Here is a 56,073-nt window from a genome sequence, read left to right as displayed (position 1 = left end):
GCCGGGCACCACGACGGACACCCGGTGGGCCGCCGGGAGATTGCCGAAGACCTCGGCGGCCCGGCCGCCGTCGGCCGGATCGAAGGCCAGGATCTGCCGGCCGGGGCTCATCATCGATTCGAGGCGGTGCATCAGCCGGCCCGCCTCCTGGCGGCCGACGGGGGTGAGCCGGTGGTCGTTCATCCGGCGTTTCTCGACGCGGCGGGCGTCGTCGATCGCCGCCCGGTTGGCGCGGTAGCGCAGCTTCACGGGGGCGCCGCCCAGGTTGCCGACGACCAGCGGATAGCGGTCGGCGAGCTGCTGCTTCTCGGCGCGGCTGAGCGTGGCGAAGAAGGCCCGCAGCGCGGCCGGCGGACCCTGGGGGTCGGGCAGCGGGCGCCCGAGGAAGGTGGCGTGCTGCCAGGAGGCCCTGGCGGTGGCCAGCGGGTTGGCGTCCTCCGTGGTGCCTCTGACTGCCGTCCAGCCGGTGATGGCGAGCATGACGAAGACCACCGACAGCGCGAGGGCGGCACGCCAGGCCGTGGACTGCAGGAAACCGGAGGAGGGGCCGAGGCCCGAGAAGGAATTCACCGCGAGCCACCCTAGGAGACCGGAGAGGGCGCTCGCAGTGACCGTGAGTGATATCACGTTTCGCGGTGGGTATTTCGACCAAAACGGACACCGGTTGACGATTTCCGGTGCTCAGCCGTGCAGTGGCGATCTCAGGGGGAGTCCCTCATGATCGCTTAGCGAAGGGGATTCGTCACGGAGGGTGGCGGATGGGGCGACGAGTGGAGTAATGGGTTCCGCCGGCCCGGCGCTTCCGCCGGGCCCGTCGCCGGTGCGCTCAGCGCACCCGCCAGTCGTCCTCCATCGCCGGCCCGATGTGGTCCAGATAGGACCGGGTCACCTCGCGGATCGACGCCACGCTGCAGTCCTGGCCCTCGCCCCACACCCGGCCCGCCACCCGCATCACCCCGCCGAACGCGGCGACCAGCACCCGCGGCCGGAAGTCGGCGTCCACATCCAGCCCCTCGCGCCGGGCGATCAGCCGCGCTATCTCCTCCTCCAGTTCGGAGGAGCGCCGCAGATGCGCGGCGACCAGGGCGGGCGTCGACTCGATCATCCGGAACGAGCGCATGTACAGCTCCACCGGGATCACCGACTCGATGGCGCTGCCGATGTCGTCCCAGGCCACCATCACGGCGCTGCGCAGGGCGGTGAGCGGCGCCTCCGTCGCGGGCCGCGCGGTCAGCTCCTCCAGGAAGCGGGCCTCGACCATCTCCTGGACGGCGAAGGCGACGTCCTCCTTGTTCGCGAAGTAGCGGAAGTACGTCCGCTGGGAGACATCCACCGCCTCCGCGATCTCGTCGATCGTCGTCGTCTCGTACCCCTGCTCCGTGAACAGTTCGAGCGCCGCGCGGATCAGTGCGTCGCGGGTGCGCTGCTTCTTGCGTTCCCGCAGGCCCGCGGGTGCCGTATGCGGCGTCGGGGTCGCCATCCTGAGCCGCCTTTCCGTGGTCTTCTCGCTGCTCAGGTTACCTGTGAGCGAGATGACAGTTACCGACTCATGAAATGCTTTGTCAACTGTCAGTGGCTGACATTAGCCTCGCGGTATGAGTTCTCAGACCCCGGTTGCCGAAGCTGCGCCGGAACTTCCCGTACCGGACCCCCCGAAGGGGCTGCGCGGCCATCCGTGGCTGACCCTCTTCTCCGTCGCCATCGGCGTCATGATGGTCGCCCTGGACGGCACGATCGTGGCGATCGCCAACCCGGCCATCAAGCAGGACCTCGGCGCCTCGCTCGCCGATGTGCAGTGGATCACCAATGGCTACATGCTCGCCCTGGCCATCGCGCTGATCACGGCGGGCAAGCTCGGTGACCGCTTCGGCCACCGCCAGACCTTCCTCATCGGCATCCTCGGCTTCGCCGCCGCCTCCGCCGCCATCGGGTTCTCCGACGAGGTCGCGCTGGTCATCACCTTCCGGGTGCTCCAGGGTCTGTTCGGCGCGCTGCTGATGCCCGCCGCGCTGGGGCTGCTGCGCGCCACCTTCCCGGCCGAGAAGCTCAACATGGCGATCGGCATCTGGGGCATGGTCATCGGCGCCTCCACCGCCGGCGGCCCGATAGTCGGCGGACTGCTGGTCGAGCACGTCAACTGGCAGTCCGTGTTCTTCATCAACGTCCCGGTCGGAGTGCTGGCCCTGGTCCTCGGCCTGGTGATCCTCAAGGACCACCGCGCGGAGAACGCCCCCCGCTCCTTCGACATCCCGGGCATCGTGCTGCTCTCCGGCGCGATGTTCTGCCTCATCTGGCCGCTGATCAAGGCGGGGGAGTGGCACTGGGACAGCATGAAGACCTGGGGCTTCCTGATCGCCGCCGTGGTCCTCTTCGCCCTGTTCGCCCTCCTGGAGAGCAAGGTCCGCGAACCGCTCATCCCGCTGCGGATGTTCCGCTCGCTGCCGCTGACGGCCGGCACGGTCCTGATGGTGCTGATGGCCTTCGCCTTCATGGGCGGCCTGTTCTTCGTGACGTTCTACCTCCAGAACGTGCACGGCATGACGCCCGTCGACAGCGGTCTGCACCTCCTGCCGCTCACCGGCATGATGATCGTCGGCTCGCCGCTCGCCGGCGCCCTGATCACCAAGTTCGGCCCGCGCATCCCTCTGGTCGGCGGCATGGTCCTCACCGCCGTCGCCATGTACGGCATGTCCGGCCTCGACACCGGCACCGGCACCGGCCTGATGTCCCTCTGGTTCGCGCTGCTCGGTCTGGGGCTCGCGCCCGTCATGGTCGGCGCCACCGAGGTCATCGTCGGCAACGCCCCGCTGGAGCTCTCCGGTGTCGCCGGCGGCCTCCAGCAGGCCGCGATGCAGGTCGGCGGCAGCCTCGGTACGGCCGTGCTCGGCGCGGTGATGGCCTCCCGCGTCGACAGCGACCTCCCGGACAACTGGCGGTCGGCCGGCCTCCCGCCGGTCCCGCCCGCGCAGGCGTCCCAGCTCTCCGACGCCGTCTCCGCCGGTATCGCGCCGATCCCGAAGGGCACCCCGCCGGAGTTCGCCCAGAAGATCACCTCCGTTGCCCATGACACCTTTGTGTCCGGCATGGCCCAGGCCTTCACGGTCGCCTGCGGTGTGGCGGTCGTCGCGGCGGTCGTCGCGTTCTTCACCAAGCGCGGCGCGAACGCCGAGGCGGGCGCCGGCGTCGGCCACATCTGACCGGCGCCCCGGCCGTACGGCGCCCGCACCGCGGCGAGACGTACGACCGGCAGGCCCCGCCCGCAGCGCCCGGCGCGCGGCACGCACGAGAAACCCTCGTCCGGCCGCGCGCCGTGGCATGCGCGGCGGGCGACGGGCGACGGGCCTTGGCGCGGGGGGGCGGCACAAGTACGCCCGGACGCCTGGTGCTCCGCCGACCTCCCTGATCCGGGCCATCGCGGCTTCGCGGCTTCGCGGCATCGCGGCACATTGTCACCGCGCCTCCGCGCCTCCGCGCCTCCGCGCCTCCGCTTCACCGTGTCCCCGCGCTCCCGCCCGTCAACCGGCCGCCCCGGGCTGCCGCCGGGAGCCACCGGCCTTACCCCTGGCGGCAGTTGGGCTCCCTCGGCGGGCCGAATCCCTCATCCGGATGAGCCGTCACGGGAACCCGCCCGCCCCCACTACGGGCACGACGACGGGCCCGCAGCCACCGCACCCCCGCGCACACCGGGAGGAACGGTTCCGCGGGCCGCCCGCGCCGCCCCGTTCCACGTCAACCTCGCGCACCGGCCGCCTTTCCCCGGCCCGGTTGGCCGTCCACATACCTGATCCGGGTGGCAGTGCCGCCACGGGCTTGGCAGCCGCCCACCGCCCTCGCGAAGCTCGATGACGAACCCGCCGCGGGCAACCGGCCCGCCGCGGGGCCTCAGCGTCGTACTCCACGGGGGAGATTCCCATGCGCCTGCGCACGTCACGGACCACCGCGCTCCTCACCGGCCTCCTGGCCGCCCTGGCCGCGGCACTCGCCGCCCCGCCGGCCCTCGGCACCCCGGCCGCCCACGCGGCCGCCGGCGGCCGTAACGCCTCCGGCGACTGCGACGCGGGCCAGCTCTGCCTCTGGCCGAAGGCCGACTTCGGCGGCGCCCGGCGGACCTACGAACTGTCCGGCACCGATATCGAGAGCTGTGTCCCGCTGCCCAAGGGGAGCGGCGCCGCCGCCCTCGCCAACCGCACGGGCCGGCCGGTCACCACCTACCAGAGCGTGGAATGCGCCGAGACCGCCGAGTTCGACACCTATCCGGGCGGCGGCAGCTGGGTGCCTCAGTCCCCCTACCGGGTCAGGGCGTTCAAGGTGTGGGAACGCTGAACCGGCCGCCCACGGGCCCGCCCCCGCGCGCTCGCAGCCCCCGCCACACCGCACCGCGTCACACAGCACCGCGCCCCCCGACCGGCGAAGGACGCTGGTCGGGGGGCGCGGCGGAAGCGGTGCGGCGGCAGGCCGCGGTCAGGTCAGGCGTCGCCGCCGGCCTCACCCGCGTCGGCGGCCGCGACGTCCAGGAGCTGGTAGCGGTCGATCGCCTGCTTCAGCAGCGACCGGTCGACCTTGCCCTCCTTGGCGAGCTCGGTGAGCACGCCAAGGACGATGGACTGCGCGTCGATGTGGAAGAAGCGACGGGCCGCACCACGGGTGTCCGCGAAGCCGAAGCCATCGGCACCCAGCGACTGGTACGTGCCGGGAACCCAGCGCGCGATCTGGTCCGGAACCGAACGCATCCAGTCCGAAACCGCGACCTTCGGACCCTCGGCGCCCTGGAGCTTCTGCGTCACGTACGGGACGCGCTGCTCCTCCTCGGGGTGCAGAAGGTTGTGCTCCTCGGCCTCCACCGCGTCGCGGCGCAGCTCGTTCCAGGACGTCGCCGACCAGACATCGGCCTTGACGTTCCACTCGTCCGCGAGGATCTGCTGGGCCTCGACCGCCCACGGCACCGCCACACCCGAGGCGAGGATCTGGGCGGTGTGCTCGCCCTTCTCGCCGGGCTTGACGCGGTGCAGACCCTTGAGGATGCCCTCGACGTCGGCATCGGCCGGCTCCGCGGGGTGCAGGATCGGCTCGTTGTAGACGGTCAGGTAGTAGAAGACGTCCTCGGAGTTCTCGCCGTACATCCGGCGCAGACCGTCCTTGACGATGTGCGCGATCTCGTAACCGTAGGCCGGGTCGTAGGCGACACAGGCCGGGTTGGTCGAGGCCAGCAGCTGGGAGTGGCCGTCGGCGTGCTGCAGACCCTCACCCGTCAGCGTCGTACGGCCGGCGGTCGCGCCGAGTACAAAGCCGCGGGAGAGCTGGTCGGCCATCTGCCAGAACTGGTCACCGGTGCGCTGGAACCCGAACATCGAGTAGAAGACATAGACCGGGATCAGCGGCTCGCCGTGCGTCGCATAGGCGGAACCCGCCGCGATCAGCGACGCCGTGCAGCCCGCCTCGGTGATGCCGTCGTGCAGCATCTGGCCGGTCGGCGACTCCTTGTAGGCCAGGAGAAGTTCACGGTCGACCGACTCGTACTGCTGGCCCAGCGGGTTGTAGATCTTGGCCGACGGGAAGAACGCGTCCATGCCGAAGGTGCGGTACTCGTCGGGCGCGATCGGCACGAAGCGCTTGCCGATCTCCTTGTCCCGCATGAGGTCCTTCAGGACCCGGACGAACGCCATGGTCGTGGCGATCTTCTGCTGCCCCGAGCCCTTCTTGGCGCCCGCGTATGCCTTGTCGTCCGGCAGCTGCAGCGGCTTGGCGCGCACGACACGGGTCGGCACATAACCGCCCAGGCCCTTGCGGCGGTCGTGCATGTACTGGATCTCTTCGGAGTCGCGGCCCGGGTGGTAGTACGGCGGCGCGCCGTCCTCCAGGTCCTTGTCCGGGATCGGCAGGTGCAGCCGGTCACGGAAGCCCTTGAGGTCCTCGACCGTCAGCTTCTTCATCTGGTGGGTCGCGTTGCGGCCCTCGAAGTTCGGACCGAGCGTCCAGCCCTTGACGGTCTGCGCGAGGATCACCGTCGGCTGGCCCTTGTGGGCCTTGGCCGCCGCGTACGCCGCGTAGATCTTCTTGTGGTCGTGACCGCCACGGCCCAGGTGCAGGATCTGGTCGTCGGTCATGTTCTCGACCATCGCCCGCAGCCGGTGGTCGTCACCGAAGAAGTGGTCGCGGATGTACGCGCCGGTCTCCGTGGCGTACGTCTGGAACTGACCGTCGGGCGTGCTGTTGAGCTTGTTGACCAGGATGCCGTCGCGGTCCTGCGCGAGCAGCGGGTCCCAGCTGCGGTCCCACACCAGCTTGATGACGTTCCAGCCGGCGCCGCGGAACTGCGACTCCAGCTCCTGCATGATCTTGCCGTTGCCGCGGACCGGGCCGTCGAGGCGCTGCAGGTTGCAGTTGACGACGAAGGTCAGATTGTCCAGGCCCTCGCGGGCGGCGATGGACAGCTGGCCGAGCGACTCGGGCTCGTCCATCTCACCGTCGCCGAGGTAGGCCCAGACGTGCGACTTGGAGGTGTCGGCGATACCGCGCGCCTCCATGTAGCGGTTCATCCGCGCCTGGTAGATCGCGCCGAGCGGGCCGAGGCCCATCGAGACGGTCGGGAACTCCCAGAAGTCCGGCATCAGCCGCGGGTGCGGGTAGCTGGACAGACCGTTGGGAGCCTTGGACTTCTCCTGGCGGAAGGCGTCGAGCTGGTTCTCGCTCAGCCGGTCCAGGAGGTACGCACGGGCGTAGACACCGGGCGAGGCATGCCCCTGGAAGAAGATCTGGTCGCCGCCGTCACCCTCGTCCTTGCCCCGGAAGAAGTGGTTGAAGCCCACGTCGTAGAGGGAGGCGGAGGAGGCGAAGGTGGCGATGTGACCGCCGACGCCGATGCCCGGACGCTGGGCGCGCGAGACCATCACGGCGGCGTTCCACCGGGTCGCGTTCAGGACCTTGCGCTCGATCTCCTCGTTGCCCGGGAAGAACGGCTCGTCCTTGGTCGCGATGGTGTTGACGTAGTCCGTGCTGCGCATCTCGGGCACGGCCACACGCTTCTCGCGGGCACGCTCGATCAGGCGGAGCATGAGGTAGCGGGCACGTTCCCGGCCTCGCTCGTCGACGGCCGCGTCGAGCGAGTCGAGCCATTCCTGGGTCTCTTCGGGATCGAAGTCCGGGACCTGGCTGGGAAGGCCGCCAATGATGATCGGGTTTCGATCGGATCCGGAAGCCACGCTGTTCCTTCGTGTTCGGTTCGTGTCGTGCCCTGCAGGGTTTTCATGCTGCGCACGGGACGAAAGCTGTCTCTGCCTTGTGTCGCGCCGTCTTCCATCGTGTACCGAGCCACAGGGATACGTCACCTCTACTGATGGGTAACCCATCCGTAGAGAGATGGCGCTGAAAAGGCCGATTTCTCGGGTCGGCCAAATCGCAACCATACGCCCATGTCGAAAGTGCTTCGCGTACGGACGTGCGGACCCCGAAATCAGGTCCGCGAGCCGCGGCCGCCCCCCGAAGGGACCAGTCCCGCGCCAGTACCCGATAAACCCTGCAGAAAGCTGTGGCGTGAATCACTTCAGCCTGTCCTGCGGGGGTCGCGGTTGCGGCGAGACGCCTCCAAACGTCACCGTTTCGGCGGTCTGGACCGCCGGGTACTTGCGCGATCCGCCCGGCCCGTGTGGACTACGCCCAATGCTCCGCGCACGCGCGGGGTCCCCGAGCATTTCCGAAACATGACAGGAGGCAATCCGTGAGCGCGACCGCGGACCACGCGGAGGAGCGGACCAACCCTGCCGCCAGGCTGGGGTTCGAGCCCGGACAGGTGGTCCAGGAGATCGGTTACGACGATGACGTCGATCAGGATCTCCGCGAAGGCATTGAGACCGTGATCGGCCAGGATCTCGTCGACGAGGACTACGACGACGTCTGCGACGTCGTTGTGCTGTGGTTCCGCGACGAGGACGGCGACCTCACGGACGCGCTGGTGGACGCCATCGGCCTGATCGACGAGGGCGGGCAGATCTGGCTGCTGACCCCGAAGACCGGCCGTGAGGGCTACGTCGAGCCGAGCGACATCAATGAGGCCGCGCAGACCGCGGGTCTGTCCCAGACCAAGAGCATCAACGCGGCCAAGGACTGGACCGGCAGCCGCCTGGTCACACCCAAGTCCGGCAAGCGCTGAGCCCACACCGTCTCGACGTTCGCCACCGAGCCCCCTCCGCCTGTTCCGGAGGGGGCTCGGCCCTGTTCAGGACGGGTTCCCCGCATGTGCACCCCGGCGCGTAGGGTTGGTCGCGTCCTGTTGAGAGTGAGCGGAAGGGAAGCACCCCATGGCGATCGAGGTCGGCACGAAGGCTCCGGATTTCGAGCTGAAGAACCAGCACGGCGAGCTGGTCAAGCTCTCCGACTTCCGCGGCGAGAAGGCCGTCGTCCTCCTCTTCTACCCCTTCGCCTTCACCGGTGTGTGCACCGGTGAGCTCTGCGCGCTCCGTGACGAGCTGCCGCAGTTCGTCAACGACGACGTCCAGCTGCTGGCCGTCTCCAACGACTCCCCGTTCTCGCTGCGCGTCTTCGCCGAGCAGGAGGGCCTGGAGTACCCGCTGCTGTCGGACTTCTGGCCGCACGGCGAGGCCTCGCGGGCGTACGGCGTCTTCGACGAGGAGAAGGGCTGCGCGGTGCGCGGCACGTTCATCATCGACAAGGAGGGCGTGGTGCGCTGGACGGTCGTCAACGGCCTGCCCGACGCCCGCGACCTGAACGACTACGTCAAGGCGCTCGGCACCCTCTGAGCCGGCGCACTCTCCCGGGCGCGGCGGCGCCCACCGGCCGACATCCGCATGATCCAGGTGCGATATCTGCAATCGGTGGGAACCGGTCACTAGGATCAATTCGTTGATCCGATGCCATGCACGATGGGGGCGCAGGTACCCCTCGAATCTATGGGAGGACTCGTGGGAGTCAGCCTCAGCAAGGGCGGCAACGTCTCGCTGACGAAGGAAGCCCCCAACCTGACCGCCGTCATCGTCGGTCTGGGCTGGGACGCGCGTACCACCACCGGTACGGACTTCGACCTGGACGCCAGCGCCCTGCTGGCGAACGATCAGGGCAAGGTGGCCAACGACCAGAACTTCGTGTTCTTCAACAACCTGAAGAGCCCGGACGGTTCGGTCGAGCACACCGGTGACAACATCACAGGTGAGGGCGAGGGCGACGACGAACAGGTCAAGGTGAATCTGGCCGCCGTGCCGGCCGATGTCGCCAAGATCGTCTTCCCGGTCTCGATCTACGACGCCGAGACCCGTCAGCAGAGCTTCGGCCAGGTCCGTAACGCCTTCATCCGCGTGGTCAACCAGGCCGACAACGTCGAGCTGGCGCGCTACGACCTGAGTGAGGACGCCTCGACCGAGACCGCCATGGTCTTCGGCGAGCTGTACCGCAATGGCGCGGAGTGGAAGTTCCGGGCCATCGGCCAGGGCTACGCCTCGGGCCTGCGCGGCATCGCGCAGGACTTCGGCGTCAACGTCTGACCGGCCGGATCCGAGGTCCGATCGTCGACGTCCGGCCGGGCAGCGCCGCCGAAGCGGCTGCCCGGGCCGAGAACGACCGCGTCCGGCGCCGTACGTCCCTGTCCGGGGAGTGCGGCGCCGGACGCGCTTGAACGAGGGTGATGGGCCGCGCGCCGGGCGGGCCCGCACCGACACCGGGGAGGAAGCGAACGATGAGCGTCACGCTTGCCAAGGGGGGCAATGTCTCCCTGTCCAAGGCCGCTCCGAATCTCACGCAGATCATGGTCGGCCTCGGCTGGGACGCGCGGTCCACGACCGGAGCGCCGTTCGACCTGGACGCCAGCGCGCTGCTGTGCCAGGCGGGCCGGGTGCTGGGGGACGAGTACTTCGTCTTCTACAACAACCTCAAGAGCCCGGAGGGCTCGGTCGAGCACACCGGGGACAACCTCACCGGCGAAGGAGAGGGCGACGACGAGTCGCTCCTGGTGGATCTTTCGCAGGTGCCCGAGCAGGTCGACAAGATCGTCTTTCCGGTCTCGATCCATGAGGCCGATCTGCGTGGCCAGAGCTTCGGTCAGGTCAGCAATGCTTTTATCCGCATCGTCAATCAGGCCGACGGCAGCGAACTCGCCCGTTACGACCTCAGTGAGGACGCCTCCGGCGAAACCGCAATGATCTTCGGCGAGGTGTATCGCTACAAGGGTGAATGGAAGTTCCGGGCGGTGGGGCAGGGGTACGCGTCGGGTCTCCGGGGCATCGCCCTAGACTTCGGGGTCAACGTTTCGTAAAGCGCCGCGCGCTGCGCGCGGAGGACCCACACAGCGAGGGATTGGGTAGGCAGTGCTCCTGAAAACCTTTGGCTGGTCGTTCGCCATCACGGTGCTCGGCCTCGCCTTGGCGGGCGTGCTCTGGGGGTGGCAGGGGCTGGCGATTGTCGGGATCCTGTCCATCCTGGAGATCTCGCTCTCGTTCGACAATGCCGTCATCAACGCGGGCATCCTGCGCAAGATGAACGCCTTCTGGCAGAAGATCTTCCTTACGCTCGGCATCCTCATCGCTGTGTTCGGCATGCGAATGGTGTTCCCGGTCGTCATTGTCGCGGTCACCGCGAAGCTGGGGCCGATCGAGGCGGTCAACCTCGCCATCAGTGACAAGGCGCAATACGAGGAACTGGTCACCAGCGCTCATCCGGCCATCGCGGCCTTCGGCGGCATCTTCCTGCTGATGATCTTCCTCGACTTCATATTCGAGGACCGCGATTACAAGTGGCTGTCCTGGATCGAAAAGCCGATGGCCAAGATCGGCAAGCTGGACACGCTGTCCATCATCATCGCGCTGGTCGCCCTGCTGGTGAGCGCGATGACGGTGGCCACCAGCGTCGCGCACGGCGGCGGTGACAAGAGCGCCACGGTGCTGCTGTCCGGCGTCGCGGGCCTCATCACGTACCTCGTCGTCAGCGGCATCTCCGGCTTCTTCGAAGCCAAGCTGGAGGACGAGGTCGAGGACGAGGGCGGGGAGGCCGGCGAGGTCGCGGCGGCTCCCGCCACGAAGGGCAACGGCTCGGCCGTCGGTCTGGCCGGCAAGGCCGCGTTCTTCATGTTCCTCTACCTCGAGGTCATCGACGCGTCCTTCTCCTTCGACGGCGTCATCAGTGCCTTCGCCATCACCAACGACATCTTCATGATGGCGCTGGGTCTGGGCATCGGCGCGATGTACATCCGTTCTCTGACGGTCTTCCTGGTCCGCAAGGGGACCCTGGACGACTACGTCTACCTGGAGCATGGCGCCCACTACGCGATCGGCGCGCTGGCCGTCATCCTGCTCGTCACGATCAAGTACGAGGTCAACGAGGTCATCACCGGCCTGATCGGCGTTGTGCTGATCGCCCTCTCGTTCACCTCGTCCGTGATCCGGAACCGGCGGGAGGGCAAGCCCGGGGGCACCTCGGGCGAGAAGTCGGAAGTCGCGTCCGGAGTGTGACGCGGCGCTGATTGAGGAACGCTCTCTGCGGGGCGGCTCTGAGGTGCAGACCTCGGGCCGCCCCGTAGCAGTTGGGGCCGAGCGATGGGGTGGGCAAGGTGTCGTTCCTGGGGAACCTGTGGCGCGGTGGCGCGCGGAAGTTTGAATTCGACAGCGGTGGTGCGTCGTATGTCGTCGAGCTGACGAAGCGGAATCCGGTCGTCTCGCTGACCAAGCAGGGGGCCGCCACCGGGCATCTGCGGGTCAATCTGCACTGGCAGATGCGGACGTCCGACCTTCATGAACGGGGTGGGCAGGGCAAGGGCGGTCTGCTGCGGCATCCGGGCAAACTGTTCAAGCCCGAGGTCGTTCAGGCGCAGGGGCCGGCCGTGGTCAATGTCGACCTGGACCTGGCCTGTCTGTACGAACTCAAGGACGGCACCAGGGGCGTGGTGCAGCCGCTGGGCAACTTTCTCGGTGACCTGAACGGGCCGCCCTTCGTCAAGCTCAGCGGCGATGACCGTTTTGGTTCGGGTTCCGGCGAGACGCTCTACATCAACCTGGACCATCGCGATGAGATCAAGCGCATGCTGATCTTCGTCTACATCTACGACGGCACGCCCGCCTTCGACCGCACGCATGCGGTCGTGACGCTCTATCCGAGCAGCGGACCGCGGGTGGAGGTCAAGCTGGACGAGCGGGCGTCACAGGCTCGTTCCTGCGCCGTCTTCATGCTGGAGAACGTCAAGGGCGAGCTGACGGTGCGCCGCGAGGTGAAGTACGTCTACGGCTTCCAGGCGGAGCTGGACCGGCTGTACGGCTGGGGGCTCCAGTGGGGGCGGGGCTACAAGACCAAGGTGTGAGCCGCCCCGTGCGGCGCGCGGCCTGTGCGGCGCGCCGCACGGGGTGTGCGTCGTCGGGGTGGGCGGTGGCGGTGGGAGGGATCCGCTGGATTGCCGCTAACGGCGCTGGAACTGCGGTCCCTGGGGCGGCAGAACGAAGGACGGGTCCGGCACGAAGGGCTGCTGCATCGGGTAGCCGTACGTCGAGGGGTGCGGCTGCGGCTGCGGAGCGCCGTACGCGGACGGTGGCTGCTGCGGGGGCTGGTACTGCGGCGGCGGCCCCGGGTAGCCGTAGGAGGGCTGGGCCGGGGGCTGCGTCGGCGGTGGCGGAACATGCTGCGGGTAGCCGTAGCCGCCGCTCGTGGGCGGGGGTGCCGCAGATGTCGCGGCGGCCGAGGGCAGCGGTGCGGACGAGGCCGGCTCCGGCAGTGCATCCGCCACATGCTGGGTGACGGCATCCGGGTCCGCCGCCGGGTAGGTCTGGGGGTTCGCCGCGGAGGGCGGGCCCGAGGCCTCTTCCGGCCAGGTGCTGGGCGGCGGGGTCGCGGGGGAGGCGGAGGGGCCGCTCGCCGGGCCGGTGGACTGGCTGTCGGTCGGGCCGGGGGTGGAGGGGCCGGGTTCGGCTTCCGGGGACGGCTCGGTGGCCGTCGTGGGCTCCGAGCCGGGCAATGCCGACACCGGTGCTTCCGGGGCCGGCGGAGCGGAGCGTCCGGCGGCGGCTTCGGTCTCGTCCACCGAGATCCCGAACTCGGTCGCCAGACCCACCAGTCCGGTCTCGTACCCCTGCCCCAGCGCACGGAACTTCCAGGTCTCGGCGCGCCGGTACAGCTCCCCGCAGATCAGGGCCGTCTCGTCGCCCGTCTCGGGCACCACGTCGAAGACCGCGATCGGCTCGCCGTCGCCCGCCGCCGCGTCGTACAGCAGGACCTGCAGATCCGTGACGCCCGCGAAGGCGCCGCCGTCCGACGACGCGGCCAGCACGACCCGGTCCACCGCCGGATCCAGCGTCGCCAGATCCGCCTCGATGGTGTCGGTCAGCTTGTCGGCGAGCCGGGTCTTGGGCAAGTGCCGCACCAAGCCGCTGGGGTGGCGTGGTTGGTTGTAGAAGACGAAGTCCTCGTCGGAGCGCACGCATCCCTCGGCTCCCACCAACAGGGCCGAGGCATCGACATCGGGGACACCGGCGCCGGGCGTCCAGCGCAGGACGGCCCGGACAGCCGTGGCATCGAGGGGTACGTTCGACCCTTTCAGCATCGCGTGCGTCATGCCGTAATCCTGCCTTCCCTGAGGTCGCAGGGACAACGCGGGGGCCCCGGAGCGGTGCAGACTCTGCGAATGCGGACACCTGGGCGCCTCGTGGGGGTTACGTGATTTTCATGCACGCGGGAACTAACCACACCCCCGCGCACGTACGATTACCGGCTGGATCCAGACAGCGAGACGCAGCGGGGGTGCCCGGGTCCCGCAGGTAGACGGGGAGTTATATGCGGCATTTTGGGTACCTTGCGCCCGACGTCCGGAAGACGCTGTTCCACCAGGAGCCGGTGGAGTTCACCGCCGATTCTCCCGCCCGCACGCTCGCGGTCGCCTTGGGGGCCACGCTCTACAGCCCCGCCACCCGCCCGCGCCTCGCCGCTGACGTCCTCAAACAGGCGGGGCGGGGCGTGATGTCCATGGTGCTGTGCCTCGAGGACTCCATAGGGGACGCGGATGTCGAGGCCGGCGAGGAGAACCTCGTGCGGCAGCTCGCTCTTCTCGACGAGGCGGCCGCCGCCGGCACCGGCCTCCCGCTGCTCTTCGTCCGCGTCCGCACCCCCGGCCAAATTCCGGACCTGGTGCGCCGCATGGGAACCGCCGTCCACAGACTGTCTGGATTTGTACTTCCGAAATTCACCGAGGACCGCGGGGTCCCGTTCCTCGAAGCGCTGAGCACGGCCGAGTCCGTCTGCTCCCGCCGGCTCTTTGCCATGCCGGTTCTGGAGTCTCCCGAGCTGCTGCATCTGGAGAGCCGCGCCGAGACTCTCCAGGGCATCGCCAGGACCGTCGACAAATACCGGGACCGGGTGCTTGCCCTGCGGCTCGGCGTCACGGACTTCTGCTCCGCCTACGGTCTGCGCAGACCGCCCGACATGACGGCATACGACGTCCAGATCGTCGCCTCCGTGATCTCCGATGTGGTGAATGTCTTCGGACGGGCGGACGGCACGGGCTTCACGGTCACCGGCCCGGTGTGGGAGTACTTCCGGCTGCATGAGCGGATGTTCAAGCCGCAGCTGCGGCGCAGCCCGTTCCTCGGACGCGCCGAGGAACTGCGGACGGCACTGATCGAGCACGATATGGACGGCCTGCTGCGCGAGATCGAACTCGACCGCGCGAACGGCCTGCAGGGCAAGACCTGCATCCACCCCTCGCATGTCGCACCGGTGCACGCCCTCTCGGTCGTCAGTCATGAGGAGTTCAGCGACGCGGTCGACATCCTGCGGCCCGAACGGGGCGACGGTGGGGTGCTGCGCTCCTCGTACACGAACAAGATGAACGAGGTGAAGCCGCATCGCGCCTGGGCCGAGCGGACCCTGCTGCGCGCCGAGGCGTTCGGGGTCGCCCGGGAGGGCATCGGTTTCGTGGAGCTGCTGACGGCGAGCGTGCCGCAGAGCTGACATGCAGTGATCGATATGAACGATTCGACGGAGGAGACGGAACGCGTGGTCTGGACAGGAGAATGGGTCGCCGGTCGGCTCGGGGTCTCGCTGAGCGGCGGGGACGAGCTGCCGGAACTGCTCGGGCTCGCGCTGCGGCGCAACCCCAAGCGGGCCCATCTGCTCGTGTCGAACGTGCTCGGGAAGCATGTGCCACAGCGACCGGGCGTGGTCCATGGCGCCGGCTTCGGGCTGGGGCGCCGAGTGCGGAAGCTGCTGGGCGACGAGGCCGCCGCCCGCTCCGTCGTCCTGGGCTACGCCGAGACCGCCACCGGCCTGGGACATTCGGTGGCCGACGGCCTGGCCCTCGCGCCGTATCTGCACTCCACCCGCCGCCCGGTGACCGGTGTGGCGCAGGTGGGTGGGTTCGAGGAGGAGCACAGTCATGCCACCTCCCATCTGCTGCTCCCCGAGAATCGCGAACTCCTTTCGGGGGACGGGCCGTTGGTGCTCGTCGATGACGAGTTCTCCACCGGCAGGACCGTCTTGAACACCATCAAGGCGCTGCATGCGCGCTTCCCGCGCGAGCGGTACGTGGTCGTCGCCCTGGTCGACATGCGCTCCGACGCGGACCGCGGCCATCTGGAGAAGTTCGCGGCGGAACTGGGCGCCCGCGTCGACCTCGTCGCACTGGCCGCGGGCGGTGTACGCCTGCCCGAGGATGTCCTGGCACGCGGCCAGGAACTCGTCGCCGCACACGAGGCCGTTACGGCACAGGGGCCGGCGGCTGCCCCGGAGAGCGCGTCGGAGCCTGCGGGCGACGAGCAGAATGCGGCAGGCGCTCCGGCGGTGCCCGACGGCCGCGGTGCGGACGTCGTACGGGTCGACCTCGGCTGGCCCGCCGGCCTGCCGGACGGTGGGCGGCACGGCTTCACACCGGCGCACCGCGCCCGACTGGAGGCCGGGCTGCCGGGTATGGCGGCCCGGATAGCACAGCGGCTGGACGGTGCCCGCCGCGTCCTCGTCCTCGGCAACGAGGAGTTGATGTACGCGCCGCTGCGGATAGCCGAGGCTCTGGACGCCCTTGTCACTGGGGAAGGGGACAGTGCCGAGGCGACGCCGGCCCGTGACGGTATCGGGGCGGCGGACGGTGCCCTCGCACCGCGGGACGGTCAGCCGTCCGCGTCGACCAGCGGCGCGGGCGTCTTCTTCTCCACCACGACCCGGTCGCCGGTGCTCGCCGTCGATGACCCCGGTTACGCGATACGGACCCGGCTGTCCTTCCCCGCCCACGACGATCCCGCCGACGGACCGGGGGAGCGCTACGCCTACAACGTCGCGGCCGGCACCGACCCGGAACGCCGCTTCGACGCCATCGTGGCCGTCGTGGACTCGCACGGTGACCTCCCCGCACTGCATGCCGCCGACGGTCTGCTGAACCGGCTCGCCGAGCACACCGACCGACTGCTGCTCGCCGTCATCCCCTCGTACGCCCCGCGACCACAGGCCGGACCCATGCCCCTCCCCGAGCCGCTGCGCGGCCCCGCCTTCTCCTCCTACACCGCCGACGAGGTCGGCTGGCTGCTGCAGGACCTCTCCGACATCACCCTGGAAGCGCCGACCGAGGAACGCGAGGAGGCGATTCAGCGCGGCGGCGCTCACTACGCGGAGTCGCTGCCCGTCGAATACCAGCCGACCGAGGAGTACCAGGCGCTGTTTCACAGCGCGCTGCGGACCTCCGCGAGCCGGATCGCGCGGGCTGTCGGGACCGTCACCGAGACCGTGCTCGCCGAACGCAGTCCACGTCCCGTGCTGGTGTCGCTGGCGCGGGCGGGCACACCCGTCGGGGTGCTGATGCGTCGCTGGGCGCGGCATGCGCACGGCCTGGAACTGCCGCACTACGCGGTCTCGATCGTCCGCGGCCGGGGGATCGACACCACGGCGCTCCGGTGGCTGGCCGCTCATCACGATCCGGCGGATGTCGTCTTCGTGGACGGCTGGACCGGCAAGGGTGCCATCACTCGCGAACTCGCCCAGGCGTTGGAGGACTTCCCGGGCTTCGACCCGCGGATCGCCGTGCTCGCCGACCCGGGCGGCTGCGTCGAGACCTACGGCACCCGCGACGACTTCCTCGTCCCGTCCGCCTGCCTCAACTCCACCGTCTCCGGCCTCATATCGCGCACCGTCCTGCGAGACGACCTCGTGGGCCCGGACGACTTCCACGGCGCGAAGTTCTACCGCGATCTGGCCCCGACCGATGTATCGCGAGCCTTCCTGGACGCGGTCAGCGCGCGCTTCGACGAGGTCGCCCTGGACGTCGCCGAAGAGGTGAAGGAACTGGTCGCCGCCGACCGGGCACCCACCTGGGAAGGCTGGGCGGCCGTCGAGCGGATCAGCGAGGAATACGGCATCCACGACGTGAACCTCGTGAAGCCCGGTGTCGGTGAGACCACACGCGTACTGCTGCGCCGGGTCCCCTGGAAGATCCTGGCCCGACGGGGTGCCGGGACCGATCTCGATCATGTGCGCCTCCTGGCGGAACAACGAGGCGTGCCCGTCGAAGAGGTCGACGAACTGCCCTATACCTGTGTCGGTTTGATCCACCCCCGCTTCACTCGCGGGGCCACGGGTGCTGACGGCAAGGCGGTGGCCTCCTGATGAGCGCCATCATCGCCAGCGACCTCGACCGCACCCTGATCTATTCGGCCGCCGCGCTGGGCCTCGCCATGCCCGACGCGGAAGCCCCCAGGCTCCTGTGCGTGGAGACCTATGAGCGCAAGCCGCTGTCCTTTATGACGGAGACGGCCGCCGGGCTGCTCGCCGAACTGGCGGGCAAGACCACCTTTGTGCCGACCACCACCCGCACCCGGGAGCAGTACGGCCGCATCCATCTCCCGGGGCCGGCACCGGAGTTCGCCATCTGCGCCAATGGCGGCCATCTGCTCGTACTCGGCGAGTCGGACCCGGACTGGCAGCGCACCGTCACCGAGCGGCTCGCCGCGCACTGCGCGCCCCTGGACGAGATCCGCGCACATCTCGTCCGCACCGCCGACCCGGCCTGGCTGCTCAAGGAGCGTGCCGCAGAAGACCTCTTCGCCTATCTCGTCGTGGAGCGGCCGCTGCTGCCGGACACCTGGGTGAAGGACCTCGCCGGCTGGGCGGACGAACGCGGCTGGACCGTCTCCCTGCAGGGCCGCAAGATCTATGCCGTGCCGAAGCCGCTGACCAAGAGCGCAGCCGTGGCGGAGGTGGCGCGCCGCACCGGGGCGTCCGAGATCCTCGCGGCCGGCGATTCCCTCCTCGACGCCGATCTGCTGCTGGCCGCGGACCGCGGGTGGCGGCCCGGACACGGGGAGCTGGCGGACTCCGGCTGGCAGGCCCCCCACGTCATCGCGCTCGATGAGCGGGGTGTCGCCGCGGGCGAAGAGATCGTGCGGGCCTTCATCCGCGGCGCCGTGCCCCCGGGCCGCTCCTGCTGACACGGACAACGACAAAGACCGCCACCGCCAGCGCAGTTGCCACCAGGACCACCTTCGAATAGACGTCCACATACCCCGTCACCTCCTCCCAGTTGTCGCCGAGCAGATAGCCGGCGAGGACAAAGATCGCGTTCCAGATGAAGCTGCCGAGGGTGGTCAGGGCGAGAAAGACCGGCACCCGCATGCGCTCGATTCCGGCGGGTATCGAGATGAAGCTGCGGAAGAGGGGAATCATCCGGCCGAAGAACACCGCCTTCGTGCCGTGCCGCCGGAACCAGCGCTCTGTCTTCTCGATGTCCGACACCTTGACCAGCGGCAGCTTCGACGCGATCGCGACCGTACGCTCGCGCCCGAGCAACGCGCCCGCGCCGTACAGCGCCAGGGCGCCGGTTACCGAGCCGAGGGTCGTCCACGCGAGCGCGGACGCGAGATGCATGCTGCCGCGGGCGGCGGCGAAGCCCGCCAGCGGCAGGATCACCTCGCTCGGCAGCGGCGGGAAGAGATTCTCTGCGGTGATGGCCACACCCGCGCCGGGCGCGCCGAGCGCGTCCATGAGGTCGGTGATCCAGCCGGGTGCGGTGCTTCCGATGCTCTCGATCATGTTTTCAACGCTATGAATTCTCGCCTTGCGGCACATTGCGGTATACCGCACGAAAGACTGCGGTTTTCCGCAGTGTGCGCGGACGCACGGTGCGGCTAGCGTTTTGATCATGTTGGGAATTGCGCGGCGCGGATTGCGCCTGGCGACAGGTCTGGTGCTCGGTGCCGTGATCGCGGCGGCCGAGCTCCCTTTCGTCCTGCTCTCCGGCCTCTCCCTGCTGTGCGTCTTCGCCTGGCCGCGCGGCCGCCGCGCGGTCCTCAAGCCCGTGACCGCCGCCGCACGGGTCCTGACCGAGACCCATCGACGCCGCCTCCGCGTCTATGTCGCGGCCGACACCTCGGACGCGTACGCGGACCACCGAGCCCTGCAATATCTGTCCCTGCGCTGGGGGTTGGGCCTGCTGGGCGCTCTCGTCCTGGGCGCGGCGCTGATCGGAGTGGCGTACGGCATCTCCTGGATCTTCATCCTGCTGCTCACCGACGTCCGCCATCCCGGCACCCTCGCGCTGTCGAGCATCGGCGGCCTCTTCCTCCTCTTCCTCAGCCTGCAGGGCACCTTCGGAGTCGCAGGGCTGGAGGCCAGGCTCGCGCAGTATTACCTCGGCCCCAGCCACCACGAGGAGCTGGAGCGCCGCATCGAGCAGCTGGCCGCCAGCCGCGCCGGCGTCATCGCCGCGGTCAACGATGAGCGACGCCGTATCGAACGCGATCTGCACGACGGTGTGCAGCAGCGGCTGGTGGCCCTGGGAATGCTGCTCGGCCGCGCGCTGCGCAGCCAGGACGCGCAGCGCGCGGAACAACTCCTGCGCCAGGCCCACGAAGAGAGCGGCCGGGCCCTGACCGAGCTGCGTGAGGTGGCCTGGCGGGTCTATCCGACGGTGCTGGATGAAGCAGGGCTGCGCGCCGCCTTGGAAACGGTCGCCGAACGCTCGGCCATCCCCGTATGCCTCGACTACGAACTTGCCACCGAACCCGACACCGCCGTGGCAACGGTCGCCTACTTCGTGGTCTCCGAAGCCGTCACCAACGCCGTCAAGCATTCCGGCGCCGGACGGATAGCGGTCCGCGTCGCCCCTGGCGAGGACGCCGTGCTCGTGTGTATCGAGGACGACGGACCGGGCGGCGCGGATTCCTCCGGCAGCGGCCTGTTCGGGCTGGCCCGCCGGGTCGCCGCCCTCGACGGCCGGTTCCGGGTGGACAGCCCGGCCGGCGGACCGACCATCATCACCGCGGAGTTGCCGTGCGCGTAGTGCTGGCCGACGATTCGACCCTGTTGCGGGAGGGCCTGGTGCGCCTCCTCGCCGAGGAGGGGCACGAGGTGGCGGCCGCGGTCGGCGACGCCGATCAGCTGATCGCCGTGCTGGAGCAGGCGGCGGAGCAGGACGAGAAGCCGGACGCGGTGGTTGTGGACGTCCGTATGCCACCCACGCACACCGATGAGGGGCTGCGTGCCGCCGTGCAGATACGGGAGCGCTGGCCCGATATCGGCGTGCTGGTGCTCTCGCAGTATGTCGAGCGCCGCTATGCGACGGAGCTGCTGACCGATGACAGCGAGGGGGTGGGCTATCTGCTCAAGGACCGGGTGGTCCAGGTGGACGAGTTCCTGGACGCGCTGGAGCGGGTGAGCAGCGGACAGGCCGCCTTCGACCCCGAAGTCGTACGGCAGCTGCTGATGCGCAGCCGCCGCTCGGATCCGCTGGGCACGCTGACCGCACGCGAGCAGGAGGTGCTCCGGGAGATGGCGCAGGGCCACACCAATGCGGCAATCGCCGTCCGGCTGCACATCTCGCAGAGCGCCGTGGAGAAGCACATCAACGCGATCTTCGACAAGCTCGATCTGATCGGCACTTCCGGATATTCACGCCGGGTCCTGGCGGTGTTGCGGTACTTGGGGACATGAGACCGGGGATGTCCGACCGGTGAGGCGAGATGTGAGGGACGGGGGATACGGAGGTCCAACCGGCGCCGGGGGGCCCATGGGGCGCCCCTCGCCGCTGAGCAGTCCATGGGCAACGTCTGAGTGACGGCTCGTCGAGGGAGGGGGAAATCAACGACCGGTTGGCGACGAGCTCGACTAGTCTCGCCGAGGCGGTTGGCTGCACCGTCCGGTGACCGGCCGAGACCGCGATCCTTGATCAAGAGGAGAGCCAGTGGCTGAGTCCAAGAGCACGCCGATCACAGCGGAGATGTACGAGTACGTCCTCGCCCACAACCCGCCCTTGAACGCCGCGCAGCGGGACATCGTGGAGCTCACACACCAACAGTTCCCCGAGGCCGCGGGGATGCAGTCGGCGGAGGAGCAAGGGCCGCTGCTTGCGTTCCTGGTGCGGCTGACCGGGGCTCGGCAGGTCGTCGAGGTAGGGACGTTCACCGGTTTCTCGGCGCTGTCCATGGCGCAGGCGATGCCCGCGGACGGCACGCTGATCGCGTGCGATGTCTCCGAGGAGTGGACGGCCTACGGCCGGGAGGCCTGGGCGAAGGCCGGTGTCGCCGACCGTATCGATCTGCGGATCGCGCCCGCGCTGGAAACGCTGCGGGCGATGCCGGCCGAGCCGCATATCGACCTCGCGTATCTCGACGCCGACAAGGGCGGCTATATCGCCTACTGGGAGGAGCTGGTGCCCCGGCTGCGGCCGGGAGGTCTGATTGTCGCTGACAACGTCCTGTACCACGGGGAGGTCGCCGACCCGGCGGCCACCGGGTCCGCCCTGGCGATCAGGGCCTTCAACGACCATGTGCTGGCGGACCCCCGTATGGAGGCGGTGATTCTCACCGTGGCGGACGGGGTGACGCTGGCGCGCAAGAGGTAGCGGCCCAGGCCTCCGCCCCCAGGCATTGGCCCCCAGGACATGGTGCCGCCCAATACTGCCCTATCCGCAGCAGCCGCCTCCGCAGCAACCGCCGCCCCCACCGCTCGGGGCACGGGCGGGGGCGGTCGCGGAGCCACCGACGGCGACCGTGGAGAGGAGCTTCACGGTGTCCTCGTGGCCCTCGGGGCAGACGGCCGGGGCGGAGGACTCGGCCATCGGCCGGTTCAGCTCGAAGGTGGAGCCACAGGGGCGGCACCGGTATTCGTAACGAGGCATGGGCACAGGTTAGCCGTGGCGCCGCTCAGCGCACGACGGTGCCGGGCGGCGCGCCCAGCATGCCCAGCTCCGCGCGGGTCGGCGCGCCCTCCCAGTCGCCGGGCGACGCGACCGCGAACGCTCCGGTGGTGACGGCCCGCTCCAGGCGTCCGGCCGGCCCTTCGCCGTCCAGCAGCGCCGACAGATAGCCCGCCACGAAGGCGTCACCGGCGCCCACGGCGTCCACGGCCCGTACCGGTTTGGCGGGCTGGTGGAGGGAGCCGCCGTGGGTGAAGGCCGTCGCCCCCTCCGCACCGAGTTTGACCACGACCTCGCCGACCCCCTGGTCCAGCAGGAGGCGGGCCTGCGCCGCCACGGTGGCCGCGGGGTCGCCCGTGACCTCCTGAGGGGGGAGGGGAATGGCACCACCGCACGCCCCCGCGCCCCCGGCCACGGTGGCCTCCTCCGGCTCCGATGCCCAACGAGCCAGGCCCCCGTCGGCACCCAGGCCCCCGTCGGCCCACTCGGCACCCATGCCCGCGCCGGCCCCCTCGGCCCTCAGGCCCTCGTTGGCCCCGGTGGTCCCCTTGGCCCCCTGGCTCCCCTCGCCCCCACCCGGCGAGCCCTCCCCGCCCCCGCCCCCGCTTCCAGGCAGGCACAGCGGCAGCTCGTCATCGGAGGCGATCAGCACATCCACGAAGGGAATCCACTCGCGAAGGACTTCGGCAGCCGCTTCGGCGGTCCACAGGCGAGCGCGGAAGTTGACATCGAGGCACACCAACGAGCCGGATTCCCGGGACAGTTGGAGGACGAGCCCGGCCGCCGCGCGGGCCGTGGGGCTGAGGGACGGAGTGATGCCCGTCAGATGCAGGACGCGGGGCGGGGCGGCGGAGAAGGCGCGCTGGATCACGTCAGCGCCGATCCGGGAGCCGGCCGATCCCGCACGGTAGTAGTGCACCCGGGTGACCTCGGGCAGCCGCGGCTCGAAGAGGAGCAGCCCGGTCGGAGCGCCGGGATCGGTCGAGGCGCCGGACACTCCGACGCCCTCGGCGCGCAGCGTACGCAGCACCAGTTGTCCGGCCTCGTCCTCGCCGACCGCGCCCGCCCAGCGGACGTCGTGCCCGAGCCGGGCCAGCCCGATCGCGACATTGCTTTCCGCGCCGGCGATGGAGACGTTCATCGTGCCGCCGAGCTTCAGCGGGCCGCTGCCCCGTAGGGCGACCATGGTCTCGCCAAACGTGAAGACGTCCGGGCGCCCCGGTTGCCCGGGAAGCAGCGGGCGGCCGGGTGTCGCCCCGGCGCGGGGAGCGCCGCGCTGGTCCTCGCTGCCCGCGGCAGCAGGCTGCCCCGTCATCGTGCGCACGCCGCCTTGAACTCCGCCGCGCGCTTGCGCAGCCCGTCCAGGTCGCCGCCGTCCGCCGCGTCCCCGACCAGCGGCGAGCCGACGCCCACCGCCACCGCTCCGGCGGCGAAGTACGCCGGCGCGGCGGCCGCGTCCACCCCGCCGACCGGCACGAACGGCAGCTCGGGGAAGGGCGCGCGGAGCGCCTGCAGATACCCGGGCCCGCCGACGGACGCCGGAAACAGCTTCAGGGCCGAGACGCCCAGCGCATCGGCCGCGATCACCTCGGACGGCGTCAGCACCCCGGCGAGCGTCGAGAGCCCTTGCCGTACGGATTCCTCCAGACCGGCCCCCAGACCGGGCGTGACGATGAGATTGGCCCCGGCCTCGGCGGCGCGCCGGGCGTCGGATGCGGTCAGGACGGTGCCGGCGCCGAGCCAGGCCGCATCGCCGAGCTCGGCACGCGCCCGTCGGATGACGGTGAGGGCGTCGTGTCCGCTGAGTGAGACCTCGATCAGCGGAAGGCCTGCCTCCGCAAGCGCCATGACCGTACGGAAAGACGCCTCCGCATCCCTGCCCCGGATGATGGCGACCAGCCGCTCGGTCCGGAGCGCTGTGCTGAAGTCCATGGCGTTCCTGCTTTCTCCTGCTCCCCGCCGCGTGCGTAGAGCGCGACCGGGCCGTTCGGGCGCACGGGTGACAGCACTGATTATTCCGGGCCGGGTGTAAGGGGCGTGTGGGGTGTGGAGCGTGGGACGGGTGTGGCCATGGGGTATGGCGGCTCGGGTGTGGCGATGAGGTTGGGCGGCTCGGATGTGGCCTGCGCATCGTCGCCGGACGGAGCCGGAGCGGTCGGCGGCCTCCGCGTGCCCGCCCCTTCACCACTCGGCGAACGCGCCGTCCTCATGGCGCCACACGGGGTTCCGCCAGGCGTGCCCCCGCTGATCCGCCGCCCGCACGGCGGCCTCGTCCACCTCCACGCCGAGACCGGGGCGCTCGGTCCGCAGCAGGGAGCCGCCGTGGAAGCGGAACGGCTCGGGATCCACGACATAGTCCAGCAGCTCGGCTCCCTGGTTGTAGTGGATCCCGATGGACTGTTCCTGGATGAGGAAGTTCGGGGTGGTGAAGGCGACTTGGAGGCTGGCGGCCAGGGCGACCGGGCCGAGGGGACAGTGCGGGGCGAGCTGCGCCCCGTACGCCTCCGCGAGCGCGGCGATCCGGCGCAGCTCGGAGATGCCGCCCGCATGCGAGATGTCGGGCTGGAGGATCGCCACGCCGGCTTGCAGCGGAGCCAGGAACTCTCGCCGGGTGAAGAGACGTTCACCGAGTGCGAGGGGGATGGGAGAGGCGTTCACGAGGTCGGGGAGGGCATGCAGGAATTCGCAGAGGACGGGTTCCTCGACGAACATCGGTGCGTAGTCGGCGAGCAGGGGGAGGAGCCTGCGGGCGTTGGCGGGCGAGACGCGGCCGTGGAAGTCGAGGCCGAAGTCCCGTTCGTCACCGAGGACTTCGCGCGCGGTCTCGGCGCGCAGCAGACATTCCCGTACTTCGGCGCGGGTCGCCACCGGCGTCATCCTGCCGCAGCCGTTCATCTTGACGGCGGTGAAGCCCGCCTCGGTCTGCGCGGTGACCGCGTCGCGGATGGCGTGTGGTTCATCGCCGCCCACCCATGCGTAGGCGCGGATCTTCTCGCGGACCGGCCCGCCGAGCAGCTGGTGGACGGGGACCCCGTGCCGCTTCCCTTTGATGTCCCACAGCGCCTGGTCCAGACCGGCGACGGCGGAGGACAGGACGGGCCCGCCGCGGTAGAAGCCGCCCTTGGTCATGACCTGCCAGTGGTCCTCGATGCGCGCCGGATCCTGCCCCAGGAGGTACTCGGACAGCACCTCCACGGCCGCCCGGACCGGCTCGGCCCGCCCCTCGACCACCGGCTCGCCCCAGCCGACGACGCCCTCATCGGTCTCCACCCGTACGAACATCCAGCGCGGCGGGGCGAGGAAGGTCTCGATGCGGCTGATCTTCATGGACCGGTCCGTCCTTTCGGCGTGCGGAATGCGGGCGTACGGCCAACGCGCTCCGGTCGGCCCGTGCCGCCCATCGGCCCCGGCCCTCCGCGCGCCAGGCCTGTGCGCGAGGTCCTGCCCACCCACGTCACCGCGTTAACCGACGCCGCTCCTGGCACGCAGCGCCCTCCGCCCCCGCCCACTGCGCCGCGCTGCATCCGTCCCCTACTACGGATACGCCCGGGATACTCCCGCTGCTACGGATGCTCTTCGCACCTACTACGGATGCTCCCGCGCGGACACATCAAGCAGTTCGAGCATCGCCATATAGGCCCCGTCGACGTCCCGGTTCCGTACGGCCTCGACGACCGCGGCATGCAGGGCATGGGGCTGCTCGAACGCACCGTCCGCGGCGAGCACCTCCCGGTCGCGCTGGACGAGCACCGGCACGATCACCCGGTGCATCTGCGCGTAGAAGCGATTGTTCGACGCGATCAGCATCGCCGTGTGGAAGGACGCGTCGGCGCGTACGAGCAGCACCGGGTCGTTGCCGGCAGCCGCCATCGCACTCAACGCGGCATCCAGGGCCGCCAGATCCTCGTCGGTACGGCGCTCCGCGGCGAGCCCGGCCGCCGCGGGCTCGATGGAACGCCGCAGTTCGAGCACATCGGCGAAGAAGTCGGACGAGACACCGGCAGCCAGTTTCCACCGCAGTACGTCCGTGTCCAGGAGGTTCCAGTCCTCCCGGGGGCGGACGAACGTGCCACGCTTCTTGTCGGTCCCGAGGAGGCCCTTGGTGGTCAGCACCTTGATCGACTCCCGCAGCACGGTCTGGCTCACGTCCAGCTCCGCCAGCACCTCCGGCATCACGAGGCTGTCGCCCTCACCGTAGGTGCCTTTGAAGATCCGCTTGGCGAGCGCTTCGACCGCCCCATGGTGCGCCCCGTGCCCTGAGGAGGCGGCATGCCCCGAACGGCTCATCGTGCTGCTCCCTGCTCCCCGTGCCGCGCTGACCCCCACGCCTTCCCCTCCCGCCCCTCAGCTGTCCCCGCCACCACCAGCCCCGTCGGCAACTCCGACCCTGGCGGAGATCACGGAAACCACCGACCCGCTCGCCCCACGCCACCCCACCCCACCCAGCCATCAGGGCGTACCGAGCACCCCAATCCCACCTCGGTACGCCCTGACGTCTCCTCGCCCCGGCTCAGGGCTTCTTGCGGTCGCCACCGGTGCGGGTGCCGCTGTCGAGGGCGGTGGTGCGCCTTCTGCTCCCGCTGGTGCCGGCGCCGAACGAACCGCGCCCGGCATGCGGGGCGCCCTGCATCTTGATCCGCGCCGCCTGCCGTGCGGCCGTCATGCCGGAGACGGGACGCAGCTGTCCGCGGTCGAACTGCTCCGCCTCCTCCGGGTGCCGGGCGCGCCAGTACGGATTGTCATGGGGGAGGCCACCGCTGACCCGCCCGTACATCCCGAAGACCAGCAGCATCAGCCCGACCACGAAGCTGAACAGGACGTTCTGAATCTGGAAGGCGAGGAAGTTCGCGCCGGTGTCCAGCAGCGCCAGGTTCACGAATCCGCTCAGGAGGAAGAGGGCGCCGAGCACGATGTTGAGGGTCGAGGCGAAGTTCCCGCCGATCACCATGCCGACGAAGAGGATCGCTCCGACGACGATCGAGAGCACGCTCAGGGAGCCATTGGTGTTCAGCCCGGCCACGGTGTCGCCGCCGGTGTCGAAGTAGCCGATGTGGTGGGTCAGTCCGAGGATGCCGAAGGCGATCAGTACCAGGCCCATCAGCCCGGCGCCGATGCGGTAGACCTTGCTGAGCCGATGGTCCACGGGCAGATGCTCATCGAGCCGTGTGCGGTGCCTCTTCGCCCGGTGGAGGGGGTTCGCGGGCCCGTGCAGGGTCTGGCCAGTAGCCCCAGTAGCCATGTCCGGCCTCCTTCGCGCAGGTGCCGACTGGGCCGTACTTCTCTCCAGGATCAGCCCAGGTGGCATTTCACGCCATCGCGCCCGGCGGCCGGGGAGGAAGGCGCCGCCCGCACCGCCCGCAGGATTCCGGCCGGGACCGGGCCGCACACCGGCCCGGCAGGATCACACCCCGAGGACGCCCCGGAGCCTCAGCCGCCGGCCCCGCCCCTGGCCTCCCGGATCTCCTGTACCACCCGGGCCGCCGTCTCCCGTACCGCCTCGGTCTCCATCAGGAAGTGCCACCAGTCCGGATGGCGCCCCTCCAGGCCCGCGACCGCACGGTCCAGCCGCGCCACCGCATCGTCCAGCGGGCCGGCGTGCCGCGGATCGGGGGTGCTGCGCCCGGTCATCGCCAGTCGCTGCGCGTCCCGTACGGCGAAGCGGGTCCGCTCGACCTCCTTCTGCCGGTCGAACGACACCGCATCGAGCCGCTGCAGCCGGTCGCCGGCCGCCGACACCGCCTCGTCGGTGGTGTCCAGCAGCGCCCGTACGGTCGCCAGCCGGCTCGTGGCATCCGCCCAGCGCTGCTCGTCACGCGCCTGCTGCGCCTCCCGCAGTTTGACCTCGGCCTGCTGGACGGACTGCGTGGCCTGCTCCGGCACCTGCTGCAGGTCCTGCCAGCACGCCGCGCTGTAGCGCCGCCGCAGCTCACTGAGGACCGGGTCGACGTTCCCCGCACGCGTCGTGATCGCCTGCGCCCGGGTCCGCAGCGACACCAGCCGCTTGTCGATCTCCGCGGCCTTGCCCGGCAGCCGCTCGGCCTCGGTCCGTACGCCCTCGGCCTGGCGCACCACGTCGTCGGCCCGCCGGATCGTCTCCGGTACACCGTGCTGCCCGGCGCCCTGGTTGAGCTTGGTCAGCTCCGGCGCGAGCGCCGCCAGCCGGGCCGCAAGATCATCGGCCTGCAGGCCCTGCGCACGGACCGCGTCCAGCGCATTGCTCGCGGCCAGCAGCGCCTGCCGCGCCCGCTCCACGGCCGGGGCCAGCCGCGCCAGCTGCGTCTCGGCGGACTGCAGCAGCGGCCCCAGCCCCTGCGCGAACCGGTCCAGCTCACCCTTGACGCGGTCCAGCTCCTGCTTGGCACGCGTCAGATCGGCCCGCGCCCGCGCCATCGCGCCGCCGTCGAGGTCGTCACGGTCAAGATCGTGGGAGTCGACCGCGGTGATGTACCCCTGACTCACCTCGTCGATCCGCCGGCCGAAGCCCTCGTACTCCTCTGCCGCCTTCCGCGCGGACGGCGAGGTGTCGACGGCGGTGATCGTCTCTATGGAGATCCGCAGATCCCGGTGCGCGGTGTCCAGCTCGTAGAACGCCGCCGCCGCGGCATCCTTCGCGGCCTGCGCATCGGCCCGCTGACCTTCCCCCCGCCCGAACCAGCGCCGGGTCCCCCCGCCCGCGAACGACAACGGCGCCAACGCCACCAGCAACGGCAACGGCAGCAACATGAGCGCCACCACGTCCCGGACCGGGCCCCCACGGGCGCGACGGCGTTCTCGCTGCTCATGCGGCTGAGTGTCTGTCGCCGTCACTTACCTCTCCCGATCGGATCGCCCCAGGACCGAATGTCATTCTCCCACTCACCGGAAACGAACACATCGGCCGGTAAGTTCGCACTTCGAGCACTGGTTTGCAGTGCAGCCCCAGAGGCAAGGTAGTCTGTCGGCTCGGCCAGGGCGCATAGCTCAGCGGTAGAGCGCTGCTCTTACAAAGCAGATGTCACAGGTTCGAATCCTGTTGTGCCCACCAGTCAAAAGACCCCCTACTGATCTTGGTAGGGGGTCTTTGACGTCTGGAATTGACGTCAACGGCAGCGGTCAGCCGGCAGTGGGCCGCCGCTTCAGAAGCCGGTCCATGTGATTCACAGCCTCACGCTGCGTGTCCTGCACGACCACGATGTGCGTGTACGTGGGGTTGCCGCCACGACAGTTTTCAGAATGAGATTTCAGTCTTGGCCGCAGGTCGGGCGAGGAGCTCTACCGGGCGACGTGATCACGAAGGCTCCCGCTGTGTGGCCTCAGCCATTGATCTCGTCGTTGCTCTTGAGGAGCAGGTCGAGTTTGCACTTGGCATCGGCATGCTTCGGCCTGCTGCGTTCGAGCCCGTCGTACTCGTCGGTGACCGGGACGGGCCGGGTCTCACCGGCGCCTACGCCGCCCACGGTAAAGCTCACCGTGCCGATGTCACCACCGGTTTCGTCCCTGAACTTCACCGCGCCGTGGTAGTCCGCGCGGCTCCGGGAGTTGCCGTTGTGCACGCGCAGCTTGGCCTCCAGGGTGCCGAATGCGACGTCGAAGTGGCAGCTGGTGATGGTGATGTCCGACTCGGGTTCGGTGACCGTCCCGGAAGTCGGCAAGCTTTTGGGGGCGGCGATCGGAGGCTTCGGGAGGAGGGCGCAGCCGCCGGCGCCGGTCAAGGCGACGACCACCAGTCCGCAAACGGCTGCGGCACGAACATGACGACGGTTCACGTTGCTCCCCCGAAGTGACCGGCCATATCGGGCCGAAGTGTGTGCGTACGCCCGGATGGTGTCCAGCGTGTGACCAGCCGTGCGCTCGCGGTGTTGTTGACAGGCGCCCGTCAGGCTAACAAGCGGGGCACCGATTCCGAATTCCGGTCCTGCGGGCGGCGGTTGTTCTGTTCACTGGCGGATGTCGGGTGGATAGCAGGACGGAGCTGGGCGCCGCGGAAGCACGGGCGCGCACGACAGGTCGTCAGTGTGGAACGACTGCAGGCCGTCAGCGTGGAACGGCTGCCCTGGAAGTCTGAGGCCGCGTGCAGGCTGATGCGGAGATCTGTTGGGCAGTCCGAGCGCAGAACGACAAAGACCCAGGTCATCCTGTGTGGATATGGATGCCTGGGGCTTGATCGTTCAATTCCGCGGATCAGATCCGGCGGGGTAGGTGCCGCTTACGTCCGGACAGATGCTGGTGGGTCAGTGCGGCCACGCCCCGCAGTACCTGGCCATAGGAAAGCTGCCGACCGGGCGGGAAGCTCGGTCGGCAGCCCCTTGTGTTTGTTTCCTTGTGCTGTGTGTCCGTCTACCGTGCTGTTGCGGAGGAGGGCGGGTCCTTTTCGTCTGAGGCGTTGGGTTCTGTCGCCCGCCAGGCTGTGGACAGAGTCTCTGCCGCGACCGCGCCGAGCACGCACAGCACGCCACCGGCCGCTGCCCACCAACGTCCGGCGCCCAACGAGTTCGTGGCCAGCAGCCCTGCCAGGACAAGGGCGAGGGCTGCGGCGGTCATTGCGCCGCGCCCGACGCGCAGCGGCCAGCCGGCGCGTGGGTCCCAGGCTCGTGCCTCCCGCTGGGCGTCGACCGGAGCGCCGGTCCCGCCGGGAATCGCGGTTTCGTTGTTCTCGGCGAGCCGCTCGGCCTCCGTGAGAACCATCTGGCCGTGCAGGGCCCAGCCGGAATCGCCGACCAGTACGGCAGGCGTCAGCTGCTGAGCGGCCTTCTGCCGCGCGCGCCAGCACAGCCACAGCGGTTCCGCGCCCAGCTGCTCGGCGTATCCGTCGGTGGCGTCGTCCAGGACGAAGCGCACCTCCCCGCCGTCCGTCGTGATCACCAGTTGATCGAGCTTTGTCGACGTTCTCTTACGGCCGGACTGCTCAGTGCCCGTGCCCGCGCCCGTGTCCGTGGCCGGAGCGAGCTGGGAGATGCCGTCTCCTGTGCAGCGTCCGCGTACCGCCCGGTCGTGTTTCGTCCAGCGCGTGAGCGTTCGGAACCCACCGGAGTACAGGATTTGCAGGCCGCCCAAGAAGCCGGCGCCCAGGAGCCAGATGAGGAGCAGGGCCGTCCTCGCTCCCGGGGTGAGCGGGGCTCCGTCCAGTGAGGCACGCAGCGGCCCCGGCTTTCCCTGGACGGCGCCCAGGCCGGGCTTCGACGGTGCGTACAGGACCGTCACCTTGGAGCCGGGACGCAGTGGTTCCGGCGTATTCGTGGACACCGTGGCCGGGACGCTGCGGCCGGTCCTCGCCTCGGGGAGGGCGACCACGGAGGTGGCGGTGTAAAAGTCATGTCCACGGCTCGGGTTGTGCCGCTCGCTGTTCCGTACGCTCGTCACCCGTACGTCCTGGATGACTCCGCCCGCCGCGGCGATCCCATCGACCGGAGCCGGCCGTTCGGCATCCCCTGCCGCCAGTGCTACGAACCCCAGGAATGCGGTCGTGCAGCAGAACACAGCAGCGGGGCCCCGCAGTTGTGCGGGCCACCGGGCGGGGAGCCGGGCGGGGAGGGCGGGCGGACCGGAGGCGTGCGGTGTATTGCCGGGCACGGGTCGCAACTCGGCAAAGGTGTCCGCGCCGCTCCGGTGTCCGGTGCCGCGCTGCCGTAGTGCCACCGTGGCCAGACAGCCGAGTACCACGGCCAGGCTTGCCACGATGCTCCACTGCCGCGCCTGCTCATCGGCGCAGAACATCCAGATCGCCGGTACGGCCACGAGCGCCGGGGATCCCACCACGGCAATCACCGCGGCCATCCGGCGGGTTGCCCGCCCCGCGCGCACCGCCCCTTCTCCCGACGGTCCTTCTCCCGACGCCCTTTCTCCTGACGGTCCTTCTCCCGATCGCCCTTCCACCGACGGTCCTTCCTCCGGCAGGCCTTCTTGCGCCGCCCGTTCGTTCACCGTCATCCGAAGACATCCTCGATCCGGTCCGTACCGGACGTTCCCAGGCTGTCCGTGCGCTTCTTGGCGGCGGCCTGGGCTTCATCGGAGGACCCGGAGACGTTTTCGACGCCGTCCTTGGCGTCGTTCCCCGCCGGACCGCCGAAAACGGGTACGGCCGAATTCATGGCGACATCCTGCGCGAGATCGCGTCCGGCATGGGTCGGCCGGATATCGAAGGCGCGCTGGAAGCTGACTCCTTCGGCGGCTCCACCGCCGGCGGCCGCGCCGGTTACGGCAGTGATCGCAGAGGAGGCCGGATCGAATTCTTTGTCTTTGTCGAAGGCTGCATCCAGGGCATCACCGGTAACGCCGCCCACGGCGCCCCCCGCGGCGCCGGTCACGAACGTTTTGCCCACGCGGTTTCCCATCAGGTTTTCCGCGACCTTACCGGCGCCGGTTCCCAAGGTGGCGCCGCCGAGTCCACCCAGGGCGTTCGTCCTCCACTCGGGGCCCTTGCCGCTCAGAACGCTGGTCGCCACACCGCCTGCCGTGCCTCCGGCCCAGTTGGCGAGAGCGTCGAGGACGATCTTCCCTTTTCGGCCCGCGTAGAGAGTACGGAAGACCGAGGCCACTCGCTGGAGCAGTACGCCCAAACGACCGGCGGCCGCAACGGCCCTCGATGCCAGCTGCGCGACCCGGGCGGCGCCGGCTGCCGTGGAGAGGCCGAAGCTGAAGAGGGACGTCGCGGCGGACACGGCTACCGAAATGCCGATTTCCGCATAGATGCCATGGATCTCATCGTTGATCTCTTCGATGCTCTTCGCTGCTTCATCCAGCCCCTTTGCGCACTCCTCGAACTCGCCGGTCGTATCGTCGATCGCCGATTTGAGCTGCTTCCAGTGGCTCTGGAATGCCTCGGCCGCCGGGCCGCGCCAGGTCTCCCCGACGGTTCCCTTCACCTCCCGGTCGAGCTTGGAGAACATCTCCTCCGCTTCGCTCGCCAGCGACCGCCAGCCCGCAGCCGCCGCTCTCAGGACATCGGGCCTGCCGCCGGGGTTGATCGCCTCGATGCCGACCTCGAAGACCTTTTCGGCCACCGACTCGTCGTCACTCATCAGTTGCCCCCCTTGTGGCCGAAGAGCGCCGAGACGTTGTCATCGTTGGTCTCGGTGTTGCGTGTGACCTGCTGGAGTGCGGCGCCGATTTCATCCAGATGGCGATGGACCTTCTCCATCGCCGTGCTCACGTCTTTTGAATAGTCAACGTAGGAAGAGGTGATCTCCTCGGATTCGGTGAGTACGCCGAATCCGTCGCCGATTGCTTCCTCCCCGGTTTTCTGGGAGAAGCTTTTCAAATGGCTCTGCAGGTCATAGGCATGCGTTTCGAAACTTTTTGCCAGCTTCCGTAGTGCGGCGGAGTCGACAAATACCTCGTCGGACACGCTAGCCTCGCGCTTCGTTGATGAAATCTCCGGTTGGTCAGTTTTCTGACCTATAACTGGAGTAAGGGTAGGGGCAGGTCCCAGGCGTCGCAAGGCTGGAAGCGTTCGCGGAATCGAATGCTTCGCATTATGTGGAAGGTTCGATGTCTGGGTGAATTGTCGGCTTGGTCTGCCGTGTCGGTCGGTCGTCATGTGTTGCTGGATGTTGATCATGCGGCGTTTTCTTTTCCGCTGGTCATCGACCGCGCGCGAAGGTTAGTGCCTTATGGATGCCCCGTGTATGCCCCATGGACTTCAGTCGCATCCGATGTCCCGGATGCGGTGCAGGCGGCCAAATCCCCCTATCTCGTTGGTGGATGGCGCGTAGATGCTGGTCGAAAAGGCGCTGAGGTGAGCGCGGTTATCTCGCCGGAGCATTTGCCGGACAGCTGAGGGGTGGGGTCGGTGACGGTCGGCCGGTCATTCGCAGGTCGTCGCGTCGCCGGTCCCGGCGGGCCGGTGCGGCAGCCCGTACGCTGACAGATGTGACGCGCGTGATCGTGGCAGCAGGGGGCGGCGGCGATGCTGTCGCCGCCGCGATGCTGGATGCCGCCCTCTACGGGGGCGAGACCCCGGCGACGGTTCTCACCTACGCGTGGGACCGTCTCTTGATCGATCCCGTTCCGGGCCCCCGAGGGCCGGCCAATTTCACGGGCCTCCGCCCCCTCACCCGAAGCGTCCGGACCGTCCCCGCCGACGCAGCGCCGATTGCTCCCGCCGGCTCGACGCTGCCCAGGCTGGCCGCAGAGCTCCGGCAGACCTTCGCGCTCATCGACCCGCACCACGGCGCCGAGGGCATGGTGCGCCAACTCGAAGAGCTCGTCCAGTACTTGGAACCGGACTCCGTCGACCTCCTGGATGTGGGCGGCGACATCCTCGCCCAAGGTGACGAACCCACCCTCCGCAGCCCTCTCGCCGATGCCCTCACCCTCGCGGCGTGCTGCGAACTCAACTTCCCCGTACGGCTCCTGGTCGCCGGCCCCGGCCTCGACGGCGAACTCCCCGCCGACGCCCTGCACGGCCGCCTGGGCCCCGTCGCCCTGACCCTCACCGCCGAGCACGTCACGCCCATCAGCTCGGTACTGGAGTGGCACCCCTCCGAGGCGACGGCCATGCTCGCCGCCACCGCGCGGGGCGCCCGTGGTCTGTGCGAAGTACGGGATGCCGGCCTGCCGGTCCCGCTCACCGACGAAGGCCCCACCGTGCACGAGGCCGACCTCGACGAAGCCCTCGACCGCAACCAGCTCGCCCGCGCCATCCTCGCCACGGAGAACCTGCATCAGGTCGAGCAGCACAGCCGCGAGATCTGCGGCTTCTCCGAAATCGACGACGAACGCAACAAGGCCGGTGCGTTCGGCGGCCGGCCCGCCCGGAAGCTCGACCCGGAAGCCGTACTCCGGCAACTCGACGAGTTCGAGACCGACGCCCGGGCCCGCGGAATCACCCACACCACGTTCCGCCGACTCACCGAGGCATGTGGCCTCGGCGTCAACCAGCGCCAGGACCTCAGAGCACTGCTGCTCAGCAGCCGGCCGGAGCAGTACCAGGCGCAGCTCTGGCGGATCTCGTAGGCGTGGAACCTTGCCCTACGGAGGGGCCCGGTAGGGCGATGACTGACGACGAAGATCCAGATGGTAGCGGGACACAAAGGTGGGGGAACGGAACATGGGGCGTCGGCCGGAATTTGCGTACCGCAAGGCCATGGGCTGGAAAATAGCCCTGGTTGTCGTGGGGTCTCTCGGCCTGCCGGTGGTGAACAACTGGGCCGGTGGGCTGCCAATAGCCTCCGCGGATCCGGGGAACGGATTCATGCGCATTCAGGATGTATCCGCTTCGCTGGCTCTGGGCCTCATGCTGGCGTTCCCCGTCGAGCTCTTCACTCAGGCCTCCTATCGGCGCCAGATAAGGCGTCACAGGGAAGAGATTCAGAGGCTTGAGGAAGAGAACCGGAAGATGAATGTGCAGATGCTCCGCGAAAAGGAGAGGAGGGGAGCGGAGTGGCTTGCTGAGCTCGAGTCCAGTCGGGCCGCAAGGAAAGGAAAGTACAGTCCGTCCATCAAGGAAATCGACAGTGCGTCTCCGGCCGAGTTCGAGATGACTGTCCGGAGGCTGATGGAACGGGACGGCCTCAAGGCCGAGGTCATCGGTGGCCGAGGTGACCAGGCGGTCGATGTGCTGGCCGTCAACGCCGCTGGTCAGGCGATTGCCGTGCAGTGCAAGCACACCACCCGCGGCCGCAAGGTCGACTCTCGGGTGCTCTATCAGATCAACGGAACTGCCGGCGCGGTCTATGAAGCCGGCGAATCCATGGTCGTCACCAACGGGTCCTTTACGCGGGACGCCGCCGAGTGGGGGGCCAGACACGGCATCCTTTTGATCGACCGCGACACCCTCATCAAGTGGGCGGAAGATGCTGACCATGTGTATCAGCTCGTTGATCTCGCGCTTCCGGTGTGAATGGTTCAGCGGGATGTGAGCCGTCAAAAGCGCCTGATTGGCTATGCCCCGGTCGGGCAGCCCTTGGGAAGGGCGGGGAAAGGCGTGACCCGCGGGGCGGAAGTGCCCTTGGGGCGGCGGTCGAGGAGCTTGGGGTGACCGGTGCGGGTGTCGGTCATTTTCAGTCCCCACTCGGTGTTTTCCGGGTGGTTGAAGTTGATGCTGGTGACGACCGTTCCGTTCTTGTCCTTGAGGATTGCCTGCGGGCCGTTGGGTCCGGAGGCCGGGACGGGACGGTTGGTGAGCTCCACCGTCATGCCCTTGGTGGGGAGGAGGGAGTTGATGGTGCTGGTGACGGTGCACCGGTCGGGATCGGCCGGCCCCACGTAGGAGGCGATACCGCCGTCGATGTCCAGCACGACCCACAGTCCGCCGATCCGGGTGACCCCGTACGGCGCGTCGCCGGCGGGGGCTTCCACGGAGCCGAGCACGTGCCCGCCGAGTGACAAGGTGGCCTTGTGGCGCTGGGGGCCGAGTCGGCTCACCTTGGCGACCGTTTCGCCGTCGGCGAGCTTCTCCGTGTGCGGCCCGCCGCCCTGCGAGGTTCGCTGGATCCAGGAGACGACGTTGCCGTTGTTGTCCAGTGCGGTGATCATCCCGTTGAGGTTGCCCGCGGCGTAGGGCCTGGCCGGGCCGGCCTCGATGGAGCCGAACGAGGAGCCGTTGGTGAAGCCTTCCATGCGGAAGTGGTGCTCACCGAGTTTGTAGATCTTTCCGATGGAGACGCCGTCGGCGAGCTTCACCGTACGGACATACTGGCCGCCCCCGTCGGGGTGGGCCGCGGGTCTGGTGCCGGACGCCGCAGTGTGCGGCGCTCCGTTGGCGGCAACGGCTCCGGCGGCGGGGGCAAGCGCCGCGAGGGCGGCCACCGCGGCGGTCGCGGCTGAGCGGAAGCTGTTACGGCGAGACGGTAACTGCATCAACATGCATGGCTCCAAGGCTCTTTGCGTCAAACGGAAGGTGCCGGTGACAACGCGGACTGCCTCCGCCGGATATGCGGACCGAGAGTCTGCGCGTTTGTCAGGAGAAGGAGGCTAAGAACCTTTTGTGCTCACTCCTTGCCGGTCCCGTAACGGAGAGCCCGCGGGAGGGTTTCGAATTGCCCTCAAGTGGAGGGAGTTGGACCGTTTTGGCGTGCGATGAAGCCTCTCGGTGCGGGGCGCGGGGCGCGGGGCGCGGCGGCAATGAGGGAGTGAGGGGCTGGTGGTGGAGGAGAGGCATGCGCGGCTCGGTCGCTGTCGTCACACCTCCGTTTCGCCGAGTTGATGGATGAGGTGGTCGGCGAACTCGTTCACCACCGCGGGGAGCCGGCGGCCGGCCATGGCCTGGATCTGGATGGTGCGGAGGTGCATTTCCGGGTTGAGGATGGTGATGGATTTCAGGCCTTCGACGCGTAGGCGTTCATGGACGCTGATGTGGCCGGTCAGGGAGACGGCGTTGGCCTCTTTGACGAAGGCCGACAGGGCGCTGGAGCTGGAGCTGACCAGCAGGGGTTCGAAGGCGATGCCCTCGATCGAGCAGCAGAGGTCGAAGAGGCGCCGGTTCGTCGTGCCTTCCTCGGTGAGTGCGACCGGATAGGGGAGGAGGTCGTGCAGGTGGATCTCATCGCGCTGGGCGAGGGGGTGGTCGGATCGGACCAGGGCCTGGATCGGGGCCCGCTGGGCGTGTATGACGCGGACGTCGGGAGCGGGCGCGAGGCTGAAGGTGACGGCCAGGTCGACCGAGCCGTCCTGGACCATTTGTGTGGCCAAGGAAGGGGTGACCACGGGGAGTTGGAAGGTGGTGCCCGGATGGTCCTTGCGGAAGGAGGCCATGGTGGCCGGGAGGAATTCCTGTGCGGCACCCTGTGAACTCGCCACCCGGACAATGGTCCCCAGCCGGCCGCGGCCGCGGATTTCCGCGACCACCTGATCGGTTTCCAGTGCGGCGCGGCGCGCATAAGCGGCCAGGAGGGTGCCTGCCTCACTCGGCACCATTCCCCGCGGGCGGCGCTCGAACAGCGCCACACCGATTTCCTGCTCAAGTTTCCCGATCTGCCGGCTGATGGCCGAGCCTGCGACCAGCAGTCGCCTGGACGCCTCGTTGACCGAGCCGGTGCGGACAACTTCGAGGAAGTACTCAAGAGCCGGACTGTTCAGCATGCCTTCAGCGTATGGCGGCATTGTCTTCCGGGCAACGATTTGTTCTATAAATTGCGATTGCGTGAATGGTCGGGCCGTGCCTACCTTCGTCATATGCCCTGCGGGCTCACCCGGCCGGGCGGACCGTAAGACGGAACAGCGCCTCTCGCACGGCGAACTCATCGATCAGCGGTCGGCCCGGAGCCCCCTTAGCCGCTCAGGTGTGCATCCTCCCCGCAGGCAGCCGAGGCAGGGGAAAGACGATGAATGCGACAGCCCCCAGTAGTGCATCCTCCGGCTCGTGTGCGATGCCGCGGCGGGACGCGGAATTTCTCTTTCCGCTGCCGCACATTCCGGAGGCCGTAGGCCTGGTGCGCCGACGCGCCCACACCGTACTGACCAGCTGGAATCTGCCTGCCACCACCATCGAGGACGCGGTACTGGTGATCTCGGAACTGGTCACCAACGCGGTCACTCATGCCCTTCCTCCGGCCGTGCTGCAGATGTCGCGGACGACGGCCGAAGAGCCTCGTGCGCTGCGTATCGAGGTCACCGACGCGGGTCCCGCCGTGCCCGTGCCCCGGCCTGCCGACGGCCGGCACCCGGCTGAACACGGCCGTGGAAACGCCATCGTCACGGCCCTGGCCGCCCGGCACGGTACCCGTGTCGAGCCCGGCGCGATCACGCGGTGGGCGGACCTTCCCGCCGTGTGAGGGCGTTCAACCGGTCGTTGCTTTTTGGGCAATCAGGTGTTCTAGAAGTTGCGATTGTGCGAACGATCCGGTGCCTCTAGCGTCATCGCTCAACGAGTTCACGGAGCCCGTCTCTTCCGCTTCGGACTCGCCCATCGGTGGTGCCACCCTGCGCGACAGTTCGCCTGCTCGACCCGAGGGAGTAACACTCATGACGACCGCTAGAGAGACAGGTCAGATGAATGCCGAGAAGCCCGTCAGAAAGAGCCGAGCACGGAATGCCGTGCTCGCGGCCACGGCCGGGAACACACTTGAGTGGTACGACCTGACCTCGTACGGATTCTTCGCGGTTTCGATCTCCAAGGCATTCTTTCCCTCCGACGATCCGACGGTTTCCCTGATGCTCGCCTTCGGCACCTTCGGGGTCTCGTATCTGGTCAGGCCATTGGGCGCGCTGGTCCTGGGAACGTACGCGGACCGCACCGGACGGAAAGCAGCGCTGCTGCTCACCATTCGGCTCATGATGATCGGCACTTTGCTGATCGCCGTGATGCCCACCTATGAATCCATCGGCATTGCCGCACCGGTACTGATTCTGGTGGCCCGTCTGCTGCAAGGGTTCTCCGCGGGTGGCGAGTTCGGCAGTGCGACGGCATTTCTGGCCGAACAGTCCGCCGACCGGCGGGGATTCATGGCGAGTTGGCAGTTCGCCTCGCAGGGCCTGGCGACATTGATGGCCGCGACATTCGGCACCGTACTGAGTCTGAGCCTCTCCGGAGCGCAGTTGGATTCCTGGGGCTGGCGCATCCCGTTCTTCGTCGGCCTGCTGATCGGCCCGGTGGGCTATCTGATCCGCCGGCATGTCCCGGAGACCAGCGCATTCGTCGAAACCACCGAAGCGGGAGACGTCGCCACGACCCCCGTCCGGCAAGTGCTGCGGAGCCAGAAGCTGCCGGTGCTCCTCATGGTCGGCGCACTGGTGATGTCCACCGCGGTGACCTACGTGATCGTCTACATGCCGACCTACGCACACGAGGTCCTCGGTCTGCCGTCCTCCGCCGGCTTCATCGGGGCGGCGGTGTCCGGCGTGGCACTGACGACCCTCACGCCTCTGATCGGTCATCTCTCGGACCGGGTCGGCCGCATCAAGGTCATGCTCATTGCCGGGACCGCCATGGTCCTCAGCATCTACCCGCTGTTCCTGCTGCTGTCGGGCAGCCCGTCGCTGCTGGTCATGGGCGTGGTGATGTTCCTTCTCGGCGTCTTGAAGGCCTGCTACTTCGGTGCGCTGCCCGCCTTGATGTCCGAGGCCTTCCCGACGGCGACCCGAGGCACCGGTCTGTCCCTCAGCTACAACATCGGCGTGATGTCCTTCGGCGGCTTCGCGCCCGTGATCATCACCTGGATGATCGCCGCCACCGGCAGCCACCTCTCGCCCAGCTTCTACATCATGGTGGCCGGCGCCCTGAGCATCGCCTCTCTGCTGGCCGCCCGCCGTTTCCTCGCCCTGCGCTGACGCAGCGGCCGCACTCCGCACCGCCCGATGAACCCCCACCTGGCGGGCGTCACGCCCGACAGTACCCAGGAAAGAACGAGGTCAACGATGACGGACGCTGCCACGATCCGCGCCCAACTCCCCGCCACGCCGCGCGAGCTGGTGCAGGGGTGCCAGGACGAACTCATCGCCGGACTGATGGAGTACGTCAGCCATCCCAGTGTGAGCGCGACCGGCGAGGGGTTTCCCGCCGCGACCGATGTCGCCGTCGAAGAGGTCAAGCGGGCCGGTCTGACCCCGTCGGTGCTCGTCGGCAAGGGCCGGCCGCTGGTGGTCGGCCACCGCGCGGGGCCGGCGGGAGCGCCACACGTCCTGCTCTACGGCCACTACGACGTCCAGCCGACCGGGCCCCGCGAGAGGTGGAACTCCGAACCCTTCACCCCCGTCCTGCGGGACGGGCGGATCTGGGGGCGCGGCACCGGCGACAACAAGGGGCAGCACTATGCGCACCTACAGGCGCTGCGCCTGTTCGACGAGCACATCGGCGCGCTCCCCTGCACGGTCACGGTGCTGCTCGACGGTGAGGAGGAGATCGGCAGCCCCACACTGGCGGACACCCTGCGCGCGCACCGGGAGCTGTTCGACTGCGATCTCGTGGTCTGGAGCGACCGTTCGGTCCATGAGTCCGGTGAATGGTGTGTCTCGCACGGGGTCCGCGGCATGCTCCATCTCCGGCTCACGGCAACCGGTCCGAGCCGCCCGCTGCATTCCGGCAACTTCGGCAATGTCGCGCCCAACCCGGCCTGGCAGCTGGTCCAGGCGCTGGCCAGTCTCAAGGACCCCAGCGGCCGGGTCCTCGTCGAGGGCTTCGACGACGGCCGGGAACCGCTGTCCGACGCCGACCGCGCCGCGTTCGCCGCCCTCCCGCTCGACCTGCAGGAAGTCCTCGGGGACATCGGACTCACCGAGATGGACCCCGCGTTCAACGGGCTGTCCTTCTATGAGCGGCTGGCCGACCGTCCCACGCTCACGATCAACGGGATCACCACGGGGGACGTGGACCGGACCATCATTCCCGACACCGCGGAGGCGGGCGTCGACATCCGGCTGACGGCGGGTCAGGACCCGCAGACCGTCTTCGAGCGGGTGGCCGCACATCTGCGGGCCCATGCCCCCGAGGTGACGGTCACCATGGTCGGTGGCGTACCGGCGTCCCGTACCTCGATCGACAACCCCCATACGCCCAGGGTGGCGCGGGCCATCTCCCGGGTGACCGGGCGTGATCCGCTGCTGATCCCCGCCTATGGCGGCACGCTTCCCGACTGGGTTTTCACCGGGATCCTCGGTGTGCCCAGCATCGGCCTGCCGCTGGCCAACGCCGACCAGGCCAACCACGCGCCCAACGAGAACCTCCGCGTCGACTACTTCCTCGACGCCACCGCCATCTGCATGGAGCTCCTGCTCGAACTGGGCGCCTGACGTCCGGCCGCCCGGCGAAACCCACTGGAACAGAGGCGTGACACCGCAATGCGCACCACACCACACCCCCGGCCCTGGCTCGTTCACGACGGTGCCCTCACCGGTCTGAAGGTCCTCGATCTGTCCCGCATCCTGTCCGGGCCGTTCTGCACCATGGTGCTGGCCGACCTGGGCGCTGATGTGATCAAGGTCGAGGACACCGTCTCCGGCGATGACACCCGCGCCTGGGGTCCCCCCTTCCAGGGCGAGGACGCGGCCTACTTCCACAGCGTCAACCGCAACAAGCGCGGTATCGCGGTCGACCTCAAGGACCCCGACTGCCTGCGCCTGATACAGGAGCTGGCCACCACCGCCGATGTGATCGTGGAGAACTTCCGGCCCGGTACGGCGGCCCGTCTCGGGCTGGGCTACCAGGAGGTCCGCGACCACAACCCCGCCGTGGTGTACGCCTCGATCAGCGGGTACGGGCAGACCGGGCCGTACCGGAACGAGCCGGGCTACGACGCGATCGCGCAGGCGGTCAGCGGCGTCATGAGTGTGACGGGCGAACCCACCGGGCCGCCGGTGCGCTTCGGGGTCTCCCCGGCCGATCTGGCCGCCGGAATGTGGGCCGCCATCGGCATCCTCGCCGCCCTCCGCAACCGCGAGCACACCGGCACCGGCGAGTGGGTCGATGTCTCGCTGCTGGACGGCCAGGTGGCCTGGCTGAGTTATGTCGCCGGCGGGTACTTCGCCTCCGGGAGCGTCCCGCAGCGTTACGGGTCGGCCCATCCGGCGATCGTGCCCTACCAGGCGTTCCCCACCGCCGACGGTCACCTCATGGTCGCCGCCGGAAACGACGGGCTGTGGCGCCGCTTCGCCACCGCGATCGGGCTCGCCGGGCTCGTCGACGACCCACGGTTCGCGACCAACCCCGACCGGGTCCGCCACCGTGCGGAGCTGCTCCCGCTGATCGAGCGCGCGCTGAGTGCCCGCGGCGCCAAGGAGTGGGCCGTGCTCCTGACCGAGGCGGAGATACCGGTCGGGCCGATCAACACCGTCGACGAGGCGCTGCGGCACCCCCAGGTCGTCGCGCGCGGCATGGTCACCGAACTCCAGCACACCGGCGCCGGCACCCTGCGCACCATTGCCTCGCCCATCAAGCTGTCCGGCCACCCGGCGACCGTGCGCACCCCGCCGCCCCGGCACGGGGAGCACACCGCACCCGTGCTGACCGCCATGGGGGTCGACCCGCGGCAGCTGGCCGAGCTGCGCGCGCGAAAGGCCGCGAAGTGACCGCCGTACCCGCCCCCGACGTCACCATCGCGACGTTCCGGTCCGGCGCGGCCGCCGAGATCCGGATCGGTGACGGCAGCCGGCGCAACGCCCTCCCCGGCGAGGCCTGGGCGCGGCTGGCCCGCCAGGTCAGGGAGCTCGGGGCCTGCCGGTCGCTGCGCGTACTGGTGATCCGGGGGCACGGCGACACCTTCTGCGCCGGCTCCGACATGACCGACTGGGTGGATGCGGACTCCGCATACGTCGAGGAGTCCTTCGCGCACATGGAAGAGGCGTTCTCCGCGATCGAGGACTGCCCCGTCCCGGTGGTCGCCGAGATCCGCGGGGTCGCCGCCGGTGCGGGATGCCAGCTCGCCCTCGCCTGCGACCTGCGGCTGATGGCGGACTCCGCCCGGATCGGGATGCCGATCGCCCGGCTCGGCATCCTCGCCAGTCCCGCGTTCGCCGCACGCATGGTCGCCCTGACCGGACCGTCCGTGGCACGGGAGTTGCTCTACACCGGCCGGTTGGTCGACGCCCGCACGGCGGTGGAGCTCGGACTGGCCGACCACCAGGTGCCCGAGGCGCAGCTCACCGACCGCACCGGCCGGCTCACCGCTGCGGTCGCCGCGCAGCCGCCGGCGGCGATCCACGCCGCCAAGCTGGCGGTCGGCGCCGTGCTGGGACCCCAGCGGCAGGCCACCGCCGTCAATCCCCGGCCGGCGGTGGCGCGGTCGCACTTCGGGCAGGCGATCGCCGCGTTCCTCGGGAAGCAGCCGGCGGCAGTCCCGCCGGACCCGCCCCTCGCGCCCTGAGCAGGGATGACATGCGGCGGGTCCGAGGTGATGGCCTCGGACCCGCCGCACGGCCGCCACATGCCCCGCATGCCCTGTTGTTCGCCGTGGGGGTGCTGTGTATCGTCGGAGGGTGACTTGAAGTTTCAAGTAATTGTCCGCGGCCTCGTGGGGCCGCCCCCCCCGACATGCGAAAGAGCGCTCCTGATGACGTCCCCCCTCGGCACCCTTGCGTCCTCCCGCATCGCCACCCCCATCCGCGCCGCCCCCTCTCTGTACGGCTACGACGCAGGGCTCCTCCTGCTGCGCCTCGCGCTCGGACTGACCATGGCGGCCCACGGCGCACAGAAGCTGTTCGGCTGGTTCGGCGGACCGGGGCTGGACGGGACCGGGCAGTTCTTCACGATGAGCGGCTATCCGGCGGGCAGGACGATGGCCGTCGTCGCCGGCCTCACCGAGACGCTCGGCGGGCTCGGGCTGGCGGCCGGGCTGCTCACGCCGCTGGCCGGTGCGGCGGTCGTCGGCACGATGATCAACGCCCTTGCCGTGAAGTGGGGCGGCGGCTTCTTCGCGCCCAAGGGGGTGGAGTACGAGCTGCTGCTGACCGTCGGTGCGGCGGCCCTGACGCTGACCGGGCCCGGCCGTTGCGCCATCGACCGCTTCCTGCCCGCTCTGCGCGCAGCTCGCCCGGTCCATGGCGTGGTCGCGCTGGTGCTGGGTGTGGTGATGGCCGCCGGGGTGCTGCTGGTCCGGAAGTGACGCCTGGGGTGAGTCCCGGGGGCCTCGCCGTGAATGCACCGGAAGTGCGCCACGGTCCGGACGTCGGCCGGTCGGATACCGGCCGGCCCTGGGCGGCGGCCGGGTGTGCGAGGTAGTAGAGCAGAAGCAGGGGGCGGCGCCACGGTGGTGTCGCGGCCGGGAGATCGGAGAACAGGCTTCATGTCCGTACGACGTCTGAACCACGCGGTGCTCAACGTCCGCGATGTGCCGCGGTCGGTGGCGTTCTACACCGAGGCCCTCGGGCTGACGGTGGATGTCGAGATACCGGGGCGGGCCGCGTTTCTCAGCGCTCCCGGCTCACACAACGATCATGATCTGGGGCTGTTCGCGGTGGCACCGGACGCGCCGGGGCCCGAGGCCGGGCGGGTCGGGCTCTACCACCTGGCCTGGGAGGTCGGCACGCTCGGCGAACTCGTCGCGGCCCGGACGCGGCTCACTGAGCGAGGCGCCCTGGTGGGCTCCAGCGATCACCTCGTCGCCAAGTCGCTGTACGCCAAGGACCCGGACGGCAACGAGTTCGAGGTGATGTGGCGGGTGCCGCGGGAGGACTGGCCGGGCCCGGACCTGCCGGACCGGCTGCTGCCCCTCGATCTGGGGGCGGCGCTGGAGCGCTGGGGCCCGGACCGGGAGACGGGCGCCGCCGCCGGCTCGGCCACCTGAGGGGCCCCGGGCGGCCGGGCTTCCTCAGGTACCGGGCGTGGTCTGCTCCGCCGGCTCCGCTCGCCCGGCCCGCGCCGCCCAGCGCTTCTCGACGCCGGCCAGCCGCCAGTACGCCAGCGCCGCGGCCCACACCACCACGAACAGGCCGACGATGATGAAGCCGACGTTGTCGAGGTCGAGGCCGGAAATCCAGCCGGTCAGCGCATCGTTGAGGCCGAGCTTGTCGTGCAGCACGGTCACCAGCTCGATGGTGCCGATGAAGAAGGCGACGGCGATCGACAGACCGGTGATGGTGAGGTTGTAGTAGACCTTGCGCACCGGGTTGGAGAACGCCCACTGGTAGGCGAAGTTCATGAAGGTGCCGTCGAGGGTGTCGAACAGGCTCATTCCGGCGGCGAACAGCAGCGGCAGGCACAGGATCGCGTACCAGGGCAGGCCCGCCGCGGCGCCGCTGCCCGCCATCACCATCAGGGTCACCTCCGTCGCGGTGTCGAAGCCGAGCCCGAAGAGGAAGCCGAGCGGGAACATCTGGCCGGGGCGGGAGATGGAGCGGGTGAACCGCCCCAGGAAGCGGTTCATGAAACCGCGCGCATCCAGGCGCTGCTCCAGCTCGGCCTCGTCGTAGCGGCCCTCGCGCATCCCGCGGAAGACCCGCCAGATCCCGGCCAGCGCGACGAGGTTGAGGGCGGCGATGAGGTAGAGGAACGTTCCCGAGACCGTGGTGCCGATGGTGCCCAGGATCTGGTGTGTACGGGACTCGTCGTCGAGCAGTGTGCCGGCGAGCTGGGCGCCGCCGGCCACGAGGGCCGCCATCGCCACGACCACACTGGAGTGGCCGAGGGCGAACCAGAAGCCCACCGAGACCGGGCGCTTGCCGTCGGCCATCAGCTTGCGGGTGGTGTTGTCGATCGCGGCGATGTGGTCGGCGTCGAAGGCGTGCCGCATACCGAGGGTGTACGCGGTGACGCCGAGCCCGACGCCGAACACCTGGCTGCCGACGGAGTAGTGGTGCGGGACCACGAGCAGGAAAAGCACGCCGAAGGCGACGACATGCAGCCCGGCTATGACTGCCATCAGGCCCGCGGTGCGGAGGGTGTCCTGCCGGCGCCAGCGGAACGCGGCCGGGGCAGGGGTGTTCGGGGTATCGGTGGGCAGGGCCATCCGGCGGTCACGCTCCAGCACCTCGTGGATCAGTTCGTGAGATGCCGTGGCCGGTCTCCTGGCTTAGGGGTATCACCCTGCTCCTGTTGAGCTTGGGGAAGGGTGGCCGCGTCCGCCCCCGCCTTCCCGGCCGCGGGCTGCGGTCAGTGGCGCCGCAGGCGCGCCAGGCGCCTGCGGAAGGGGTGGAAACTCCCCGATCACAGTGGCGAGGGCCGCTCCGGGCTGGGACCACAAGGGTCCGTCACCGGATTCCCGAACACCACGGCCCGGCCACTCTAGCCGCTGCCCGGACGGCGCTCGCTGTGCGGGGGTTTCCGCGGTCCGGAGGGAGAGCGGCCCGCGGTGGGGCAGTGGTCCAGGGGCGGGTCAGTAGTCCAGGGAGGAGAGGAAGGCGTGCAGTTCGTGGTCGAAGAGCGGGGTGTTCTCCAGATTGACCATATGGGCCGCACCCGGTATCCGGACTCTTCGGGCGCCCGGAACCGTCAGGGCTATCGCATGGGCGTTGGCGGAGATGTCTCCGCTGTCGAGATCGCCGTCGAACACGACCGTCGGCACCCGGACCTCGCCGAGGCGGCCGGCGGCGCCGACCTCCAGCGGCATACCGGCACCCATACCGTCGGCATGGACCTCCACATTGGCCGCGGCCGAGGCGCGCATCCGTTCGCGGAATCCCGGGTGCACCGCGGACGGCTCGCGATGGGGCCCGTCCACCCACATCCGCAGGAAGTGCTCGACATACCGCTCCGCGCCGTCCGGTGCGCCGATCGCCGCGACCTGCTCCTTGATGTGCGCCAGGATGAAGGGGTCGGTGAAGGCCCGGCCGCTGATGCCGGGCGAGGCGAGCGCGAGGGCCGTCACCCGGTCCGGGTGGGCGAGGGCGGTGTCGAGCGCGACCCGCGCGCCGTGGGAAAGGCCGACGAGGACCGCGCTGGGAACATCGAGCGCGTCGAGCAGGGCACACAGATCGTCGTGGTTGGCGTAGTCCCCGGTCACGGTGGAGGACAGGCCGTGGCCGCGGGAGTCGTAACGGATCGCGCGCAGGCCTGAGTTGACCAGCCAGGTGAATTGCTCGTCCCACATGTGCTGGTCGAGCATGCCGCCGTGCAGCAGCACCACCGCAGGGCCCGAGCCGGCCGTCTCGTAGAACAGCTCGCCCTCGTCGACCGGCACGAGGCCGTTGTCGATCTCGGACCAGGCGGTGATTCTCTGCGTCATGCTCCTGACCGTCCTTTGTGCATGAGAGGGGCTGTGGGTCTGCTGTCGTGGCCTTCAGGGTTGCCGTTGCTCCCGTTACTGCCTTCACTGCCACGACTGTCCCGACTGCCCTGACTGTCGGTTTCCTCCCGTTGAACGCGCGAGCCGTTCGCCAGGTGCCGGAATTCCTCGCCGAGTCGGTCGAGGACGTGCAGCGCGGTGCGGACGTCCTCGGCGGGCAGGTCGGCCAGTCGCTGCCGCAGCTCCGTCGACTCGAACCGCTGGATCCCGCGTATCGCCGCCGTGCCTTCGGTGGTGAGCCGGATCAGGGAGGAGCGGCGGTGTGCGGGATTCGGGGCCGTCACGACCAGGCCCAGCTCCGCGGCGTGGTTCACCCAGCGCTGCACCGGCTGGCGGTCGAGCCCCATCGTGCGCGCCAACTGCGGGACGGTGCGGGGGCCTTCGGTGTGCAGGGCGTCCAGCAGTGCGTGTTCGCCGGCGGTCATGCCCGTGTCGGCCAGCTCGCGTTCCACCGCGCGCACGACCGTGCGGTGCAGTGGCCACAGGCGTCGGATGACGTCGTACAACAGATCTTCGGTGGCCGTCGGTTCCCCGGCGCTGTCTCCGCCGGCGTGCTCGCCGGCATCCCCCTCGATGACACTCATGATGTCATGATGACACCGGTGATGTCGTTTGGGAAGGGGGCTGCCGCGGAATGGAGTTGAGGAGACGGACGGGTGTGCTGAGGCTCGTGTGACCGGTGGGCGAGTGGCGAATGCGAATGGGTGAGGAAGGTGGACGGCGGATGAAGGTCGGTCTGTTGCGTGCGGTCGGGGTCGCCACGGCGGTCTACGGTGCGGCGGTGGCCGCGGTGCCCGATCTGCTGGCACGGCCCTCGGGGCTGGTCGATGAGGAGGGGCGGACCGGGCGGGCCACGCGCACCTCGCTGCGCCCGCTGGCCTGGCGGGATGCGGTGAGCGGGCTGGCCATGGCGATGGCTCCGGACGGCCCGGCGCTGCGCACCGCCGCGTATGTGCGGATCGCGGCCGACTTCGGGGACGCCGTCCTGCTCGGTGCGACGCTGCCCGGCCGCGACCGGAAGCTGGCGGCGGTGGTGGTGTCCGTCGGGTGGGGCGCGCTGTCGGTGGCCGGGCTGCTCGCGGGCGGGCGGCGGGAGGTCAGGCACCCCCGGGCGGCGGGGCCTCTTCGGGGGTGAAGGTGACGACGAGGTCGGCGCGGTCGCGAGTGGCCGCCACGACACGGGCGTTGGCCTCGTCCGAGGCGTGGACGAACCGCTCGGCGTCGGCGCGCGGGCGCCCGAAGTGTTCATGGCGGTCGACCAGCCGCCGGATCCGCTCCGGGGTGTCCAGGTCCACGTACCAGACCTCGTCGAGCAGTGCGCGGACCCGGGACCAGGGCGCGGAGTCCAGGAGGAGGTAATTGCCCTCGGTCACGATGAGCGGGATGTGGGGTGCCACGGGGATGCTGCCGGCCACCGGCTCCTCGATACGGCGGTCGAACGCCGGGGCGTAGACGGCGCTGTCCGGCTCCGGCTCGCGCAGGCGCGCCAGCAGCGCCGCGTATCCGGCCGGATCGAAGGTGTCCGGCGCGCCCTTGCGGTCCGTACGGCCCAGGCGGCGCAACTCCGCCTCGGCGAGATGGAAGCCGTCCATCGGGACGAGCGCCGCCCGCCCGGCCAGCTCCGCCACGAGGTGGGCGGCGAGAGTGGACTTGCCGGCGCCGGGCGGGCCGGTGATGCCGAGCAGCCGGCGCCGGGCGGGAGTCGCGGAGTCGGCGAGCCGGCGGGCGCGGGAGAAGAGGTGCCGGGGATCCATGGTGCGTCCATCGTGCCCGATCGGCGGCGCCGGCGGCCGGATGCGCCCCCCCGGTCGGTGGCCCGAGGCCTCGACGGCTGCCTCGGCGGCGTCGCCAGCGGCCGCGCTCCGGCCGCACGCCTCGCGCGCGGTCCCCGTAGGTCAGCCCTGGTACTCCATGCCGTACTTCGCGCCGATCCCGTTGAGGCGGTCGAGGTCGGGGTGGCCGTCCTTCATGACGACCGGTCCGGCGTCACACAGGTCCTCGATGAACTCCTCCCAGCCGCCCGGCGACGAGATCTGCAGACACCGGGCGGGCGGCTGGGAGGCATTGCGCAGGGCATGCGGTGTGCCGTGCGGCAGCAGGGCGCACATACCGGGGGTGAGGCGGTGGGTGGTGCCGTCGAAATCGACCTCCATCGCGCCTTCGAGGACATAGACGAACTCATCGGCGTGGTGGTGGATGTGCGGAGGGATGTCGACGTCGAGCTGGTTCTCCAGGATGGCGAGCCGGCCCCCGGTGTCGGTGGTGCGGGCCTTGACGTCGCATCCGGGCGGCAGCGGGACGCGCCCCGGCCGCCGTTCGCCGGGCTGTAGTACGAGAAAGCGCTCCTTGGGCATGGTGATCGCGGATCCTCTCCCGGCCCGTCGGATGTCCGCCGGGCCCTCGGGGGCCACCTGGGCGGCCGGTGTGAGCACGATTCGGAATCGGAATCCGATTCCGTTTCACGAGCGTAGCAGTAGCATCGGCTGCGTGGCACCCTCTTCGACCTCCTCCTCCACGCCCCCGCGCAGGCCGCGTGCCGACGCCGAGCGCAACCGCACCCGTGTGCTGGACGCCGCGCGGGAGCTGTTCCGTACGCGTGGCGACGAGGCGCAGATGCCCGAGGTCGCCCGGGCGGCGGGGGTGGGGATCGGTACTGTCTACCGGCACTTCCCCAGCCGGGCGGCGCTGATCGCCGCCGTGGGGGAGCAACGCCAGGCGGAGATCGTGGAGTTCGGGCGCGACCGCTGTCTGCCGAGCGCGGCGGCCGCCGACGGGCTGGCCGCCTATCTGGCGCACATCGGTGAGGTGCTCAGCGCCGAACGCGGACTGTCCGCCTCGATCGAGGCGGCGTTCGGTTCCACCGAACCGACCGGCGAGGGGCGGGCCGGGGCCGAGACGGTCGCCGGTCAGCTGCTCGCCCGCGCCAAGGAGGAGGGCACGGTGCGCGCGGATGCCGAGGTCGGCGATGTGGTGATGATCGTGTGCGGGCTGGCGGCAGTGATCCGTAACGACGCGGGGGACTGGCGCCGTTACGTACGGAATGCCTGCGCGGGGCTGCGGCCCTAGGGGAGACACTCCCTGGGCGTATTGACCTGGAGGCGCGGCCGCAGCTCAGATGACCGCTCGGGCGGCGCTCAACGGGGGCCGGGCGCAGTCCGGTCGGCGAGGCCCAGGCGCCACAAGGACGTGACCTCGGCCGCGCGGGCCACGTGGAGCGGGTCCGAGGTGTCACGGGCGCGCGGATGGCGCGGGGTGATGTCGAGCCTGCCCAGGACCGTGAGGCCGGCCGCGGCGAAGGCGTCGAGGAGTGCGGCGTGCGGACGCAGTCCGAGGTGTTCCGCCAGGTCGGAGAGGATCAGCCAGCCCTCGCCGTCCGGCGTCAGATGGCCGGCGAGGCCGTTCAGGAAGCCGTACAGCATGCGGTTGCCCGGGTCGTACACCGCGTGCTCCACGGGGGAGGTCGGTTTCGCGGGCACCCATGGGGGGTTGCAGACGACCAGCGGGGCGCGGCCGGCCGGGAACAGATCGGCCTCGATGACCTCCACCTGCCCGGCGACGCCCAGTCGTTCGGTGTTCTCGCGGGCACAGGCCAGCGCCCGCGGATCCTGGTCGGTGGCCACGACCCTGCGCACGCCGCGCCGGGCGAGCACCGAGGCCAGGACACCGGTGCCGGTGCCGATGTCGAACGCCAGCTCCTCGGAGGGCAGCGGCGCCTCGGCCACCAGGTCGACATATTCGCCGCGGGCCGGGGAGAAGACGCCGTAGTGCGGATGGATCCGGTCGCCGCCGAGCGCCGGGATCTCGACGCCCTTCTTGCGCCATTCGTTGGCGCCGATCAGGGCGAGGAGCTCGCGCAGCGAGACGAGGGCGGTGGTCGGGTCCGGGCCTTCCGCGGCGGCGGACGCCTCGCCGCGGACGGCCTCGCCGGGGCCGTATGCCCGGGTGCAGGCCTCGCGGACGTCGGGGGCGCGGTGCAGCGGGACGGCGAGGGTCGCGTCGAGCGGGACCAGCAGCATGCCCAGGATGCGGGCACGGTGATTCTGCGCGGCCCGGTGCACATGGAACGCCTGGGTGACATCGGCGGGCGGCGTCTTGCGGGGGCGGCGGTCGATACGGCGGGCCATCGCCGTCAGCAGCTGACGGGCGTTGTGGAAGTCGCCGCGCCACAGCAGCGCGGTGCCCTCGCAGGCGAGCTTGTAGGCGTCGTCGGCCTTGGTCCGGTCGTCCGCGATGACGATACGGCGCGGCGGCGGGGCGCCGTTCTCGGAGCGCCAACGGGCGGAGCGGGGCTGGTCGCCCTCGGTCCATTCGACGACCGGCGGGTGGTTCACCGAAGAGTGCCTCGTGTGTGTGGTGGGAGCCCCTCCCAGGGGTGCCGCCCTCGGGGCGGCGCCGGTCCGGCGCCGGGGGAGCGTGAAGCGCTCGCAGGAGACGGTGGGCGGAGTGGTGTGTCGGTTGACTTTACTCCGTATTGGGATCGCCCTCGGCCCGCACCGAGGTGAGAGGGAGGGAGCGGGCGGCCCCCGCGGTGGCGCGCGCCCGGCCGGGAGGCGGAGCCGTGCCGTGGCGCCCACCGGGCAGCGCCCGGGCCGAGGTCAGTCGATGCCGAAGGCTTCGGCGTAGCGCACCGTGCCGCGCGGGGGCGTGGAGTCGTCCAGGGACAGCGCCATGAAGGCCTCGTCCGGCCAGGGCTGCGGGGGCAGAATGCCGAACCGGGCGGCCGGGACGAATCCGAAGCGCGGGTAATACGGCGGATGGCCGAGCACGATCGCGGTCCGCTCGCCTGCCGCCCGCGCGGCCTCCAGGAGCGCCCGGATCACCGCATCGCCCGCACCGCACTTCTGGTACCCGGGCAGCACCGCGCACGGCGCCAGCGCCACGGCGGGGACCTCGTCGACATGACAGCGGGTCAGCAGCGCATGGGCGGCCGGGGTGCCGTCCGCCGCGTCGGCCACGTAGGACAGGCCCGGCAGCCAGGCCGATGGGTCGCGGCGCAGCGCGTCGACGAGATCGGCCTCGCCGGCCGTCTCGAAGGCGGCGAGGTGGATCCGGCGGACGGCCGCGGTGTCCGCGGTGGTCTCGGGGCGGGGATGCCAGGGGCCGGAGGCCGCGGCCGGGTCTCCGGAGCCGCTGTCGCCGGTCTCGTGCGAGCCGTGGGATGCGTGAGTGCCGGTCATGTCCGTCATCGTCGCACCGGCCTCTGACAAACGGCCAAGGATTTTCCGCTCCGCCGTCGACAACGGGCCGTCACCAGCAGGCCGTCGACAACTGGCCGTCGGCGGGCGGGCGTCGGCAGGCGCCCGTCACCGGACGGGTCAGTGCGCGGTGCGGCGGTCCGGGCGGCGTATCAGGAAGGCGGCGGCCGATCCGGCGGCGAAGAGGGCGACGACGGAGAGGGCGGTACTCATCCAGGAGGTGCCGAGCCAGTGTCCGCCGAAGTAGCCGAGGCTCACGCTGTAGGACGCCCAGGCGAAACCGGCCAGTGCGGACCACGGGAGGAACTCGCGGACCGTACGGTGCGCGACACCGGCGCCCAGGCTGACCACGGAGCGTCCGGCAGGGGCGAAGCGGGCCAGGACGACGATGCCGCCGCCGCCTCGCGTCAGCGCCGTACCGAGTCGTTCCTGTGCCGTGCTCAGCCGGCGGGAGCGGCCGATGGCGCGGTCGAAGCGGTCGCCGCCGCGCCGGGCGAGCCGGTAGGCGACCATGTCGCCGAGCACGGAGGCGGTGGCCGCGCACAGCACCAGGGAGATGATTTCGGCCAGGTGGGCACCGGTGTGGACGGTGGCGGTGACCTCGACGCCGCCGACCGCGTCCGCCGCCGTGCCGGTGCCGGCCGCCGTCGTGGCCGCGGCGATCACCAGGACCCCACTGGGCAGAATCGGGACGAACACATCGAGAACGATCGAGAGACTGACGATCACATACACCCAAGGGGTGCCGCCGAGGGACCCCAGGCTTTCCAGCAACGTCCTTCTCCCGGTCCGAACCCCGCCGCGACGTCGCTCGGTGCGGCAGGGGCGGCTCTACAGCCATACAGCGTACGCCTGGCCGCGGTGGCCGAAAGGGCGGGGGTGGGATGCGTGGGAAGCGGCATTGTGTGCGGGGCATCCGGCATGCGCGATATGCCGGGTGAGCCGGGAATGGCCGACGCCGGTCGCCGCTCGGCGTGTCCGTCGCCCCGCCTGTCCGCCGCCCGGCCTCTCCGCCGTCCGTCCTGTCCCTCGTCCGTGGACGCGGCACGGCCCGTACGGCGGAGATGCCGTACGGGCCGTGAGGGGCGGGGCCGGGATGTCCCGGGCCCCGCGCCGGGAAGTGGTGCGTCAGACGGCGGAGGGCTCCCGCTGAGCGGACGGGGCCGTCTCCTGTCCGCGGTCGCCGAAGAAGACCCGGTCGAGCGCCCACGAGCCGGGGCCGGCGAAGAAGAGCAGCAGGAACGCCCAGCAGTACATCGCGGAGGCCTCGCCACCGTTCTGTATCGGCCACAGCGCCGAGCCCTGGTGCGCGGAGAAGTACGCGTACGCCATCGAGCCGGAGCTGATGAACGCGGCGGCGCGGGTGCCCAGGCCGAGCATCACCAGGAGACCGCCGGCCAGCTGGATCACGGCGGCGTACCAGCCCGGCCAGCTGCCGGTGGGGACGGTGCCGCCCTGACCCATCGCACCGCCGAGGACGCCGAAGAGCGAGGACGCGCCGTGGCAGGCGAAGAGCAGGCCGATGACGATGCGGAAGAGTGCGAGCACGTGCGGGGTGGATCTCTGGAGGAACGTGGTGAGCGGTGACATGTGGGGACTCCTACGGTTTCTGGGGACGACGTAACCGTGAAGGGGACAGGTTAGGGACACCTAATCTGTACTTGCAAGTTCAACCTCTGGCCAAATGGGATCTTTGGCTGGAAGTGGCCACACCAGTCGCCGAAACCACGCCTGCCGCCGGAACCACGCCGCTCGCCGAGGCCCTGCCCGACCCCATTCCGCTCGCCGAAGCCCTGCCCGCACCCGTGCCCCGGCCCGGGGCCGCGCCCTCGACCGCCGCCCGCAGGGCCGCCCGTGCGACCGCATCCGTATCGGCCAAGGTGACCGACCCCACCCCGGGACGCGCCCCGGCCGCCGTCACCCAGTGCACTCCCTCCGTCGGCACCCCGACCGCGAACCGCCGCGGATGGTGCCGCCCGTCGGCCTCGATGAGGCGGTACGGGCTCGGCGTCACATCGAGCCCGCCCGTCTCGTAGCCGTCCACGGTGTGCGGCCGGCCGCCGCCCTCGGCCAGCAGCCGGGCCAGCAACAGGTCCGCGGTGCGCCGGACATCCGGTTCCGGCAGCCGCGCCTCGATCAGCGCCGTCGCCGTCACCGTGGAGCCCGGCACGTCCTGCGAATGGGCCGTGAAACCGGGCTCGTGGCCGTCGGCGGAGCCGAGCCGGAGGGTCATCCGGGGGCCGATGACCTCCAGCACCCCGGCCTCGATCAGTGCGGTCATCTCCTCGATCCGGCGCCGCGGCGGCCCGATGGACAGAAAGGCGTTGAGCGGGGTGTACCAGCGGTCCAGGTGGTCGCGGCGGGACGCGCCGGCCAGCCCGCCGTGGTCGACGATCTGCCGCAGCTCGTTGCGCAGATCCCGCAGTACGTCCAGCGCCGCCTTGACCGGGCCGGACACATTGTCCTGGCGGGCGTGTGCGACGTCCTCCCGCAGATGGTCCAGCAGCCACTCCCGGAAGGCGGCGCGGCCGGCGAACGACCGCTCCGCGTGCGGCCGGGAGACCCGGTCCCAGTCCCAGCGCTCGCCCGGCGCGATCCCGAACGCGTCCAGGGCGGCGGCCTCTTCGGGGCTGCGGTGCGCGCTGCCCAGGAAGCGCTGCCGGAAGCGCTCCCGGAAGAGGTGGCCCGCCGCATCGTCCGCGGCCCGCCGCGCCAGCAGCGCCTCGTAGTAGACCGTCTCCACTTCCTTGGCCACCAGGGGCCAGACCTCCGCCAGGAAATCGGGCAGTTCACCGGAGTCCGCGCGCTTGCGGAAGGCCGCTATCACGTCCGGGGTGAGCAGCAGCGGCAGATGACGGCCGTGCGCGCCCTTCGCGTTGTCGCCGCGCGCGTGGTACGGGACGCCGCGCCGGGAGCCCGCGTACAGCCGGGGTTCGCGGCCGGACGGCAGATACGTCAGCGTCCCGCCGGCACCGCGGACGAACCGGCCGCCCCGGGCCGTCGTCAGCAGCGCCATGTGATCGAAGAAGTTGAGGCCGAGACCGCGCAGCAGTACCGGACGGCTCGGCGGCAGTGCCTCCAGGGCGGCGGAGAGATCGGCGGGATTGGCGGGCGGCAGATAGCGCAGCCCGTGCCCGGCGGCGTAGTCGGCCAGCCGCCGCTGCTCGGCGTCCGCAACGGCCGGCAGATGGCCCTGGGCGAGGACCACCGCCCCCAGGCC

At 70.0% G+C, this 56,073-nt stretch carries 53 protein-coding genes, 1 tRNA gene, 1 pseudogene and 1 riboswitch (2 of these 56 cut by a window edge); of the genes and pseudogenes, 27 read left to right on the top strand and 28 right to left on the bottom strand.

Annotated elements, in window-relative coordinates; translation table 11 throughout:
- Both NUT86_RS13465 and NUT86_RS13460 read right to left on the bottom strand, forming a co-directional pair.
- Positions 1–570, bottom strand: partial view of an alpha/beta hydrolase gene (locus tag NUT86_RS13465; protein ID WP_018088044.1) — the beginning only. 645 nt of this gene lie to the left of the window's left edge; only the first 570 of its 1,215 coding nucleotides appear in the window; the start codon lies at positions 568–570; its stop codon lies beyond the left edge, outside the window.
- Positions 571–826: 256 nt separating this feature from the next.
- Positions 827–1,480, bottom strand: coding sequence for a TetR/AcrR family transcriptional regulator (locus NUT86_RS13460; protein WP_018088043.1), 654 nt, complete (start codon positions 1,478–1,480; stop codon positions 827–829).
- Between the two features lie 115 nt (positions 1,481–1,595).
- On the opposite strand from NUT86_RS13460, the gene NUT86_RS13455 reads away from it, so the two are divergent.
- Both NUT86_RS13455 and NUT86_RS13450 read left to right on the top strand, forming a co-directional pair.
- A complete protein-coding gene (locus NUT86_RS13455; protein WP_018088042.1) occupies positions 1,596–3,197 on the top strand; it encodes an MFS transporter in 1,602 nt (533 codons plus the stop codon).
- A 715-nt stretch (positions 3,198–3,912) separates the two neighbouring features.
- The gene (locus tag NUT86_RS13450) at positions 3,913–4,323 is read left to right on the top strand and encodes a peptidase inhibitor family I36 protein (RefSeq protein WP_274735381.1); all 411 of its coding nucleotides are present in this window, start codon (positions 3,913–3,915) and stop codon (positions 4,321–4,323) included.
- Between the two features lie 143 nt (positions 4,324–4,466).
- Here NUT86_RS13450 and aceE read toward each other — a convergent pair whose 3' ends face one another.
- Positions 4,467–7,199 (bottom strand): pyruvate dehydrogenase (acetyl-transferring), homodimeric type, encoded by a 2,733-nt coding sequence (aceE, locus tag NUT86_RS13445; protein WP_018088040.1) that lies wholly within the window; start codon positions 7,197–7,199, stop codon positions 4,467–4,469.
- A gap of 515 nt (positions 7,200–7,714) precedes the next feature.
- Here aceE and NUT86_RS13440 point away from each other — a divergent pair.
- The 6 genes from NUT86_RS13440 (at position 7,715) to NUT86_RS13415 (ending at position 12,292) form a co-directional block, all read left to right on the top strand.
- Positions 7,715–8,146 (top strand): DUF3052 domain-containing protein, encoded by a 432-nt coding sequence (locus NUT86_RS13440; protein WP_006605843.1) that lies wholly within the window; start codon positions 7,715–7,717, stop codon positions 8,144–8,146.
- Positions 8,147–8,294: 148 nt separating this feature from the next.
- Positions 8,295–8,753, top strand: a complete 459-nt coding sequence (locus NUT86_RS13435; protein ID WP_018088039.1) for a peroxiredoxin — start codon at positions 8,295–8,297, stop codon at positions 8,751–8,753.
- A 162-nt stretch (positions 8,754–8,915) separates the two neighbouring features.
- Positions 8,916–9,491: a TerD family protein gene (locus tag NUT86_RS13430; protein WP_018088038.1), complete on the top strand. Its 576-nt coding sequence runs from the start codon at positions 8,916–8,918 to the stop codon at positions 9,489–9,491.
- Positions 9,492–9,682: 191 nt separating this feature from the next.
- Positions 9,683–10,258 (top strand): TerD family protein, encoded by a 576-nt coding sequence (locus NUT86_RS13425; protein ID WP_018088037.1) that lies wholly within the window; start codon positions 9,683–9,685, stop codon positions 10,256–10,258.
- Positions 10,259–10,310: 52 nt separating this feature from the next.
- Positions 10,311–11,450 (top strand): DUF475 domain-containing protein, encoded by a 1,140-nt coding sequence (locus NUT86_RS13420; protein ID WP_274735371.1) that lies wholly within the window; start codon positions 10,311–10,313, stop codon positions 11,448–11,450.
- Positions 11,451–11,548: 98 nt separating this feature from the next.
- Positions 11,549–12,292: a TerD family protein gene (locus tag NUT86_RS13415; protein WP_026169350.1), complete on the top strand. Its 744-nt coding sequence runs from the start codon at positions 11,549–11,551 to the stop codon at positions 12,290–12,292.
- A gap of 96 nt (positions 12,293–12,388) precedes the next feature.
- Here the strand turns inward: NUT86_RS13415 and NUT86_RS13410 are convergent, their stop codons facing one another.
- Complete coding sequence (locus tag NUT86_RS13410; RefSeq protein WP_159488375.1) at positions 12,389–13,537, bottom strand: TerD family protein; 1,149 nt, start codon at positions 13,535–13,537, stop codon at positions 12,389–12,391.
- A gap of 218 nt (positions 13,538–13,755) precedes the next feature.
- Between NUT86_RS13410 and NUT86_RS13405 the strand changes: the two genes are divergently transcribed.
- Genes NUT86_RS13405 through NUT86_RS13395 form a run of 3 tightly spaced genes read left to right on the top strand, consistent with a single transcriptional unit; the run spans position 13,756 to position 18,386 of the window.
- Positions 13,756–14,928 (top strand): HpcH/HpaI aldolase/citrate lyase family protein, encoded by a 1,173-nt coding sequence (locus tag NUT86_RS13405; RefSeq protein WP_026169349.1) that lies wholly within the window; start codon positions 13,756–13,758, stop codon positions 14,926–14,928.
- 15 nt (positions 14,929–14,943) lie between these two features.
- Positions 14,944–17,565: a phosphoribosyltransferase gene (locus NUT86_RS13400; RefSeq protein ID WP_274735368.1), complete on the top strand. Its 2,622-nt coding sequence runs from the start codon at positions 14,944–14,946 to the stop codon at positions 17,563–17,565.
- Positions 17,565–18,386, top strand: a complete 822-nt coding sequence (locus NUT86_RS13395) for an HAD family hydrolase (RefSeq protein WP_274735366.1) — start codon at positions 17,565–17,567, stop codon at positions 18,384–18,386. The genes NUT86_RS13400 and NUT86_RS13395 overlap by 1 nt, the downstream gene beginning before the upstream one ends.
- On the opposite strand, the pseudogene NUT86_RS13390 reads toward NUT86_RS13395, so the two are convergent.
- Positions 18,352–18,987: pseudogene (locus NUT86_RS13390) on the bottom strand (DedA family protein); the annotation flags it as partial. The gene NUT86_RS13395 and the pseudogene NUT86_RS13390 overlap by 35 nt on opposite strands.
- Positions 18,988–19,096: 109 nt before the next feature.
- Between NUT86_RS13390 and NUT86_RS13385 the strand changes: the two are divergent.
- From NUT86_RS13385 to NUT86_RS13375, 3 genes are all read left to right on the top strand, one after another.
- Positions 19,097–20,236 (top strand): sensor histidine kinase, encoded by a 1,140-nt coding sequence (locus tag NUT86_RS13385; protein ID WP_174876398.1) that lies wholly within the window; start codon positions 19,097–19,099, stop codon positions 20,234–20,236.
- A complete protein-coding gene (locus NUT86_RS13380; protein ID WP_026169347.1) occupies positions 20,227–20,886 on the top strand; it encodes a response regulator in 660 nt (219 codons plus the stop codon). Before NUT86_RS13385 ends, NUT86_RS13380 begins: the two co-directional genes overlap by 10 nt.
- 286 nt (positions 20,887–21,172) lie before the next feature.
- Positions 21,173–21,796 (top strand): O-methyltransferase, encoded by a 624-nt coding sequence (locus NUT86_RS13375; protein ID WP_174857791.1) that lies wholly within the window; start codon positions 21,173–21,175, stop codon positions 21,794–21,796.
- A gap of 60 nt (positions 21,797–21,856) precedes the next feature.
- Here NUT86_RS13375 and NUT86_RS13370 read toward each other — a convergent pair whose 3' ends face one another.
- The 7 genes from NUT86_RS13370 to NUT86_RS13340 form a co-directional block, all read right to left on the bottom strand.
- Positions 21,857–22,072, bottom strand: coding sequence for an FmdB family zinc ribbon protein (locus NUT86_RS13370; protein ID WP_026169346.1), 216 nt, complete (start codon positions 22,070–22,072; stop codon positions 21,857–21,859).
- Positions 22,073–22,097: 25 nt separating this feature from the next.
- Entirely contained in the window at positions 22,098–23,414 is a 1,317-nt protein-coding gene (locus NUT86_RS13365; RefSeq protein WP_274735359.1) for a sugar kinase, read from the bottom strand.
- Complete coding sequence (locus NUT86_RS13360) at positions 23,402–24,022, bottom strand: bifunctional 4-hydroxy-2-oxoglutarate aldolase/2-dehydro-3-deoxy-phosphogluconate aldolase (protein ID WP_018088024.1); 621 nt, start codon at positions 24,020–24,022, stop codon at positions 23,402–23,404. Before NUT86_RS13360 ends, NUT86_RS13365 begins: the two co-directional genes overlap by 13 nt.
- A 249-nt stretch (positions 24,023–24,271) precedes the next feature.
- A complete protein-coding gene (dgoD, locus tag NUT86_RS13355) occupies positions 24,272–25,417 on the bottom strand; it encodes a galactonate dehydratase (RefSeq protein WP_274735356.1) in 1,146 nt (381 codons plus the stop codon).
- 258 nt (positions 25,418–25,675) lie between these two features.
- Positions 25,676–26,377 (bottom strand): FadR/GntR family transcriptional regulator, encoded by a 702-nt coding sequence (locus NUT86_RS13350; RefSeq protein WP_018088022.1) that lies wholly within the window; start codon positions 26,375–26,377, stop codon positions 25,676–25,678.
- Between the two features lie 223 nt (positions 26,378–26,600).
- Positions 26,601–27,329 (bottom strand): DUF4383 domain-containing protein, encoded by a 729-nt coding sequence (locus tag NUT86_RS13345; RefSeq protein ID WP_078518509.1) that lies wholly within the window; start codon positions 27,327–27,329, stop codon positions 26,601–26,603.
- 188 nt (positions 27,330–27,517) lie between these two features.
- Positions 27,518–28,897 carry a hypothetical protein gene (locus tag NUT86_RS13340; RefSeq protein WP_093644364.1) on the bottom strand — a complete coding sequence of 460 codons (1,380 nt, stop codon included), beginning with the start codon at positions 28,895–28,897 and terminating at the stop codon, positions 27,518–27,520.
- Positions 28,898–29,039: 142 nt separating this feature from the next.
- On the opposite strand from NUT86_RS13340, the gene NUT86_RS13335 reads away from it, so the two are divergent.
- Positions 29,040–29,114 (top strand) — tRNA-Val (locus tag NUT86_RS13335).
- A 268-nt stretch (positions 29,115–29,382) separates the two neighbouring features.
- Here NUT86_RS13335 and NUT86_RS13330 read toward each other — a convergent pair.
- The 4 genes from NUT86_RS13330 to NUT86_RS13315 form a co-directional block, all read right to left on the bottom strand.
- Positions 29,383–29,835, bottom strand: a complete 453-nt coding sequence (locus NUT86_RS13330) for a hypothetical protein (protein WP_266446691.1) — start codon at positions 29,833–29,835, stop codon at positions 29,383–29,385.
- Between the two features lie 571 nt (positions 29,836–30,406).
- Positions 30,407–31,825, bottom strand: a complete 1,419-nt coding sequence (locus NUT86_RS13325) for a DUF3592 domain-containing protein (protein ID WP_274735352.1) — start codon at positions 31,823–31,825, stop codon at positions 30,407–30,409.
- A 167-nt stretch (positions 31,826–31,992) separates the two neighbouring features.
- Positions 31,993–33,087 (bottom strand): WXG100 family type VII secretion target, encoded by a 1,095-nt coding sequence (locus NUT86_RS13320; protein ID WP_274735350.1) that lies wholly within the window; start codon positions 33,085–33,087, stop codon positions 31,993–31,995.
- Positions 33,087–33,413 (bottom strand): WXG100 family type VII secretion target, encoded by a 327-nt coding sequence (locus NUT86_RS13315; RefSeq protein WP_018088014.1) that lies wholly within the window; start codon positions 33,411–33,413, stop codon positions 33,087–33,089. The genes NUT86_RS13320 and NUT86_RS13315 overlap by 1 nt, the downstream gene beginning before the upstream one ends.
- Positions 33,414–33,542: 129 nt before the next feature.
- Between NUT86_RS13315 and NUT86_RS13310 the strand changes: the two genes are divergently transcribed.
- The 3 genes from NUT86_RS13310 to NUT86_RS13300 all read left to right on the top strand — a co-directional run bounded on the left by NUT86_RS13310 (position 33,543) and on the right by NUT86_RS13300 (position 35,909).
- Positions 33,543–33,845, top strand: coding sequence for a hypothetical protein (locus NUT86_RS13310; protein WP_274735347.1), 303 nt, complete (start codon positions 33,543–33,545; stop codon positions 33,843–33,845).
- A 146-nt stretch (positions 33,846–33,991) separates the two neighbouring features.
- Entirely contained in the window at positions 33,992–35,023 is a 1,032-nt protein-coding gene (locus NUT86_RS13305; protein WP_274740472.1) for a DUF1152 domain-containing protein, read from the top strand.
- A 130-nt stretch (positions 35,024–35,153) separates the two neighbouring features.
- The gene (locus NUT86_RS13300; RefSeq protein ID WP_274735345.1) at positions 35,154–35,909 is read left to right on the top strand and encodes a restriction endonuclease; all 756 of its coding nucleotides are present in this window, start codon (positions 35,154–35,156) and stop codon (positions 35,907–35,909) included.
- Between the two features lie 41 nt (positions 35,910–35,950).
- On the opposite strand, the gene NUT86_RS13295 is transcribed toward NUT86_RS13300, so the two are convergent.
- Positions 35,951–36,874, bottom strand: a complete 924-nt coding sequence (locus tag NUT86_RS13295) for a hypothetical protein (RefSeq protein ID WP_274735343.1) — start codon at positions 36,872–36,874, stop codon at positions 35,951–35,953.
- Positions 36,875–37,189: 315 nt separating this feature from the next.
- A complete protein-coding gene (locus NUT86_RS13290) occupies positions 37,190–38,089 on the bottom strand; it encodes a LysR family transcriptional regulator (protein WP_266446705.1) in 900 nt (299 codons plus the stop codon).
- Positions 38,090–38,331: 242 nt separating this feature from the next.
- On the opposite strand from NUT86_RS13290, the gene NUT86_RS13285 reads away from it, so the two are divergent.
- The 7 genes from NUT86_RS13285 (at position 38,332) to NUT86_RS13255 (ending at position 45,222) form a co-directional block, all read left to right on the top strand.
- Positions 38,332–38,781: an ATP-binding protein gene (locus tag NUT86_RS13285; RefSeq protein WP_338149784.1), complete on the top strand. Its 450-nt coding sequence runs from the start codon at positions 38,332–38,334 to the stop codon at positions 38,779–38,781.
- Between the two features lie 190 nt (positions 38,782–38,971).
- Positions 38,972–40,276 carry an MFS transporter gene (locus NUT86_RS13280; RefSeq protein WP_274735340.1) on the top strand — a complete coding sequence of 435 codons (1,305 nt, stop codon included), beginning with the start codon at positions 38,972–38,974 and terminating at the stop codon, positions 40,274–40,276.
- 87 nt (positions 40,277–40,363) lie between these two features.
- Complete coding sequence (locus NUT86_RS13275) at positions 40,364–41,734, top strand: M20/M25/M40 family metallo-hydrolase (RefSeq protein ID WP_159488389.1); 1,371 nt, start codon at positions 40,364–40,366, stop codon at positions 41,732–41,734.
- 48 nt (positions 41,735–41,782) lie between these two features.
- Positions 41,783–43,009, top strand: coding sequence for a CaiB/BaiF CoA transferase family protein (locus tag NUT86_RS13270; protein WP_274735338.1), 1,227 nt, complete (start codon positions 41,783–41,785; stop codon positions 43,007–43,009).
- Positions 43,006–43,803: an enoyl-CoA hydratase/isomerase family protein gene (locus NUT86_RS13265; RefSeq protein ID WP_266446713.1), complete on the top strand. Its 798-nt coding sequence runs from the start codon at positions 43,006–43,008 to the stop codon at positions 43,801–43,803. Before NUT86_RS13270 ends, NUT86_RS13265 begins: the two co-directional genes overlap by 4 nt.
- A gap of 186 nt (positions 43,804–43,989) precedes the next feature.
- Entirely contained in the window at positions 43,990–44,541 is a 552-nt protein-coding gene (locus tag NUT86_RS13260; protein WP_274735336.1) for a DoxX family protein, read from the top strand.
- Positions 44,542–44,721: 180 nt separating this feature from the next.
- Entirely contained in the window at positions 44,722–45,222 is a 501-nt protein-coding gene (locus NUT86_RS13255) for a VOC family protein (RefSeq protein WP_018088003.1), read from the top strand.
- Positions 45,223–45,246: 24 nt separating this feature from the next.
- Here NUT86_RS13255 and NUT86_RS13250 read toward each other — a convergent pair whose 3' ends face one another.
- The 3 genes from NUT86_RS13250 to NUT86_RS13240 form a co-directional block, all read right to left on the bottom strand.
- Complete coding sequence (locus NUT86_RS13250) at positions 45,247–46,383, bottom strand: HoxN/HupN/NixA family nickel/cobalt transporter (RefSeq protein WP_159489457.1); 1,137 nt, start codon at positions 46,381–46,383, stop codon at positions 45,247–45,249.
- A gap of 31 nt (positions 46,384–46,414) precedes the next feature.
- A riboswitch (cobalamin riboswitch) is annotated at positions 46,415–46,662 on the bottom strand.
- Positions 46,663–46,749: 87 nt separating this feature from the next.
- Positions 46,750–47,598 (bottom strand): alpha/beta fold hydrolase, encoded by an 849-nt coding sequence (locus NUT86_RS13245; RefSeq protein WP_093644387.1) that lies wholly within the window; start codon positions 47,596–47,598, stop codon positions 46,750–46,752.
- Entirely contained in the window at positions 47,595–48,242 is a 648-nt protein-coding gene (locus NUT86_RS13240) for a MarR family winged helix-turn-helix transcriptional regulator (RefSeq protein WP_274735333.1), read from the bottom strand. Before NUT86_RS13240 ends, NUT86_RS13245 begins: the two co-directional genes overlap by 4 nt.
- Before the next feature lie 140 nt (positions 48,243–48,382).
- On the opposite strand from NUT86_RS13240, the gene NUT86_RS13235 reads away from it, so the two are divergent.
- Positions 48,383–48,793, top strand: coding sequence for a hypothetical protein (locus tag NUT86_RS13235; RefSeq protein WP_274735331.1), 411 nt, complete (start codon positions 48,383–48,385; stop codon positions 48,791–48,793).
- On the opposite strand, the gene NUT86_RS13230 is transcribed toward NUT86_RS13235, so the two are convergent.
- Positions 48,756–49,412, bottom strand: coding sequence for a nucleoside/nucleotide kinase family protein (locus NUT86_RS13230; RefSeq protein WP_109896114.1), 657 nt, complete (start codon positions 49,410–49,412; stop codon positions 48,756–48,758). The two genes, NUT86_RS13235 and NUT86_RS13230, sit on opposite strands and share 38 nt — an antisense overlap.
- A gap of 141 nt (positions 49,413–49,553) precedes the next feature.
- A complete protein-coding gene (locus tag NUT86_RS13225) occupies positions 49,554–50,012 on the bottom strand; it encodes a cupin domain-containing protein (RefSeq protein ID WP_167540562.1) in 459 nt (152 codons plus the stop codon).
- Positions 50,013–50,145: 133 nt separating this feature from the next.
- Between NUT86_RS13225 and NUT86_RS13220 the strand changes: the two genes are divergently transcribed.
- Positions 50,146–50,724, top strand: a complete 579-nt coding sequence (locus NUT86_RS13220) for a TetR/AcrR family transcriptional regulator (RefSeq protein ID WP_018087996.1) — start codon at positions 50,146–50,148, stop codon at positions 50,722–50,724.
- A 68-nt stretch (positions 50,725–50,792) separates the two neighbouring features.
- On the opposite strand, the gene NUT86_RS13215 is transcribed toward NUT86_RS13220, so the two are convergent.
- From NUT86_RS13215 to NUT86_RS13195, 5 genes are all read right to left on the bottom strand, one after another.
- Positions 50,793–51,989 carry a class I SAM-dependent methyltransferase gene (locus NUT86_RS13215; protein WP_266446729.1) on the bottom strand — a complete coding sequence of 399 codons (1,197 nt, stop codon included), beginning with the start codon at positions 51,987–51,989 and terminating at the stop codon, positions 50,793–50,795.
- A 264-nt stretch (positions 51,990–52,253) separates the two neighbouring features.
- Positions 52,254–52,835, bottom strand: a complete 582-nt coding sequence (locus NUT86_RS13210; RefSeq protein WP_274735328.1) for a GNAT family N-acetyltransferase — start codon at positions 52,833–52,835, stop codon at positions 52,254–52,256.
- Positions 52,836–52,973: 138 nt separating this feature from the next.
- Positions 52,974–53,627, bottom strand: a complete 654-nt coding sequence (locus NUT86_RS13205) for a DedA family protein (RefSeq protein WP_274735326.1) — start codon at positions 53,625–53,627, stop codon at positions 52,974–52,976.
- Positions 53,628–53,981: 354 nt separating this feature from the next.
- Positions 53,982–54,443, bottom strand: coding sequence for a DoxX family protein (locus NUT86_RS13200; RefSeq protein WP_274735324.1), 462 nt, complete (start codon positions 54,441–54,443; stop codon positions 53,982–53,984).
- A 79-nt stretch (positions 54,444–54,522) separates the two neighbouring features.
- On the bottom strand, positions 54,523–56,073 hold the 3' portion of the coding sequence (locus tag NUT86_RS13195; RefSeq protein ID WP_274735323.1) for an FAD/NAD(P)-binding protein. 498 nt of this gene lie beyond the right edge of the window; 1,551 of the gene's 2,049 nt are visible here — the last part of the coding sequence; its start codon lies off the right edge, out of view; its stop codon occupies positions 54,523–54,525.

Origin of the sequence: Streptomyces sp. G7(2002), assembly GCF_028870195.1 — a bacterium.
Classification (GTDB): Bacteria; Actinomycetota; Actinomycetes; order Streptomycetales; family Streptomycetaceae; genus Streptomyces; species Streptomyces nigrescens.
Note: the sequence above shows the minus strand (reverse complement) of the source record. Positions and strands in the feature narration are given on the sequence as shown.

Excerpts from the sequence above, each read along its gene's own strand:
- NUT86_RS13460 (WP_018088043.1), bottom strand. The coding sequence starts at position 1,480 with ATGGCGACCCCGACGCCGCATACGGCACCCGCGGGCCTGCGGGAACGC.
- NUT86_RS13455 (WP_018088042.1), top strand. The coding sequence starts at position 1,596 with ATGAGTTCTCAGACCCCGGTTGCCGAAGCTGCGCCGGAACTTCCCGTA.
- NUT86_RS13450 (WP_274735381.1), top strand. The coding sequence starts at position 3,913 with ATGCGCCTGCGCACGTCACGGACCACCGCGCTCCTCACCGGCCTCCTG.
- NUT86_RS13435 (WP_018088039.1), top strand. The coding sequence starts at position 8,295 with ATGGCGATCGAGGTCGGCACGAAGGCTCCGGATTTCGAGCTGAAGAAC.
- NUT86_RS13425 (WP_018088037.1), top strand. The coding sequence starts at position 9,683 with ATGAGCGTCACGCTTGCCAAGGGGGGCAATGTCTCCCTGTCCAAGGCC.
- NUT86_RS13410 (WP_159488375.1), bottom strand. The coding sequence starts at position 13,537 with ATGACGCACGCGATGCTGAAAGGGTCGAACGTACCCCTCGATGCCACG.
- NUT86_RS13405 (WP_026169349.1), top strand. The coding sequence starts at position 13,756 with ATGCGGCATTTTGGGTACCTTGCGCCCGACGTCCGGAAGACGCTGTTC.
- NUT86_RS13400 (WP_274735368.1), top strand. The coding sequence starts at position 14,944 with ATGAACGATTCGACGGAGGAGACGGAACGCGTGGTCTGGACAGGAGAA.
- NUT86_RS13395 (WP_274735366.1), top strand. The coding sequence starts at position 17,565 with ATGAGCGCCATCATCGCCAGCGACCTCGACCGCACCCTGATCTATTCG.
- NUT86_RS13385 (WP_174876398.1), top strand. The coding sequence starts at position 19,097 with ATGTTGGGAATTGCGCGGCGCGGATTGCGCCTGGCGACAGGTCTGGTG.
- NUT86_RS13375 (WP_174857791.1), top strand. The coding sequence starts at position 21,173 with ATGTACGAGTACGTCCTCGCCCACAACCCGCCCTTGAACGCCGCGCAG.
- NUT86_RS13370 (WP_026169346.1), bottom strand. The coding sequence starts at position 22,072 with ATGCCTCGTTACGAATACCGGTGCCGCCCCTGTGGCTCCACCTTCGAG.
- NUT86_RS13360 (WP_018088024.1), bottom strand. The coding sequence starts at position 24,022 with ATGGACTTCAGCACAGCGCTCCGGACCGAGCGGCTGGTCGCCATCATC.
- dgoD (WP_274735356.1), bottom strand. The coding sequence starts at position 25,417 with ATGAAGATCAGCCGCATCGAGACCTTCCTCGCCCCGCCGCGCTGGATG.
- NUT86_RS13350 (WP_018088022.1), bottom strand. The coding sequence starts at position 26,377 with ATGAGCCGTTCGGGGCATGCCGCCTCCTCAGGGCACGGGGCGCACCAT.
- NUT86_RS13345 (WP_078518509.1), bottom strand. The coding sequence starts at position 27,329 with ATGGCTACTGGGGCTACTGGCCAGACCCTGCACGGGCCCGCGAACCCC.
- NUT86_RS13320 (WP_274735350.1), bottom strand. The coding sequence starts at position 33,087 with ATGAGTGACGACGAGTCGGTGGCCGAAAAGGTCTTCGAGGTCGGCATC.
- NUT86_RS13310 (WP_274735347.1), top strand. The coding sequence starts at position 33,543 with ATGTGGAAGGTTCGATGTCTGGGTGAATTGTCGGCTTGGTCTGCCGTG.
- NUT86_RS13305 (WP_274740472.1), top strand. The coding sequence starts at position 33,992 with ATGCTGGATGCCGCCCTCTACGGGGGCGAGACCCCGGCGACGGTTCTC.
- NUT86_RS13300 (WP_274735345.1), top strand. The coding sequence starts at position 35,154 with ATGGGCTGGAAAATAGCCCTGGTTGTCGTGGGGTCTCTCGGCCTGCCG.
- NUT86_RS13295 (WP_274735343.1), bottom strand. The coding sequence starts at position 36,874 with ATGTTGATGCAGTTACCGTCTCGCCGTAACAGCTTCCGCTCAGCCGCG.
- NUT86_RS13290 (WP_266446705.1), bottom strand. The coding sequence starts at position 38,089 with ATGCTGAACAGTCCGGCTCTTGAGTACTTCCTCGAAGTTGTCCGCACC.
- NUT86_RS13285 (WP_338149784.1), top strand. The coding sequence starts at position 38,332 with ATGAATGCGACAGCCCCCAGTAGTGCATCCTCCGGCTCGTGTGCGATG.
- NUT86_RS13280 (WP_274735340.1), top strand. The coding sequence starts at position 38,972 with ATGACGACCGCTAGAGAGACAGGTCAGATGAATGCCGAGAAGCCCGTC.
- NUT86_RS13275 (WP_159488389.1), top strand. The coding sequence starts at position 40,364 with ATGACGGACGCTGCCACGATCCGCGCCCAACTCCCCGCCACGCCGCGC.
- NUT86_RS13270 (WP_274735338.1), top strand. The coding sequence starts at position 41,783 with ATGCGCACCACACCACACCCCCGGCCCTGGCTCGTTCACGACGGTGCC.
- NUT86_RS13260 (WP_274735336.1), top strand. The coding sequence starts at position 43,990 with ATGACGTCCCCCCTCGGCACCCTTGCGTCCTCCCGCATCGCCACCCCC.
- NUT86_RS13255 (WP_018088003.1), top strand. The coding sequence starts at position 44,722 with ATGTCCGTACGACGTCTGAACCACGCGGTGCTCAACGTCCGCGATGTG.
- NUT86_RS13250 (WP_159489457.1), bottom strand. The coding sequence starts at position 46,383 with ATGGCCCTGCCCACCGATACCCCGAACACCCCTGCCCCGGCCGCGTTC.
- NUT86_RS13245 (WP_093644387.1), bottom strand. The coding sequence starts at position 47,598 with ATGACGCAGAGAATCACCGCCTGGTCCGAGATCGACAACGGCCTCGTG.
- NUT86_RS13240 (WP_274735333.1), bottom strand. The coding sequence starts at position 48,242 with ATGAGTGTCATCGAGGGGGATGCCGGCGAGCACGCCGGCGGAGACAGC.
- NUT86_RS13235 (WP_274735331.1), top strand. The coding sequence starts at position 48,383 with ATGAAGGTCGGTCTGTTGCGTGCGGTCGGGGTCGCCACGGCGGTCTAC.
- NUT86_RS13230 (WP_109896114.1), bottom strand. The coding sequence starts at position 49,412 with ATGGATCCCCGGCACCTCTTCTCCCGCGCCCGCCGGCTCGCCGACTCC.
- NUT86_RS13225 (WP_167540562.1), bottom strand. The coding sequence starts at position 50,012 with ATGCCCAAGGAGCGCTTTCTCGTACTACAGCCCGGCGAACGGCGGCCG.
- NUT86_RS13210 (WP_274735328.1), bottom strand. The coding sequence starts at position 52,835 with ATGACCGGCACTCACGCATCCCACGGCTCGCACGAGACCGGCGACAGC.
- NUT86_RS13200 (WP_274735324.1), bottom strand. The coding sequence starts at position 54,443 with ATGTCACCGCTCACCACGTTCCTCCAGAGATCCACCCCGCACGTGCTC.